Origin of the sequence: Companilactobacillus bobalius, assembly GCF_002179915.1 — a bacterium.
In the GTDB taxonomy this organism is placed as follows: Bacteria; Bacillota; Bacilli; order Lactobacillales; family Lactobacillaceae; genus Companilactobacillus; species Companilactobacillus bobalius.
Window position 1 is genome coordinate 576,715 of sequence record NZ_MYFM01000001.1, and the last position, 49,818, is coordinate 626,532.

Genomic DNA, 49,818 nt, shown 5'->3' on the forward strand with positions numbered 1-49,818 from the left:
AATCTACGTTCCAAGTTGGTTGTAGCATCCAAATGGGCGAAGGTTGTAGCAGGAGCAGGATCAGTATAATCATCGGCAGGAACATAAACGGCTTGAATTGAAGTAATTGAACCCTTCTTTGTAGAAGTGATTCTTTCTTGCAATTGACCCATTTCTGTAGCCAATGTTGGTTGATAACCAACGGCTGAAGGCATACGACCAAGCAAGGCAGAAACCTCTGAACCAGCTTGTGTAAATCTAAAGATGTTATCGATAAACAATAGAACATCTTGTCCTTCAACATCACGGAAGTACTCAGCAATTGTCAAACCTGTTAAGGCAACACGCATACGAGCACCAGGTGATTCGTTCATTTGACCATAAACCATGGCTGTTTTAGCAAGAACACCGGATTCCTTCATTTCATAATAAAGGTCATTACCTTCACGTGTTCTTTCACCAACACCAGTAAATACTGAAATACCACCATGTTCTTCGGCAATATTATGGATTAACTCTTGAATTAGAACGGTCTTACCAACACCGGCACCACCGAACAAACCAACTTTACCACCACGAACGTAAGGTTCGAGTAAATCGATAACTTTGATACCTGTTTCAAGAATTTCAGTTGATGTATTTAATTGATCATAAGCAGGTGCAGAACGGTGAATACTGTTTCTTGGGAAGTCAGCAGGAAAAGCTTTACCTCCATCGATTGATTCACCTAAGACGTTAAACACACGACCCAATGTTTCTTTACCAACTGGTACAGAAATAGGACCGGCAGTATTAACAACTTCAGCACCTCTTTGAAGTCCGTCAGTAGAACTCATGGAAATAGCACGCAAGGCGCCATCACCTAATTCTAGAGCAACTTCAAGGGTAATCTCTGATCCATCGCTTTTCTTAACTTTCAAAGCGTCGTTGATTTCTGGCAAGTTTCCGTCAATAGGAAACTCAACATCGACAACTGGACCGATTACCTGAATAACTTTACCTTTGCTACTCATTAATTTGGCTCCTTTCTAAACTATTCAAGTGCAGCAGCACCACCGATAATTTCAGTGATCTCTGTAGTAATTTGAGCCTGACGAGCACGATTATAATGTAGTGATAAACCTGCAATAAGGTCATCAGCATTATCACTAGCACTCTTCATAGCTGTTACAGAAGCAGCATGCTCTGCTGTTTTTGCATCCATCATTGCTCCTAAAACTAAACACTCAATATATTGAGGCACAATTGCAGATAGAACTGCTTTAGGGTTTGGTTCTGTGATGTATTCACTAGCAACTTGTTGTTCTTCAGCAGTAACATCATCAGGTTCTGTTAATGGCAAAAGTTTTTGAGTTGTAAACTTAGAAACTAATGAATTAACGTGATGATTATGACAAATGTCAATTTCATCAAACAATTCAGCTTGATACATTTGCAAAATTGTTTTCATGATTGGTGTAATGTCTTCAACAGTTGGAATATCAGGTAAACCTGTATATTCATAAGCAACGTCAAAGCCACGTGCTTTGAAAAATTCAGTACCAGTTGCACCTAAGGAAATGATAGTAAATTTACTTTTATCACCATGATATTTCTTTTGGAAAAGATCCATCATTGCTTTTAAAATATTACTATTGTATCCACCAACAAGACCACGGTCACTTGTAATGACAACATATGCAGTCTTCTTGACTTCACGAACTTTTAGAAGACTGTTTAGACTCAAAGGATCAGTGGAATCATCTGCAACAGATAATTCTTTAAACACATCAGCAGCTGTTAAATGTCTAACAATATCTTCAACCTTTTTTTCATACAATTGATAAGCAATAGATTTCTTTTCAATACGAGAGAGTTTAGCACCAGAGACCATTTGCATGGCCTTTGTTATTTGACCGGTTTTCTTAGTAGAAGAAATTCTTCTTTTAATATCCATAAGGGACTCAGCCATTATTTAAACCTCCTGTATTATTTTTCTTGCTTGCTATCTGAATCTGACTTAGAAGCCAAGAAGTTTTCTGTAAATTCACTTACAGCTGACTTGAAGGTATCTTCATCAGGTAATGTACCTTTTTCTTTGATTGTTTGTAAAAGATCTGAATGGTTTGCATCGAAATATTCAGAAAGTGAAGCTTCATATTCTTTGATATCATCAACATTGATTTTATCTAGGAATCCTCTTGTCAAAGCAAACAAAATCAAAACTTGTTTTTGAACAGCAACTGGGGAGTGTACGGGTTGTTTTAGAACTTCCTCTGTACGACGTCCACGGTCTAGTTTTGCCTTTGTAGCTTCATCAAGATCTGAACCAAATTGAGCGAATGATTCCAATTCATGATATGAAGAAAGATCCAGACGTAAAGTACCAGCAACCTTCTTCATAGCCTTAATTTGGGCATCTCCACCAACACGAGAAACAGATGTACCAGCATCAATAGCTGGACGTGTACCTGAGTGGAACATATCACTACTCAAGAAGATCTGTCCATCAGTGATAGAAATAACGTTAGTTGGAATATAGGCTGACACATCACCGGCTTGTGTTTCAACGATAGGTAAAGCAGTCATTGAACCGCCACCTAAATCGTCACTCAACTTAGCAGCACGTTCTAGCAAACGTGAATGCAAGTAGAAAACATCACCAGGATATGCTTCACGCCCAGGTGGTCTACGAAGCAATAGCGAAATTTCACGGTAGGCATTGGCTTGCTTGCTTAAATCATCATAGACGATCAAAACATGTTTACCATTGTACATGAAATACTCACCCATTGCGGCACCAGAGTATGGTGCGAAATAAAGCATAGGTGCTGGTTGACTAGGACCAGCTTCAACAACGATTGTGTAATCCATTGCTCCATGCTTTCTTAAGGTTTCAACTTGGGCTCTAATTGTTGATTCCTTTTGACCAATTGCGACATAGATACAAATCATATCTTCATCTTTTTGATTAAGAATAGTATCGATAGCAATTGATGTTTTACCAGTTTTACGGTCACCAATGATCAACTCACGTTGACCACGACCAATAGGAACAAGTGAGTCAACGGATTTCAAACCTGTTTGTAGAGGTTCGAAAACTGACTTACGTTGCATAACACCGGGTGCAGGTGACTCAATAGGTCTAGTTTTGTCAGTCTTGATCTCTCCAAGACCATCAACAGGTTGACCCAAAGAATTAACGACACGTCCAACCATCGCATCACCGACGGGAACTTCCATGATACGACCTGTTCTCTTAACAGTATCGCCTTCACGGATTTTATCGTAATTACCTAAAATAATGATACCAACATCATCACTTTCAAGGTTTTGAGCCACACCAAAAGTACCGTCTTGGAATTCAAGTAATTCACTAGCCATAGCATTTTCAAGGCCATTAGCACGAGCAATACCATCACCGACGTATGTAACTGTACCTACTTCATCAACTGAGAGTTCATTTTTATAGTTCTTTAACTGTTCTTTGATCAGCGAACTAATCTCTTCAGTTTTGATGCTCATTCTTTTCACCTCGAATTAATTATTAACTAATAGCATGTTCTTAATGTCATTAAATTTCTTAACAACACTACCATCGACAACTTGGTCTCCAACACGGATTATAACGCCACCAATGATATTTGAATCAACTATTTTCGTTAAATTTACTTCATTTACTGAAAATCTCTTTTTAATCACGGATTCAAGATTCTTAGCTTGTGTTTGATCCAATTCAATTGCTGTTGTAACTGTTGCTTCAACAATTCCATTAACTTCATCGTATTTTTCGATGAAAGCATCAGCAATATCAATAACACAATCCATACGATTGTTATCAAACACTAAACCTAAGAAATCTTGCATTAAAGAGCCAAATTGACCCTTCAATGTATCCAAGATTTTAAGCTTTTCAGTGCGAGAAATAGAACGGCCTGCTAGAGCAAAACCCAAACCAGGATTTTCCTCATAAACTTGCTTCAAAGCTTTTAAATCTTCGAGCATTTCTTCTACAGACTTTTGTTCTTCGGCAACTTCAAAAAGTGCCTTAGTATAGCGTTTTCCCACTTGCTTATTACTTAGTTTCATTAACCGTCAACTCCTTAATATAAGAGTCGATTAGTGACTTTTGATCGTCAGCATTAAGCTCTTTAGAAATAACTTTAGAAGCAATTTCCAAAGATAAGTTTGCTATGTCTTTTTGTGCTCCAGCCATAGCATCTTGTTTAGCTTTATCAGCATCAGATTTAGCTCTTTGTCTCACTTCTTCAGCTTCGCCGTGGGCTTCAGTTAAGATAGACTTCTTTTGAGTCTCTCCACTTTCCTTAGCTTTATTAACGATTCCAACTGCTTCAGCACGTGAATTTTTAAGTGCATCTTCACGTTCTTGAGCCAACTTTTTAGCACGAGCACGTTCTTGATCCGCATAATCAAGGTCACCAGTGATTTTTTCAGATCTGGCGTCCATCATTTTTGTGATTGGACCCCAAGCAAAATGCTTAACCGCAAGTGCCAAAATGATGAAAGAAACAAGAACGAAAAGCATGTCTCCCAAAGCTACTTGATTGGCTCCGAGAACTAATAAACCTGCCAATATTCTTCACTCCTTCCTATCAAATAAATACACACATAAAAAAGGCGATTTTTTATTGATCGCCGAGTCATCATATGTATTAGACAAAAAGAATAACGAACGCAATAGCAATAGCAATGATAGGAACAGCTTCGATAAGACCAACACCAATGAACATTGTTCCTCTTAGTTTATCAGCTACTTCTGGTTGACGGGCCATACCTTCAAGAGTTTTTGAAATAACAAGTCCGTTACCGATTGATGCTCCAAGAGCAGCGATACCAGCTGCAAGAGCTGCCGCAATATCTTTCATAATTAAAAATTCCTCCAATAAAAGTTATTCTTGTTCCAGTTTACGTGAAATATAGACCATAGACAATGTGGTAAATACATACGCTTGGATGGCTCCAATAAATACAGAAAAGCCTTGCCATACCATGGCTAATGGTATTGCTGCGACGAATGTAACAGCGCCAACGCTTTTTGCAACAGTTCCAATAAGTGCAAGAAGTACTTCACCGGCAAATATATTACCGTAAAGACGTAGTGACAATGTTAGGAAGTTTGTAAACTCTTCCAGAAGGTTAATTGGTAGTAAGAACTTTACCGGTCTCGCATAATTGGATAAGTAACCACCAAATCCAAATTTCTTCACAGCATAGTAATGTGAAAGTAACAATGAAATCGTAGCGAGTCCCATTGTAATTAGTGGATTGGTTGTTGGTGACTTAACGTATGTGAAACCTCCAACCTTTACTTGAAAAATTAATCCTAATTGGTTTGATACAAAGATAAATAGGAATAATACAAACGCATAAAGGTTAAAGCGTCTACCAGACCCATCAGGCATTGCCGATTTTACAATACTGTTAGTAAAATCAATCATCCATTCGAGTACATTCTGTGCCTTACCTGGCCTCATCGTGATCTTACGTGATAATGCAAAGACCAAAATGAAAACAAGGATCGCAGAGATAAGAACTGATAAGTCATTTGCAACATTGAATCTTAACCCTAAGAAATCAATAAACTTATACTTATCATCCAATAATAACCCTCCTTTCTTCGCTTATTGAAAACAATTGATACCACAAAATAATAACACTAAATTTTATATATTCAAACAATGAAATTGTTATTTTGTCCCAAATAATCTGTCACCGGCATCGCCTAATCCAGGGAAAATATAACCACTGTCTGTAATCTTTTCATCTAGTGAAGCAGCATAGATATCAACGTCTGGATGTGCTTCTTGAACGGCTTTAACACCTTCTGGAGCAGCAACTAGAACAACTAAACGCATATGTTTGGCACCACGTTTCTTCAATGCATCGATAGCCATGTTAGCAGAACCACCAGTAGCGAGCATTGGGTCAACGATGAATAATTCACGTTGATCAATATCGCTAGGAAGTTTTACAAAGTATTCATGTGGCTTCAGAGTTTGTTCATCACGGTACATACCGATATGACCAACTTTAGCAGCTGGGATCAATTCAAGAACACCATCAACCATACCTAAACCAGCACGCAAAATAGGAATAACGGCAAGCTTCTTACCTGCAAGAACCTTTTGTGTTGATTTGCCCATTGGTGTTTCAACAACAACATCTTTTAAAGGTAAATCTCTTGTAATTTCATAAACCATCAATTCACCAATTTCATTAGCAACTTCACGGAATACTTTTGTACCAGTATTCTTATTTCTGATAATTGTTAATTTGTGTTGAATTAAAGGGTGGTTCAATACTGTAAATTTAGACATTTTCTGTCTCCTTAGTTTTTATAATGTGTGTTACCCGCTGATTTATTCAAACGATTGCTGTAAGCCTCACCGTGATCCGCATCGGGGAATCCTTGAGCAAGAATGAATTTTACATGATCAGTATCTAATTGGCGTAAGCCAGCAAATAGATCCCTGGAAGCACTAATGACATCATTTCCTAGTGAAAAGGTCTTGATTCCAGCTGGTACTTCTTGCAAAACTTCATCCACTGCCATGACACCCATTGGAACATTTTTGGCCTGGTATTGTGTGATTGCTTGTTTAAAGTCACTCTTATCATCAACAATAATAACTTGAGCACTTGGTGCATAATGCTTATATTTCATCCCTGGTGCCTTTGGAACCTCGCCGGCTTTGACCTTATGGTGATCACTATTAACGTTGTCAATGACCTTCAAAAGGTCCTTATCCGTTATCATCCCTGGTCTCAAAATAGTTGGTACATCAACAGACAAATCAATTACTGTTGACTCAACACCGATCTTGGTTGGTCCATCATCCAAAATAGCTGCAATTTTACCATGTAAATCATGATAAACATGCTTAGCCAAAGTTGGGCTTGGTTTACCACTAGTATTAGCAGAAGGGCCAACAATTGGTTTGCCAAAAGTCTTGATAAGGTTCAATGTTGCTGCATTATTAGGCATACGAAAGGCAGCAGTCGTCAAACCACCTGTGACAGCTTTTGAAAGCTTACCGGGTTGAATTGGCATAATAATTGTCAAAGGACCTGGCCAGAATGCTTTCATTAGTTTTTCCGCCAATGGTTTGTAACTGTTGTCCGCATATTCCCAAACCATCTCTGGTCCAGAAACATGAACTATCAAAGGATTATCACTTGGACGTCCTTTAGCAGCATAAACCTCTTTGACTACATCAGGTCTTGTTGCGTCAGCTCCTAAGCCGTAAACAGTTTCAGTGGGAAAAGCCACTAACTGTCCATCGGCTAAGAAATCTGCAGCTTCTTGAATCTGTGTACTCTCGAGTATCTCAGTTTCCAATACTACATCTCCTTTTTAGCTTTTAGATATCGGTAATTACCACTTATATCTTTATGAAATTCTACAACATAATTGGGTAGATTATCACAAAAAATTTGATTTATTGCATTTTTTTGTCTAAATCCAAATTCCATATAGAGAGTTCCATCATCTGAAAGATAATTATCGACTACCTTTACAATGTTCTCATAGAATTCTAAACCATTATCTCTTCCATATAAAGCTAAATCCGGCTCATATTTAATAACACTCGGATCCATGTCCTTTTTTTCGTCCTCAGCAATATAAGGTGGATTAGAAACAATCACGTCAAATTGCTGTGGCTTGATCTCTTTGAATAGATCACTTTGTTGAAAATAGACATTATTAGCCTGATAGTTATCCGCATTCAGTTTAGCCACTTTAAGTGCTTCACTCGAAATATCAGTCGCTAAAATATTGTCATCGGGAAAAGCCATTCCCAAGCTGATAGCAATTATCCCTGATCCTGTTCCAATATCACAGATAGATTCGTTCTTAGCTCTATGATCATCGATAATCTTTTGCACCATCTCTTCAGTATCTTGTCTCGGTATCAAAACATTCTCGTTAACTGTGAAATTACGATTCAGGAAATAAGCGTACCCTAAAATATATTGAACCGGTACATCCATCCCTAATTTCACAACACCATCACGAAATTTACGCATAATATCATTAGGCACTGCTTCATTACGATGCAATTGTAATTGCGTATAGTTAAAGCCACTTAACTCTTCCATTAAGTACTGTGCATCTTCTGGAAACTTATTTTGCTCTTTTAACAATAAAAAAGCCCTTTTCAGGGCGTTAGAATAACTTAGCTTCTCCACTTTGAATTTGCTCCAACTTCTTGGTTTGGTCGTCAACAATCAAGGCATCGATAATTTCTTCAAGTTCGCCATTCATGATTCTATCCAATTTGTTCAAAGATAAACCAATACGATGATCAGTCACACGATTTTGAGGATAATTGTAAGTTCTGATACGTTCAGAACGATCACCAGTACCGACAGCTGACTTACGTTTTTCATCATATTCACTTTGATTTTGTGATTCATAATAATCATAAACACGAGACTTCAAAATTTGCATAGCCTTTTGACGGTTTTGTTGTTGTGAACGTTGATCTTGCATAGCAACAACAATACCTGTTGGTAAATGGGTCATACGAACAGCTGATGAGGTCTTATTGATATGCTGACCACCGGCACCAGATGAACGATAAACATCAGTACGAATGTCTTTAGGATCAATATCAATATCAACTTCGTCATATTCAGGCATAACTGCAACAGTTGCTGTTGAAGTGTGAACACGTCCCTGTGATTCAGTAGAAGGAATTCTTTGAACACGGTGGGCACCATTTTCATACTTCAATTTTGAATAAACACTGTTACCTGTAATCATTACAGCAACATCTTTGTAACCACCAACTTCAGTATCAGTTTCATCGATGATATCAAAATTCCAACCTTGTTTTTCAGCATATTTACTGTACATACTCAACAAATCAGCTGCAAATAAACTGGCTTCATCACCACCAGCGGCACCACGAATTTCCATGATAATATTCTTATCATCGTTAGGATCCTTAGGAAGCATCAATAAAGTGATGTTGTGTTCAACCTCATCTAGTTCCTTCTTAGAAGAATCCATTTCTTCTTTAGCCATTGCAGTCATTTCTGGATCATCAGTTTCGCGTAAAATTTCATCGCTATCACTGATGCTCTTCTTTAATTCTTTATAGTGCCTGAAAGCAGCGACAACATCACGCATATCAGCTTCTTCTTTTGAGTAAGCCATATAACGCTTAGTATCGTTGATAACTTCAGGATCACTCATCAATTCTTGGAGTTCCTGATATCTTTCAAGCAATGTTTCTAGTTGTTCAAATATTTTATCCAACTTAACAATCCTTTCTCTTATTTATTATCTAGCATTGGAGGATGGTTGTAATGACGGCGACAAACTGGATAGTACATTTCATTGCCACCAATTGAAACTTGTTCTCCCTCAAAAACTGGTTTGCCATCTGACATACGCATATTCATTGTAGCTTTTTTTGTACAGAACCAACAGATAGTCTTCATTTCTTCCAACTTATCTGCATAAAGTAGTAAATATTTTGTACCTTCGAATAACTCATTGCGAAAATCATTCTTCAAACCAAAAGCCATAACAGGAATTCCTAAATCATCAACCACTTTAGTTGCCTGTAAAACTTGATCCTTAGTCATGAATTCACATTCATCAATCAATATACATGATGCATCAGGATTTTTTTCCTTCACGATCTCAAAAACATTAGAATCTTCCTTGAGAGCAATCGCTGGACGAGTTAATCCCATACGACTCTGTATTTTTCCAGTACCTGAACGAGTATCCATAATACTTGTCATCAAAATAACTGACTTACCCTGTTCTTCATAATTATGCGCCACTTTTAAAATCTCAATCGATTTTCCACTATTCATAGCACCGTATTTAAAAAATAATTGAGCCAATTTTACGCCTCCAAAATTATATCCTTCAAAATTATAACGAAAAAACTGTCTCTTGAACACATTAAACATTTTTCAATTTCAAACAAAATCGCATAAAATACTTGTGAGGTATGATAATATTGTTTTAATTAATTCAATTTGGGGTTTTCATAATGACATTTAAATCAGGTATTGCAACATTAACAGGAAAAACATCTTATTTTATTTTAAGCAAATTTTTCAATGGCGGTTCTTCATATCCTGGAAAAATTGCTTACAAGATTGATCCTGATATTTTAAAGAGTCTTGGTAAGGATTACGAATTGATCGTCGTAACTGGTACCAACGGCAAAACTTTGACAACATCTTTAATCAATAAAATGTTGATTCAAAAGTACGATGATGTCTTAACAAATCCAACCGGTTCCAACATGATTCAAGGTATTGTAACTAGTTTTGTTACTCATCACAAAAAAAGCAAGAAACCTTTGGCTGTTCTAGAAGTTGATGAAGCCAACGTTCCTATCATTTGTAAATATATTAAACCTAAGTACTTTGTTTTAACTAATATTTTCCGTGATCAAATGGATCGTTACGGTGAAATTTACACTACTTATCAAAAAATTCTCGACGGTATCAAATTAGCACCAGATGCCACGATTATTGCCAACGGTGACGCTGCTATCTTTGCTTCTAAAGAATTGCCTAACAAAGTTATCAATTACGGTTTCTCTGACAAAGGACATGAGAACGAGGACTTCAAAGCACCTACTAATACTGATGGTGTCCTCTGCCCTAGATGTAATCATATCATGCACTATCATATGATTTCTTACGCTAATTTAGGTAGTTACTTCTGCCCTAACTGTAATTTCAAACGTGGACAACTGAAGTATCAAGTAACTGATATCTCAACACTACTTCCTAACAAAACTGAATTTGAAATTGACGGTAACAAATTTACCATGAATATCGGTGGTAAATACAATGTCTATAATGCTCTAGCTGCTTATGCTATTGCTTCAGAAATGGGAATTGGTGTCGAGCAAATTCGTAAGGCCTTTGCCTATGATGAAAAAGTTTTCGGTCGTCAAGAAACTATTACCGTTGATGACAAAGACGTTAATATCATTCTAGTTAAGAATCCCGTTGGTTTGAATCAAGTTATTGAAACCGTACTAAGTGATCAGGAACCTTACTCATTGGCCTTTCTATTAAACGCCAACTACGCTGACGGTATTGATACTAGTTGGATTTGGGACGCTAACTTTGAAGACTTTGATTATGATAAGTTGCCATTAGTTATTACTGGTGGTAAACGTGTCAAAGATGTAACTTATCGTTTCAAAATTGCTGGTCTCAACATGGACAAGAATATTGAAACAGTTGAAATCGAAGATTTTGTTAAACAAATTCCTAAGATACCAACTAAGAAAATCTATGTTCTCGCAACCTACACAGCTATGTTAGGACTACGTAAGGTTCTAGGTGATCAAGGATACATCAAACAAAAATAATTTTAGATAATCAAAAAAGCAATCCTCAAACAAATTAAATTTTGAGGATTGCTTTTTATTTACTCTCGTTCAAAAATGATTCCAAAATTGTTTCACGACGTCTCAAAAATATTTGGTTATATTGACTAGGATGAACTCGATTAGTCATTACGACCATTGCATTCTGATGTTGATAATCAACTGCCAAAAATTCACCCGTATAACCTGTATGGAAAAGAACGTGTCCTGAGCCATCTGGTTTCACATCCCAACCTAATGAACGTCCAGGATTTAATTCAGTGTAATTATGATATAAAAATTCTTTATCTGGTTTCAACATATCACCGGCAAATTGCATAACATCATTCAAAGTTGCAAACATACCAGCTGATCCACAATGCTTGCCTAATTGACGAGCCTTAGGATCATTAGGAATTCCATAAAGCATCTTGCCATCAACTGGATAAGTTGGTACACAACGAGCTGGATCAGGTTCAAAAGTAGCGTCCTTTAATCCTTCCGGCTCAATAATATATTTCATAATGGCATCTTGGACTGGCATTTTATAAAACTTCTCTGCAATCAATCCGAGAAAAATCAAGCCAGTATCCGTGTAAACAACTTTTTTATTAAAAGTATCAGTAACTGGCAAGGCTAATAATGCTTGAATTAGTTGATCACAGTTTAAAGCATCTCGATCAGGGATAAAGCCTTTAATACCAGAAGTGTGTGTAATCAGATGAAGCAGTTCTACCCGATTATCCTTAAACTCTGGTAAATATTTGCTGACAGGATCATGCAAATCAATCAATTTATCATCTAACATCTTCAAAACTAATGGTACAGTTCCCATTACCTTAGTTAATGACGCTAAATCGTGCAATTCGTCGCCTTTGAGAGGTGTTATCTCTGGCACCCATGACTTATTGCCATAAGTATATTTCTGCGTCTGTGACGAGTTTATGAAGCCAAAACTAACTCCTGGAACAACTTGCTTATTCACTAAATCAATAATTTGTGCTTTCGTCTCTTCAAAACTTGCCATAAAATCCTGCCTCTCATAATAAAAAGTATAAAAAAGAACGTGCTATAAACACGTTCCAATTATATATCTATCTTTTTTACAAAGCGACATTTCCAGCGAATTGTGAATTATAAAGATCTGCATAGAAGCCGTTCTTAGCCATAAGCTCATCGTGGTTACCTGTTTCAACGATTGAACCATGATTCATCACGATAATTTTATCGGCATTTTGAATTGTTGAAAGTCTGTGAGCTACAACGAAACTTGTTCTGTTCTTCAACAAACGTTCCATCGCATGTTGAATATGTAACTCAGTTCTAGTATCAACTGAACTTGTTGCTTCATCCAAAATCAAAATCTCGGGGTTAGCTACAAAGGCACGAGCAATAGTAATCAATTGTCTTTGTCCTTGAGAAATATTTGAAGCTTCCTCATTCAAGACTGTATCGTAACCCTTTGGTAATTGACGGACAAAGTTGTCAACATGGGCTGCTTTAGCAGCTTCAATGATTTCATCTTTAGTGGCATCTTCACGACTGTATTTCAAATTATCATAGATGGAACCGGTAAAGAGCCAAGTATCCTGAAGAACCATTGCATAATGACTTCTAACTTGTTCACGAGTCATATTACGGATATCTTTACCATCTAACTTAATAGAACCGCCCTTAACATCGTAAAAACGTTCTAATAAATTAATGATAGTTGTTTTACCAGCACCAGTTGGTCCAACAATAGCTATCATCTGGCCTGGTTTGACATCTAAGTTGTAGTCTTCCAAAAGGATTGGTTTGTTCTCATAACCGAATTTCACATGATCAAGTGTTACTTTGTTGTCAGTTTCAACATCTGGTACATCAACCTTATCATTTTCCATTTCGGGTTCATCCAAAATTTCAAAAACACGTTCGGCTGAAGCAACAGTAGCTTGAATCGTGTTAGTTAAGTTAGCCAATTGTGAAATTGGTTGTGAGAATTGATTCATGTATTGCAAGAAGGCCTGAATATTACCTAATGAGACATTACCATTAGCAACTTGAATACCACCATAGATAGCTACTAGGACATAACCCAAGTTATTAATGAAAGTCATCAAAGGCATAACAATACCAGAAATCATTTGAGCCTTCCAAGAAGCCTTATAGAGTTTAGTATTCTCTTTTTCAAACTTATCGATTGATTCATCTTCATGATTAAAACTCTTAACGACAACATGACCAGCATAGTTTTCTTCAACTTGGTTGTTCAAGAGACCTAGAGAAGCTTGTTGGCGTTTGAAGAATTTTTGTGATTGTGGAGCAATAATACCTACAACAATTAAACTTAAAGGAACTGTTGCTAAAGCAATCAAGGTCATTTGCCAACTAATTGTGAGCATCATCCAAATAACACCAATGAAAGTTACGGTACTAGTTACCAACTGAGTCAAACTTTGTTGCAAGGTTCCGGCAATGTTATCCATATCATTGATAGCACGTGACATAATATCACCATTAGAATGAGAATCGTAATAAACGATTGGCAAACGTGCCATCTTTGACTTCAAATCACGTCTTAACTTATAAACAGTTCGTTGTGAAATACGAGTCATAACAAATTGTTGAATAAAGTTGAAAACAGCTGAAGCCAAATACATCAAGATAACAATTAAAATAATATGTTCGATCTTACTAAAATCGATTGGTAGACCATTGATTTTTATACCAGCTTTTTGTTGGGCAACACCCGTCATCAAACCTTTATAAATTTCAGTTGTGGCCTCACCTAAAATCTTAGGAGTCTTAACCTGGAAGACAGCTGAAGCAATCGCCAAAATCAAAACAAAGATTATTCCGATTATGTAACTGGACATATACTTAGCCAGACGGCCTGTTGTTTTCCAGAAATTCTTAGGTTTAACAACAATTGCCGGGCCACGTCCTGGACCATGTCCTACTGAAGGGGATTGATTATTTTTATCAGCCATTACTTACCCTCCTTTATTTGAGACTCGATAATTTCTTGATAAGTCTTATTATTTTCTTTTAATTCAGCGTGAGTTCCCAATCCGACCATCTTACCATCATCCAAGACAACAATTTGATCAGCATCAGCGACTGTTGAGATACGTTGACCGACGATAACAACAACACTCTGACTAATTTTTTCATCATTTCTCAAGGCAGTTCTTAAGTTCAAGTCAGTCTTGAAATCAAGTGCTGAGAATGAATCATCAAAGACATAGATCGAAGCCTCTTTGACCAAGGCTCTAGCGATAGCCAAACGTTGTTTTTGACCACCAGAGAAGTTTTCCCCACCTTGTTCAACTTCAGAATCCAATTTGTCATCCAATTCTCTAACGAAATCAGCAGCTTGAGCAACTTCTAGAGCATGCCAAATTTCGTCATCAGTAGCATCAGGTTTACCATATAGCATATTGTCACGAACAGTTCCCTTAAATAAGTAAGCCTTTTGAGGAACCATTGAAACTTTACTATTGATATCTTCAGTACTCAATGCTTTGACATCCGTTCCATTGATACTTACAACACCTGTTTCAGCATCGTAGAATCGAGGAATCAAGTTGATCAAAGTACTTTTACCTGAACCAGTACCACCGATAATAGCTAGAGTTTGTCCCTTAGTCATGTTAAAGTTCAAATTAGATAGAGCTAATCTTTCAGCCCCATTATATCTAAAGTTAACATCATTGAAGCTAAGAGCTGGCTCGTCTTTAAGCTTAGCCGGTTTAGCCACAACATCAATTTTACTTTCTGTTTCAAACACTTCTTGAATACGAGCAGCTGAAGCTGAAGCACGAGGAACAAATACGAAGACCATTGATAAGATCATAAAACTCATTAAAATTTGCATAGCATAAGTCATGAAGGCAATCATATTACCAATTTCCATTGATTGGTTAGCAATGTAATGAGCACCTAACCAAGTGATACCAACATTAGTACCACTCATGATCAAAGTAACGATTGGGAACATCAATGCTACGATACTGAATACTTTAACCGCATTGTTAGTGTAATCTTCGTTAGCGTCGTTAAATCTATCTTGTTCAAACTTATCTTGTCTGAAGGCACGAATAACACGAACACCTGTCAAACCTTCACGGAAAACCAAGTTCAAACGATCAGTTTTCTTCTGCATCGCCTTGAACAAAGGAACGGCAAAAAACATCACAGCTCCCACTAGAACAAGTAGAATAGGAATCGAGATCAAAAAGATCTTCGTCATTTCAGCGTTCTTTTGATAAGCCATGAAACTTGCACCAATCAACATAATTGGTGCCATGATCATCATTCTTAACATCATGATCATTACGTTCTGAATTTGGACAACATCATTAGTAGTTCTAGTCGTCAAAGATGAAGTCTCAAATTTGTCGAATTCATCGTGTGTAAAGTATAATATTTTTCTGAATAAATCGGATCTTAACTTTCGACCTAATCCTTGTGACGCTTGTGACGCCATCAAGACATTACCAAACGCTGCTATAACGGTTATAAATGATACGACGATCATTTTCATACCAGCGCTGACGATGAAGTCAGTATCACCAGTAATAACACCCTTATTAACAATGTCTGATGTTAGATTAGGGATATATAACGTTGCAATAACTTGGAAAATCATAAAAATGACCGCCGCAAGCACTTGCCAAACGTTGATCCTTCCTCGAGCAATCTTGAACATTTATTCACTCCCTTTAAAAAACTCACATAGCATTATAGTATTAAAGCACTAATTCTCAAATAATTCTAATAATTATCCTAAATAAGGTGGCTTTTTAATGAATAATTCTAAAAATAATTATCAACCTATAAAAACTATATTTCATATTATAGCCTTCTTGGCTCTATTTTTATTAGAGCAACTCCCATTAAGTATTCTGACATTGACCAAAAAGCAACTTGGATCAAGTTATCAATCTTATTTGAAAATTGCACCAATTATAACTATTATATTGCTAATTGTCGCTGCTATCATAATTATTTTTGTGTTTAAACGTGCACAAAAGTTTCCTACCCAAAAATTCACTAAAAAAACTTGGTTAATTATCCTAATTGCGACTGTTTTAATCGGCTTCATTAATTTTGCTACTGTTCCTTTTATGAAGAGTAGTAATGCTAATGTCGAAGCTTTACAATTGATTGGTAAAAATAATATAGCTATTCTGGTCATCTTTAGTGTAATTGTTGCACCAATTTTAGAAGAAATAATTTTCCGTGGTATTTTTATGAATTGGTTCTTCGTTAATAGTCCATTAATATCCGTTTTGTTGAGTGGTATCTTCTTCGGTTACGTCCACGCACCTTTTGGAACTGGAACTGATTGGATCTATGCCCTTTCAAAAGTATTGCTAGGTATCGTTCTAGCAGGTGTTTATTATCGAACTAAGAATATTAAAGCTGATATCACCGTTCACTTTCTCAACAATTTTCTTGCCATCTTCAGTGGTTTAGCTATTTCAGGGGTTATCTTACTATGAGAAACAATCAGAAAAAGTTCAATGAAATTTATCAAAGTCTTTTAAGAAAAATTGTTATGTTCGGCGTACTGTCGATGTTACTGATGGCCAGTGCCAGAATTACTGGTTGGATTATTATGGAATATGCCGGCTTTGCCAGTGCCATTTACACTATCGTCTTGATTGGAATGTTGATCTATATATTGATAATTAAGACGAAAGATAAAAATAATTAACAATTATTATTGACACCATCCCTACTTTATAGGTAAAATAATGATTGTTGTTTAATTGCCCGTTGGTCAAATGGTTTAAGACGCCACCCTCTCAAGGTGGAGTTATGGGTTCGATTCCCATACGGGTGATAATGAATTTTACAAGTTGTTATAGGTTGTCAAAACCTTGTTAAAACAACATTTTAATTTTTAGTTCTTCATTGATTATCACTTATTTACGACAAACTGGAGCCATGAGTGAGTCACGAAGAAATATATGAGCTTGCACGGCACTTGAACATCGACTTGATCGATGTTCTTTTTTTATTACTAAATATTACAGAAAGAATTTTTATATGAGTTATATTTCTAATTTCATCAATAATTATCACAATTTAATATCATTAATCGCTTCGCTTGCAACTATTATTATTGCTTTTTTGGCGTACCAAACTAGTAAAAAAACATATAATAACTCTTTGCCAAATCTTATATTCAATGATAAAACGCCTACAATTATCTCAAACAATGGACATAATTATTTTCAATTTAAAACCACCCTCCTAAATGATGGTAAAGGTACTGTTATGTGGGGGCTTGTTTTTTTAAAGATAAAAAACAAAAAAAACATATATATTTCCCAACCGATATTTAATTTAAAAGAAAAACAAACTGTTGAAATTACAATACATGATGCTCTGAATAATATTATAGACAGAAACTCCATAAGGCCTGATAAATCAATAAGGAAATCAGGTAATATCAAATGAATTTACTTACATTCAACGCCCTAATCAGATTTTTAATCGAAATAACAACTGCAATTCTTATCATTACTATTGACCTAACAAAATATTCATTACCATTAAATATCTTGATTGGAATAATTCTACCAATAATTTTCTTATTATGGAGGTTATTCGTGGCACCTCATTCCTCAAGACAGGGTTCTACAATCTTACAAATTTTTATTGAACTAATAGTTTTTGGTACCTGCACTTATTTGACAGTATCCAAATTATCTATAATAACTGGATTAACTTATTTATTAATCACATTTCTTAATACCATAATAATTCATATAGGAAACACATTATCATGAAAAAATTTGCATTGGTTATATGATATCTATTTTCTCATAACAAAAATAGACAATTAAACTAGTTAAGACAAATTGTTACTCCACTCAATCCTTACGGCTTTACAATATATTGTTCTAAAGAGTAAGAGACTGGAGGTAATTAATCATGGCACCCATTGAAGACAAGACTTTCCGTGGTTATGAATTAATAATTATGAGAAATACTATTATCAATATTTTAACAACAGATTCAGTTAATATGATTATCAATTACCAAGTTGATCCTGATAAAAATCAACGTCCCATTCAACCTAATTTAATTAATAAACATAATTTTTCCTGAAAATTTACATACACATTTACAAAACTTTACAATAATTGAACAGAAAATACACACTACTTTTATATCATCTACTTATAGATTATTAATTAAAATAAGTAGGTGTTAATATATGGACAACTTAGGGGACATATTAAAAGAAACTCGTCAGCGTCGACAACTTTCGCAACTGGAAACAGCTGAAAATATTTGTTCTCAATCTACCCTTTCTGAAATTGAACACAATAAATACATCCCTAATACACAATTGTTAATCAACTTATGTCAAAGACTATCGATTAACTTTGACGATTTACTTTTAGCACAGAATTTTAATAGTAGAAACTACCAACTACTAAAAACTTATCTGAATCGTCCCACTGTTATCGAATCAGTTCAAACAGGAAAACAGACGCAAGCCTATTATTTCTATTTAGCTGTATGTGATCTACATTTAGAACACAATTTTGACAGCTCTAAAGAACTTTTAAAATTATCCCTAGCCAGTGCTGGTCACAGTCGTAAGCAAACTACCTTAACTCGTATTTGTAATATCACTTTAGCCTACGTCTATGCTAAACAAGGGTTACGTACTTCTGCTATTAGACAGATTGAATTATCTCAAAGAGATCTCGATGAAATTACTTACGATGAAAATCTTAATATTGTTTATTTTGTTGCTGCCCTCTCCTATCTTGCACTTAACAAGTACGATCAGGCCATTGAAATGGTCGAAAAAGGTATCAACTTTACCCGTCAGAATAATTCCCACTTCATGTTATTAGATAGTATCTATTTGATGGCCCACATCACAGAGAAAATTCAAACTAGATATCATAAATTAGGAAATATTAAAAAGCACGATATTTTCAACGATTTCATTCGTGAACGATCCTACGCTAAGGCCAATTAAAAAAATACTTATAAATGTTATACTTTCTTTAAAAGGAAGGTATAAAAAAGATGGATGATGATATTGAATTATTACTTGAAAAGCTTCAAGCAATTGCTCAATCAGGTAAACATTACGGTAAAGATGTTTTTGACTTAGAACGTTATCAACAATTAGAGGATGTCGCTAAGAAATTGACAGCACAATTAACTCACAATGCGACACCTGAGAATCTGAATATCTTTTTCGATGCGGATACTGGTTACGTCACACCAAAAGTTGACGTTCGTGCCACTACTTTTAAAGACGATAAAATTCTTTTAGTCCGTGAAAAAAGTTCTGGTCAATGGTCCATTCCCGGAGGTTGGGCTGATATTGGTTACTCTGCCAGTGAAATCGCCACTAAGGAAACTTTTGAAGAAGCTGGCGTTCACACTAAACCGCTTCGTTTAATTGCTATCAAAGATATGCAAAAGAACCATTATCCTAAGAAAAATCTCAGTTACATTTACAAACTGTTCTTCGAATGTACTCCAACTGAAGACGATATTCACAGTGGCGTTGAAACTTCTGAAGTCAAATACTTCACACTCGACGAAGCTTTGAATTTAAATCTCTCATTGGAACGTAATCTCCCTGAAGATTTCAAAATGGCTTTTAAATGCCATCACTCTAAAGATTGGCAAACTTATTTCGACTAAAAAACGCCTCAATTCGTTTAGGAATTGAGGCGTTTTCTGTATATCACAAGAGATGTGCATCTTTTAATAATTCTTCAATATAAGTTCCATGAATCTTCTCCATAACTTTCTTCTCTACCAAACGTTCCTTAAATGGTAATTTAATATCTTCAAGTTTCTTCTTACCATCTAAGTAGTAGATAGCACGCATCAGTGTACGGACATCATAAGCTGAACCAAAGACTTCAGGAACACCACGATCAACATTCAACAAAGTGTAAACAGCTTCCATAGCTGTTCTAACTGAATATTCTGTTGTGAAGACTGTATCACGGTCTGTTTCTGCAAAGTTACCAATAAAGGCTAGGTTCTTTGATCCTTCTGGAACAACTAGTGGACGATCTCCAAGCTTTCTTGGCATGAAGTATGAAGTGATATATGGCATATGTGCAGGAATAGTGCTTGCATGATTTTCAGCAATATCCTTAATTTTGTCGGTTGGAACACCGATATGATAGAGCCACTCTTCACATAATTCATCACCAGTACATTCAGTGATCTTCTTATTTACGAAATTACCTGGTTTATCTGAGAATAGTCCATAAACCCAAACAACCAATTCGTTATCCTTTTGTCTCTTAAAGTGTTTTTGACGACTGATGGAATATCCATATAGCCAATTAGAATCTTTGATACTTACTGGACCACTGGTTACGATTGAACCACTATGTGGATCTTTCTTACTAATTTTTTCGATATATGGTGTTACTTCATCATCAGTTAAAGTAATTGTTCCAGAAATAGTCCAGTTTGCTTCAGGAATATTCTTACAGAACTTATCTGGATGACCAAAAGCTTCATCTTGTTTAGCTAAGTTTTCCCATAATTGCCAGCTGCTACCTAATTCATACTCAGTTGGTGCTGGATGAGTCTTGTCACCATAAGTTGTACTCTCGGTAATTGAACCATTTGTTACAAAGACTAAATCATTTTCTGTCAAACTGATTGTGCTATCTTTGTCATCAGTTGTAAGGTCGATTTCTTTAGCCACTTTAGAACCATTTGATGTATCAACTTTAATATTATTTACATGAGTATTGTATGTAAATTGAACACCTTTACTCTCCAAGAATTTAATCAAAGGTTGAATTAATGATTCGTATTGATTGTATTTAGTAAATCTCAATGATGAAAGATTTGAAAGTGAATCGATATGATGACAGAAACGCATCAAGTAACGTCTCATTTCCATAGCACTGGCCCAAGGCTCGAAAGCAAACATTGTTGACCAATAGAGCCAGAAGTTAGAATTCAAAAAGTCCTCTGAGAAGACTTCGTTGATCTTTTTGTCACCTAAATCTTTTTCAGGTGTCATAACTAAATCAAGTAATTCCTGAACTGCCTTTGGTGTTAAAGTTAAATCTCCTTCAGTTGGCAATTCTTTACCTTGCTCTTGAATAACTCTGCCATGTGAGAAACTAGGATCTTCTTTATTCAACCAATAAAATTCATCCAAAACAGATGCATCAGGATTTTCCAATGAGGGAATTGATCTAAACAAATCCCAAAGTGTTTCGAAATGAGGTTCCATCTCTCTACCACCACGGATGATATAACCCTTTTGTTCATTCCAAATACCATCCATACTACCACCAGGTAGAGCGAGTTCTTCTAAGACATGAATCTTGTCGCCTTTCATTTGACCATCACGTACGAGGAATGACGCAGCTGCCAAACCAGCTAATCCAGAACCAATAATGTATGCTGACTTATCATCAACACCAACTGGTTTCATTGGTCTAGCAAATGCTTCATAATTTCCGTTACTTCTATACATAAGAACCACCTCTTGAATTATTAGCTTTCTTAGTTGAAATCGTTTACAGCTAGAATATAGTTCTTATATTTCTAAAATTCAATAGATATTCCAAAATAATATTATTATTTGAATTCTTTATTTTCTAAAAAATGAGACAATATAAAAAAAAGAGTGGTATTTGAGATAATCTCAAATATCACTCTCATTTTAAAATTCCTCATAAACAGCGGGATCTTGATCTTTATTACGCCCATCTGGTTTAGTCAATGAATTAATTTTATTCATATCAGTATTTGATATTTCAAAATCAAAAATATTCATATTCTCTACTTGTCTAATTGGAGATGATGACTTAGGAATTGGCACAGTTCCCAATTGATGTTCCCATCTTAAAATAATTTGGCCAACTGACTTATTATATTTCTTACTTAGTTCAATCAAAACAGGATTCTTCAACACTGAACTGGCACGGCCAAGTGGACTCCAATCCATTGTGACAATCCCATTATCCTCATCAAATTTACGCATATCAGCTTGATTAAAATATGGATGCAATTCAATTTGGTTAATAGTTGGTAGAATACCCGTCTCTTCTTTTAATTTATTCAAATGTTCGGGCAAGAAATTACATACACCAATCGATTTAACCAAACCAAACTTTTGCGCATCAATTAAAGCTTGCCAAGCTTCAACATACATCCCACGTTTAGGATTAGGCCAATGTAACAAATAAAGATCAAAATAATCTAAATGTGCTCGGTAAAGTGATTCTTGCAAAGCAGCAATCGCATCATCATAAGCATAGTATCTACCAGGTAATTTAGAAGTCACAACTAATTTATCACGATCAATACCACTTTCAGAAATAGCACGACCTACAGCACCCTCATTTTCATAATTATAGGCTGTATCTAACATTCGATACCCATTGTTAATTGCAGCAACGATACTTTGAACACCTTTACGTCCATTCAACTTGTAAGTTCCAAAACCTATTTCAGGTATTACTTGTCCATCATTTAATTTGTACATCAACATTCACTCCTTTATAAGTCAATATTAACGTAACTCTTTTTAATCAATCAAACAATTAATTTATTTATTGCATAAAAAAAGGCCCTACATCAAGATGTAGGACCAGAAACCATTCCATAGAAATCTTTGGAATGTATGAAACAGTTTTGTGCGAATAGGCTATACCCGCACTTCCTATAGTAACACACTATTACTAAACTACCAAGCTAATCATTAGCAATTTGATAGATTTGTTTAACAAATGGTTTGACATCGGCTGCTTTTCTAGAGTAATTCTCCAAAGCTATAACTGCAGTCTTCCCATCATCAGAGATGTGAACTACTCCTTGGAAACCATATCCCCAGCCGTTAGCATAGTTATCATCTTTACCATGATACATACCACCACCATAAGTACTAATACTTCCGGGAACAAATAATTCATCACGTGATTTCTTTGTCAACATGGAACCATTCATGATGTACTCTTCAGCTTTATACAAATCACCGACACTCATGAAGACTTGTCCAGTACCTAATTCATCATATTCATAGTATCTCTTAGTATAGAAGATATTTTGATAATCCATCTTGATCGACAAAGGATTAGGATTGTTATAGCCAATTGCTTTAACAACATCTGGTGAATAATCATAAGCAAAAATTGTATGTTTAAGATTCAACTTATCTGTATAAGTTTCCGTGAATAATTGTTGATAAGTCTTACCAGTCATCTTTTCCAAAATACCACAAAGTAGATTGAAATTAATAGCTTGATAATTCCACTTATCGTGTAATAAACCGATATATTTTGTATTCTTAATATCGGCATTTATAATTTCTGAATCTGACATGACTCTGTATGGTCCGACGTCCCCCTTCAGCATTAAGCCTGACGTCATAGCCATCATCTGTCTGAGTGTTATGTTATTACTACCTGGAACTTCGGGATAAAATTGTGACAATTTGTCATTCAAGCTCAATTTGTTTTCTTGAACTAATTTCATGACCATTGCCGCCGTTAAATTCTTCTGAATCGAATCTATTTCATACGATGTTTCATCATTGTTGTAAAGATTAGTACCGTAATTAGAATATCCTCGACTAGTTTCAAATATCGGTTTGCCATTCTTTACAACCAATAAACTACCGGAAAAACCTTTTTGATCAAGAATCTTATTAGCTTTTTGAGCAAATTCATCGGTGTAATTCGTATCAACCGAACTATCTACACATGCAGTCGATGGTGCAATACCAAGCAAGGCAGATGAAAGCATTAAAATGGGTAAAAACATTTTTTTCATAATATTCACCTTAAAACCTGTTTGAATACCTTCCTTAATTGTTAAGTATAGATTATTTTTCAAAAAATTAATAATATTTTAGTCAAAATTTTCAATATGTCTACTTTCACTAGAATCATTGCAATATGGTAGAATATAGCCAATAAGAAATGAAGGAGATTTAAATGAAAACAATAATAATAATTGCCATTATTTTAGTAATAATTGTCGCCTATGCAGGTATGTACAATAGTTTGGTAAAATATCGCAATCGTGCTCGTGAGTTCAGTTCTCAAATCGATGTTCAACTAAAACGTCGTACTGACTTGATTCCTAACTTGGTCGAAACTGTCAAAGGTTACGCTACACATGAAAAGGAAACACTAGCAAATGTTGTTGCTATGAGAAACAACGTTACTAACGCTGACAGTCTCCAAGATAAAGTTGAGGCCGATAACGCTTTGACTGGTGCTTTAAGACAAGTTTTTGCTTTAGCTGAAAGTTATCCAGATTTGAAAGCTAATCAACAATTTTCACAACTAATGGAAGAACTTTCAAATACTGAAAATAAAGTATCTTATGCACGTCAAGCTTACAACAGTCAAGTTCAAGCCTATGATACCGCCATTGAAACATTCCCTCGTAATCTTATCGCCGGTATTCATGGATTCAAGGAAATGGACTTTCTCCAAATCCCTGATGCTGAAAAAGCTGCACCTAAGGTTAAATTTTAATCAGGTCTTCCTATGATTTATGAACAAATTGACCGTAATAAACGTAAAACTTACTTTATTTTCTTTTTCTTCTTTTTGTTACTAGCGGCTTTAGGTAGCTTTATCGGTGCTTATTTCTTTGACAATATCTATTCAGGTATCGTCATTGCATTGGTAATTGCTATCGTCTATACACTGATAACTTATTTTCAATCAACCAGCATTGTCATGCAGATGAATGGTGCTAAGAAATTGGAATCGGCCAAAGATGCTCCTGATTTATGGCATATCGTTGAAGACCTCTCAATGGTTGCCGATATTCCTTTACCAGATATTTATATTATTGATGATCCTAGTCCCAATGCTTTTGCTACCGGACGTGATCCCCAACATGCCGCTGTGGCTGTTACCAGTGGCCTTTATCAAATGATGAACCGTGAAGAACTCGAAGGCGTTTTAGCTCATGAGATCTCTCATGTTAAAAATTACGACATTCGAGTATCAACAATTTCCGTAGCTTTATCTTCAGCCACCATTTTGATTTGTTCAATTATCGGTAACGCTTATCGTTGGTGGATTCCTATGGACCGTGACGATCGTGATAACAATAATTCTGGCGCCATTCGAGTTGTTCTTTGGCTAGTCGGCTTAGTCTTCGCTATTTTGGGACCATTGATTGCTAGTTTAGTTCAAATGGCTATTTCCAGAAATCGTGAATACTTAGCCGATGTTTCCGGCGCTGAATTGACTCGTAATCCTCAAGGATTGATCAATGCCCTGGAAAAATTAAAAGAAAGCACAAAACCGATGCGTCGAGTTGATGATGCAAGTGCCTCTCTGTATATCGATGATCCAACTAAAAAGAAACATTTCTCAGGACTTTTCGATACTCACCCACCCTTGGATGATCGTATTGCCGCCTTGAAAAAAACTTTTGAATAGTACAAAAATAGCTCACTCAACTTTTATGGTTGAATGAGCTATTTATTTACAATCAAATAAAATCATGACCAACAAATCCTGTTTTATCGTCATCAGTAATAGGACGAATAACCTTACAAGGATTGCCAGCAGCGATAACTTTATCAGGAATATCATGTGTCACAACGCTACCTGCACCTATAATCACATCATTTCCAATTGTTACTCCTGGAAGAACCGTTACATTAGCAGCTAGCCACGTACGATTACCTATTGAAATTGGTTTAGCAATACATCCACCTATCTCACGCTCTTTAGCATCAAACAGATGATTGCTGGTATACAAACCAACTTTAGGTCCGAATAATACTTTATCTCCAATCGTTACTTTGGCTCCGTCCAAAATCACACAATCATAGTTTGCATAAAAATCATCACCGACAAAAATGTTACGTCCAAATTCACAACGAAAATTAGGATTAACAAATGGTGCTTTACCTGCTTTACCAAACAATTGACGGACTAATTCTTCTTTCTTCGCTTCATTACTTTCATTATTAATTTTAGTAGTTAACTCCGTTGATTTGGCTCTGGCATCAACTAACAATTGATCTAAATCATCATATGGTTGTCCAGTAGCCATGTATTGAAACTTTTCATCTAAATTCATTATTCTCCCCCTACTTTGCACATTAATACTTATTAAGCAAATTTTATCATGAATTAATATAATTTCTCTAATTAATCAAGGTAATTCCGAATTAATTTTTGCAATTTTGGAAATAATGTTCTAGATTTCTGAAAATATATGATAAAATCATACATGGAGATTTCTAAAATCTTCATAGTAAGGGGAACGATTTTATGTATATGTTATTGCTTGTTTTATTAGGTGCCATCGTGTTGTTTACAACATTCATGGTCAAGCCTAAAAAACGTCTGCACCGCAAACTGGTATCTTTAGGATTACTACTGATTGTGGTTGGTGGTTCAGGTGTTTACGAATCCTACCAGAACAATGGGATTGGAACTGGCGATAACCCGAAGCAAGTGGAGAAAAGCAAAACTTACTCGAGTTCTAGTCTGGCCAATCTGAATTACAATGGTAGCCAAGAAATAGAAGTTAATAACAATACGCCTACTTTTACAAAATCCGAACTAAATGTCTCAAATGGTCCCTGGCAAGAATTTGCTGATTTAGATAATCTAAACCGTGCAATTCAAGCTGATGCACTATTAAGCAAAAGCTTAATGCCTACCCAAAAGCGCGAAGCACTTTATGTTAATCCAACTGGTTGGCACAACAAGCGCATCAAGGGTGGCTGGCTATATAATCGTTCACACCTCATTGGTTATCAGTTAACTGGACAGAATAATAATCCTAAGAACTTGATGACCGGTACTCGCTCTCTGAATTCACCAGAAATGCTCAAACACGAAAACGATATTGCCTACTACCTAAAGCAAAATCCTAGCAACTTTATCAGATACCGGGTCAAACCGATATATCGTAATGATGAATTAGTTGCACGTGGCGTTCAAATGATGGCTGAATCAATGACTTCATCAGGTCAACCAGATAAAGCAGTATCTTTCAATGTGTATATTTTTAACGTTGAGAATGGTGTTAAGATTAACTATAGCGATGGTACAAGTGTAGTTAATAATAATTATTAAGGAGATGGTCGTAGTGCAATATAGTACAGGAGATAAAGAAGTTTTCGATCTAATCAAAAAGGAAGAAGAACGACAAAATAGAAATATTGAGTTGATTGCTTCCGAAAACCTTGTTTCTGACAATGTTAGAAAAGCGCAAGGATCAGTTTTAACAAACAAATATGCTGAAGGTTATCCAGGGCATCGTTACTACGGTGGTTGTGAATATATCGATCAAATTGAACAAATTGCTATTGATCGTGCTAAAAAATTATTCAACGCCGAATATGCTAACGTTCAACCACATTCAGGTTCACAAGCTAACGCTGCAGCTTACCAAGCAGTTCTAAAACCTGGTGACTCTGTTTTAGGTATGGATCTTAATGCTGGTGGTCACTTGACACATGGCTCAAAGGTTAACTTCTCTGGTAAAATGTATAACTTCCATTCATATGGTGTTAACGCTGAAGGTTTCATCGATTATGATGACGTTCAAAGAATCGCTGAAGAAGTAAAACCAAAACTTATCGTTGCTGGTGCTTCTGCATACAGTCGTATCATCGACTTCAACAAATTCCGTGAAATTGCTGACTCCGTTGGTGCTTATCTAATGGTCGATATGGCTCACATTGCTGGATTAGTTGCTGTTGGTTTACATCCAAATCCAGCTGGTGTTGCTGATATCGTTACAACAACTACTCACAAGACTCTTAGAGGTCCTCGTGGTGGTATGATCCTTGCCAAAGCTGAATTAGGCAAAAAGATCAACTCTGCTATTTTCCCAGGAACTCAAGGTGGCCCACTAGAACATGTTATTGCTGGTAAGGCCGTTGCTTTCGGTGAAGATCTTCAACCTCAATTCAAGGATTACATGGAACAAGTTGTGAAAAATGCTGCAGCTATGGCCAAAGTTATCAATGATGCTGACAACCTATCAGTTCTAACTGGTGGTACAGACAATCACTTGCTAAACGTGGTTCTAACTGAAACAGATATGAATGGTATGGAAGTTCAAAATCTTCTTGATACAATTCACATCACAACTAACAAGGAAGCCATTCCTAATGATCCATTACCTCCTAAGTACACATCTGGACTACGTTTAGGTACTCCTGCCATCACATCAAGAGGCTTTAACGAAGAAGATTGTGAAGAAGTAGCACGTATTATTGTTGACGCTATTAAGTATCACAATGATCCTGAAGAATTAAAGAAATTAGATGCTCGTACAAAAGCACTAACAGACAAGCATCCTATCAAATAGTAATTACTAAAACAGAGCTGAGGCTCTGTTTTTTTGTTGACATTTTATTTTGCAAAAGTTATTATAGGTTTAAACGTTTAAACCTATAAAATTAAGGAGATCAATATGGCTGAAGAAACAATGAACCTTTTTCGAAAAGGTATGCCCATCTTTGGTATCTTTCAAGATGAGAATCGTCAAAAAATAATTTTGCTACTATGTAAAAATAAGGAATTAACCGTCAATCAAATCACTGAGCAAATTAACCTATCACGTCCGGCCGTCTCCCATCATCTTAAATTAATGCTAGATGCCGGTGTCATCGCTGTAAATAAAGTCGGGAAAGAACGTTTATACCGTGTTTCATTAGATGACACAGTTCAACTGCTCAAAGATTTAACTGTTTCACTCGAGAATAGTATTTCATCCAAGTAGGATGAAATTTATTTTTTGTTCAATAGGTTCAAATGTTTAAACTCATTATTAGGAGAATATTATGACAACTATCTTTACACCTTTAACTTTGAAAAATGGTACTACTATTAAAAACAGATTTGCTAAGGCTGCTTTAAGCGAAACCTTAGGTGACAAAAACTGTCAACCAACGAAAGAACTTATCTCCCTTTATCAAAAGTGGGCTCAAGGCGGCACTGGTCTTCTTATTACCGGAAATGTTATGATCGACCGCAATGCTCGTGGTGAATATGGCAATATTGTTGTTGATCGTCAGCAAGATTTGAATTTATTAAAGAAATGGGCTCTAGCCGGAACCACGAATGATACCAAAATTTTCATGCAATTAAATCATCCCGGTAAACAATCCCCCAAGACTATCAGTAAACAACCAGTTGCTCCTAGTGCCGTTCCCATGACCGGTTCTAACGGCTTTGCTTTCAATACACCTAGAGCTTTAAGCATTGAAGAAATTAAACAAATTATCAATAAGTTCATCGAAGCTGCGGCAATTGCACAACAAGCTGGCTTCTCAGGAGTCGAAATTCATGCGGCTCACGGATATCTTTTGAACCAATTTCTTTCACCACACGATAACCAACGAAATGATGAATATGGTGGCACGTTAGAAAATAGAATGCGTATCTTAACTGAAATTTATACTGGCATTCGTGAAAAAGTCGGCCGTGACTTCCCTATTGCTTTAAAAATCAATTCATCCGATTTCCGTTCAGATGGTTTCTCTAAAGAAGATTCACTTCAAGTAATTCAAAAGATGGATCAACTAGGTATTGATTTGATTGAAATTTCTGGTGGTAATTACGAAAATCCTAAGATGCAAGGAATCGGTAAAGGTGCTTTCTTCATCGATTATGCTCAAAAAGTAAAACAGACTATCTCAACTCCAATTGTTGTTACAGGTGGTTTCAATACATCCACTGGTATGGAGAATGCCGTTCAAAATAACGAAACTGACTTTATCGGATTAGCCCGTCCTCTAGTTATGGTACCTGACTTGCCTAACCAATTAAAATGGGGTAATTTTACTTCTGTAAAACTACATCATTTAACTACTGGTTCAAAAAAATTGGATAAAAAAGTAGGATCATTGATTGGTTTAAGTTTCTACCAACAACAAATGTTGCGTATTGCTGAAGGTAAAGAAATTCAACATACAACTAATGCCTGGGGAGCTTTGCTGTTCTCTCTCAAACATCAAGGATTATCCGCTTTAATGCCACAACGTGATAAGGAGTAAATCATGAAAAAAGTTCTAGTTGTTTTAACAAATACAATTGAATATAAAGGCACTGACCAGGCTACCGGACTCTGGTTAGGTGAAGCCACCGAATTCGTTGATGAAGTGACTAAAGCTGGATTTGAAGTCGATTACGTTAGCCCCAAAGGCGGTTTCGTTCCTCTTGATCCTCGCAGTTTCAAATATACCGACAAATCCACTATGGCGATTTACAGTAGTTCTGATTTTCAACAACGAGCTTTAACCAACTCGCTAAAACCATCAGAAGTTCATCCCGAAGATTATCAATCTATTTATTATACTGGCGGACACGGGGTTATGTGGGACTTCCCTACCAATCCCGAATTGCAAAGTATTACTAGGAAAATTTATCAACAAGGCGGCTTCGTAACTTCTGTCTGTCACGGCATTGCTGGCTTACTCAACGTTAAAGATGATGACGGCAATTACTTGATCTCCGATAAAAAAATTACTGGCTTCACGACCGCTGAGGAGATTTTAGCTGGTAAAAGAAAAGTTGTGCCATTCCTCAATGAAGAAGTTGCTAAAATGCACGGTGCTAACTTTCAAAAGAAACGTGCCTACAAAGAATTTGCTATCCAAGATGGTCAACTTATCACCGGACAAAATCCTTTTTCCGCTAGAGCCGTTGCTAGAATATTAATTGAGAATAATTAAAAACAGCAAAAAAAGCCCAGAAGCAAACGCTTCTGGACTTTTTGTTTAGCTACGGATAAAGGGGTTTATCACGTACTCCTAAGTAAATACGGAGGAAATATTTGGAATCATCTGATTCCACTTAACAGTATATGACTTGCCAGTGTCACTATATGTCAAAATCCCACCTTATACGAAAATAATTGTATAAAGTGGGATTTTTTTTTAACATTTAATTTCTATTTAGAATAGTTATTTAACATCTCTTGATGCAAGCCATTCATTAGTGGCGACACGATACATTGTTTGACCGTTAATAGTTGCAGTTTGATCAGTTAACCAAGCTGTGTTTGCGCCTAAGACACGGTTAGCAATTTTTGTACCATCTTTTGTAAACAAAGCTGATTGATTTTTAGTAGTTACAACGCCTAAATGAGACTCCTCGTTCCCGTCTCTACTATCAACCCAAGTGTTAGTACCTACACGATAATATGTTTCTTCATAATTATACATTTTACGGTCTACCTTCCATGAAGAACCGGCAGGTAATGTTACAAACTTAGTTGTTCCAGGAATTGAATTTGGCAATCCTGTATCATCACATGTAATCGCTGGTTTTGTGAGAGTAATTGTCGTTGAATAAGGCTGTCCTGATTTTTTATTTTCATTGATGGTTGTTGCATTAGTTGGTTGGTACATTAGGCCAGCAAAGTATACATCCCCATTGTCTTCAAGATCCACTTCATAATCATTATAAAGTGGCTTGTAGCCATCAAACTCAGGTGCAGCAAGATTGACTGTACCCGTAGAACTTACCTTTATACCATCAAGCGATACGGTTAAACCATTACCAGTTGGATGAGCATTTTCCCCACTCGTTAGGATACTTCCATGAATAACTCCATGTAAAGTATAAGTTCCATCACCATTATCCGTATAACTAGCATCAGGTTTTACATAATCGCTTTCTGGGCTAGTGGCTGCATGTACATTAGTTGTTTCGATAGGTGCAATAACTGGACCAGCTGTTAACAACAATGCTGCAATTGTAATCCCCATATATTTAATTTTTTTATTCAAAATCTTATCCTCCCTAACAATTTTATTTACTACGTAAGATTAGCACATGGTCATGACACGATATGACAATCCAAGGTTTCCTACGATTATATTTCTAAAAATCATTAAAAATGTGATTATTTTTTATTCTGATTATTTGCTCCCCAGAGTTTTATCAAAAATATTCTGAATAAAATTATTGAACATTACTTGCAGAAACCCATTCATTTGTAGCAACACGGTACATTGTTTGACCATTGATTTGAGCTGTTCTGTCAGTTCTCCATGCAGTATCAGCACCTAATACACGATTAGTAATCTTCTCACCCTTGCTGTTGTACAAAGTTGTTTGCTTATTAGTTGTTATAACAGAATCGATTAATTTTATTTCCAAACCATTGTCAACTTTAACCCATTCGTTTGTGGCAACACGTAGATAAGTTACACCTTTAACAACCTTCTTCTGGTCAACCTTCCATGCCGTGTTCTTTCCAAGACTAACGTTTGTAATCAATGTGCCATTATCGTTGTATAATTGAGTACCTGTTGTTGGTGTATATACTGAGCTATATGATGTAGCTGGTGTTGTTGTCTTATCGTTATTCTTGTTTTCATCAGTAGTTGTTGAAGTACTTGTATTAGTGTTTGAACCGGTATTTGCTGTATTTCCTGTATTCGTGTTTGAACCAGTATTTGTTGTGTTGCTTGAATCAGCATCTGGTGGCAATACAACCACATCTTTAGAAGCTACCTGTTTTGAGTTGTCTTTCAAGAATCGGTCCGAATCGAAGCCACCGCTTGCATTATGTTCATTATCATCCGTAGAAGCATTATCATTTTCTAGATTAGCAGCATAATGAACACCAAAATGGAAAGTTACGCCTTTACCACCCTTTTCTTCCAAAAATTGATTAACTTCAGATGGAAATAGATTTCTTTTTACAGAACCATCATTTGCCGTTGCTGTAGCAAATACAATGTAGTGTTCATTATCAAAGAAAAGATCACTTCTATCCTTGTTATCATTAAAATTCATGAAAAACTCATCTTTATTATGATCATCGGAACTAAAATATTCAAAAACATCAGATTGTGGTGTAAGATTCTTAGCTCCAAAATAAAGCCATCCATCTGAACCGTGTATATAAAACATAGTACCATCATCATTAGTAATTAGAGACATATCTTTAGTAAGTCTAAAGCTACTCTTCATTTGACTTTCCCACTTTTGACCATCGGCCTTCTGTTTAGGGGTTATGTCAGTAGAATTAGAAAGTTTCTCTTGTCCTTCACTATTTGGAAACATTGGTGAAACATCAACAATTTCATTTGACTCTGGCGTAGTTGATGTCTCTTTACCGTTCTTAGTGTAAACTGGAATTCCATTTGGAAGGGTTATTCCAGTAACTTCATTTGTGTTTGGATCTCTTTGAATTCCAAAAGTCACGAATTCCTGGTTTACGGAATAGCCTTCGAAATACGGCATTATTGCTTTTTCATTATTACCATATACATCTCCATTAGAATTGCCATCAAATTCGACTCTATAAGTGATTTCAATTTCTTTACCATCTTTCATAGCTGGTAAAGAACCAGATATAACACCTGAATTATATCCGCCTTCATCGTAATCTACATTATCAACTTTATATACGGTTTGATTTGAAGTTGTAGTTTTGCTGTCAGTGGCTTTCTCATCAGAAGTTGTTGCAGTAGCTGTTGCATTTACAACAGTATTGGTTGAATCATCTGTGTTTGCCTTTGTATCAACACTTGTTGAATTATCAGTATCTGCCTTTGTATCAGTACTTGTTGAGCTTTCTGTATCTGTACTTGTATTAGTGTCTGTAACATCATCAGTCTTAGTATCAGTAGCACTTGTACCTGCCTTAACACTGTCATTTACTGTATCTGCTTTAGCAGTAATCTCTGTTGCAGAATTGAAAACTGGTGTGGCAATTGGTGCGACAGTCAACAATGTTGCAGCCGCAATCCCCATATATTTAATCTTTTTGTTCAAAATCTCATCCTCCATAACATTTTGTTTACGATGAAAGATTAGCATATGCGGATGACACTATATGACAATTCACGTGTTCTACTAATTATTTTTTGAAATTTTATTTAATTTCTTTTAAAGTCTTGGCTAGATGATCTAAATTATCTAACAAGGCTCTTTTTTCGTCTTCAGACCAATCCTTTAAAGCTGAATCAATCATTTCAACTCTGGTTTGATCTAAAATCTTTTTCAATTTTTCTCCAGATTCTGACAAAACAATCGAACGTACTCGAGCATCTTGTTCTCCATCTTTAGTGGTAACCAGTTGTTTTCGTTCCAATTTATCGATTTGTCGACTAACACTAGAGTGACTTTTGCCTAAAAGATTAGCTAAATCAGAGACATTCGTTGGTTGCATACGACCGATAGTCACAAATAATTGAAATGATACTGCTTCTAAATCGACTCCAGCTTGTTTGATAAAAGCCTGATCACGGTCAGTCCGATTAAAAAATGAAACGATACTTACCAATGACTCAATTAATTGATTATCCATTATTTCATCACCACCACTGCACGAGGGTTCAAAGGTGCTTGCCAAGCTTGTTCTATATCTTCTAGTTTGAATTCATTCACCGGCATCTCAATTTTTTCTTCTGCGGCCCAATTAAATACACCATTGATAGCCGAAAGTAGCTCCGACATTGTGGCACTCTTAACACCACTGCCTAAAATTTCAATAGCGGATGAACGCAAAATTGCTGATGGCAAAGCTATATCACTTTGACCGGCTGAGGCACCAATGCTAACAAATTTAGTTACACGATGACCACCAAATTTAGCAACTGCTGTCATAATAGCCAACGCACTATCTCCCCAAAGATAATCCAATACAACGTCAACACCATCTTTAAATACTTCTGCCAAATCATTTGTTAATTGATTAGCACCATCAGGTTTGTCCATATCAAATGCAACTGCTTTATCAGCTTCTAGTTTGGCCAACTTCGTTGCATTTCTTCCGGTGACAATCACTTTCTTAGCTCCTAAATGATAAGCAATTTTAACAGCTAAACTTCCGGCAGTTCCTGTAGCACCATTAATCATAACTGTTTGACCAGCTTGAAAATGTGCTCGACTAACCAAAGCAGCCCAAGATGACATCCCTGGATTAGCAATAGCGGCAGCTGTTACATCATCAATACCATCCGGTAGTGCCACCATGAGTTGCTCATTGATCAATGTTTGTTCCGCTAAGGACCCGAAAGGTGCATTAGTAGCTAAGAAATAAACTCTTTTTCCATCAACCTCACCTACTCCATCTGTCCCAGCTACATTTGGATAAACATGATCGGCTGAATAATGATTTCCTAGAGCTCTCATTTTAGTTAAATTACTTAAAGCTGATGCCTTAACATTTACAAGTACATTTTTCTCTTTAGACTTTGGTTCTTCGAATGTTGAATAAACTGGTGTAGTTCCTTTTTCTGTAACGATTGCTGCTTTCATAAATTAATTACCTCTTTATTTTTAAATTTATATTCAATATATTATGTGTGTTTTGCACTTAATTAAAATAACACCAATAGGTGCAAAATGCAAATAATTTAAAAAGACAAACCTTTAAAATGAGCTACGAGGGATGCCTTTTTATGTGTGAAGAAAAAACTGGATATTGAGATTAATTTTTTTGAGGAACTAGGAAAAACGACATTTTTTTGTCGCCCACTAATTGTAATATATCCTTGAATTGTATTAAAAGAATATAAATTTTGTAGGGGGAATATGATGGATAAAGTTGTCAAAGGTAACACAATGGAAGAATCACTGTTGAAGCTCGATCAAGATTGGGAAAAGAAATATGATGATTTTTTAAAAGAAAATGATAATTCTCGAAATTTCTTTCGTTTAGTAGAAATGCAAAGGTTTGAGATAAAACATAGTAATTTGTTGGCTTGGCTGTTGAGAGCCAATGAATCACATGAATTGCATGGAATCTTTATGAAATACTTTATGGAGCGACTCGTTTCCAAATATCCTTCTTTAAAGAAAACAATCGGTGATATTGAGAAATATGATTTTGATGATGTAACAGTAAAAAGAGAATATAAGGATATTGATATCCTGGCAAGAAGTGAAAACAGTAATTTTAATCTTATTATAGAAAACAAGATTGATAGTGGTGAACATGATGAACAATTATCAAGGTACGAAGAAATAGTAACTAAGGAATATGCGGAGTCCAAAAACGTTTATGTCTATTTAACGCTAAATGGTGCCCTTCCATCCATAGAATCATGGAAAGCTTTTTCTTATCGGGATGTTGAAAGTATCATAAAAAAAATATTAAAAACTCAAAAATTAGATACTAAAATCAAATTTTTCTTAGAGGATTATTTACAATTAACAAGGGAGAATACAGGAATGGTTGAAGATGAAAAAGAAAAATTAGCAAGAGAATTTCTAAAGAATCATAAGGAAGCATTAGACTTTATAAAGAATTATAGTAAAAGTGCTACAGAAAGATTTGTTGAAATACTTAAAGGGACATGTAATGAAAGCTCAGAAATTGAATTTACTGAAGATGCTTCAAATAAAACATATATTAGATTTAAGACAGACAATATGAATAAAATGACACAAGACGACCTTGAAGGAAAAAATAAAACTTGGAGTGGCGCAAAGTATTTTTACGAAATGCTCATTGAAAGCACACCTAGTTTGCAACTTTCAATAAAAAAAGCGAATGAGAATAAGGCAACTGAAAATCTTGTTAAAGTATTGAGGGCTAATAATGATATTAGTTCAGAGAGTAAACATATTGTTAAGAAATTTACGACTGACTATAGTACTAAAGTCTTTATCGATGATTTGTCGACTTTGAGTCCAGATGAAATGAAAAAAGCAAGTGAAGAATTTTTATCCAGTTTTGTAGCGAAAATTACCGAATTTGAAAAACCATTAAAAGAACAGTTAGTAAAGAATGACTAAAATAAAAAGCATCCCTTTTCACATTAAATGTGGAAAGAGATGTTTTTTACTGTCTAGTTTAAATCGTTAAGCACTTCATTCGTCTCGTTGTTTTCACCGTTAGAGACTAACAGTCATTAAATTCTTTTGTGTCAAACCATGTATTGCTATTAGTAACTTTTTCATTTTCTGACTTTACATTGTAAACACAGAAATTTTTTATCGTCCATTGTGTTTCTCTTTTTCTTTTTAATGGATTAGTTGCATATAGCGGATACACCTTAATGGAGATCTTTGTCTTCATCGTATAGATTCAATGATTTTTTCAGCAGATTTTTCATATCATTTTTGACGGACTCTGGCCCAATTATTTTTAAAATAGGTGCTTCACTTAGCAACCACATCTTTACTCCGTCAGAATAATTAACCGAAATTTGAATCTCTGATACTGGAAAATCAAATTCATTGTCCTTCTTCAAATCTTTGTGAAGAACTATTGCACTAGGAAACTTGTCTAAAACATAATTTATATATCCATGGTATTCAAAAGTAATAGTTTTTTGTTCCCCCTCATAGGCTAGGATATTCTTTTGATTTATTTGTTCATGATCCTCCATAATACTTCTGTATAACTTTGTATTTTTACCTAATTCGGAGACTTTTTTATCTTTAATCCAATCTATTCGATAGGTTTTGTATTCTTCCTTATCAAGGTTAAAGCCACGTAGAAAGAAATAATAATTGTTGAATAATAGATGTACTGGCATGATCTTTTCACGTGTAATTATCGGATCATTATTAAATTCTTTGTTGATATAATCAAATTCAATTTCGGTGTAATTTGAAATATTGTTTTCTAACTCCCAAATAAAATCTATCCTCCCATCTTTCTCACTGATGAAACTTTTTTTCAGTTTAGCTTCCAAGACGGTATTTTTAACATTCTTTTTAGCTCTATTAGCTAAAAGATTAAGTAAATGATTAGATAAATCAACAGTTTCAGTATTATTTAAAGCTCTGTTGGCGACTAATAATTTTGTAAGAACTAGTATTTCTTTTTGATTGGGAAGATTCTCTGGTGAAATATTAAAAAGATTACCGTTTAAATCACTCTCAATATCGCCTCTATAATTGATTTTATATGTTAATTGTTCTTTGCCTCCTACTTTTCTAATATCTTTTAAGAAAACAAATCTTTCGTCCAAGAAATCATACTCTTCAATGACTTTTTGCAATTGAATTTCTTGTCTACGTATCTTTTGCATCAACGAATCAGGTTTGATTTTCTTTTTATTATCAGTAGTTTTTTTGCTTTTCTGTAACTCAATCATTATTTCTGAATTTGTTAGTGGCTTTGTCGAATCCAAAAGTAGAACGAATAAATCTAATTCTTTTGCCATTCTCCTAGCAACTCCTTATATATATATATCAATCTTCTAATACTAATTATACAAAGTAACTACGACAAATTTTGTCACTTTACTTTGTATTTGATATTTTTATTCTTCAGGTTGGTCTGATTACTTTTTTATAGGTATATATTAAAATTGAAGAGATTTAAAATGACAAAAAGATTAATATATGATTCAAGATTTATAGACTATTTGGAATAGTACAATGAAACAAAGTCCATTTTGTACTAACAAATGCCTATGACATAACATAACAATTACAGTGCTTCATTTATTTTTTTATAAAATTTACGCAAAAAAAATAGACCTTATCAAAATTGATAAGATCTATTACTTTTTAATCGGTTGCGTCAGCTGTATCAGTGACTTTACCTTTAGACTTATGTTCATATCTATAGTAAAGCGTAAATCCAACTAGACCGAAGACAACTGGTCCAATAATTGTCCAAAGAGCATCTGTATATGCGCCTTCCATAATTGGTTGGAGCAATGTAAAGATAATGGCAAAAGCCAAAACTAAGAAGACAACTGTTGTCACAGTCCACATAGCTTTTTTATTCTTATAGAAGAAATATGGTTTTTCAATATTCTTATTCATATTAAAGAATGGATATGCACCAACTAAGAATAAGTATGGAACGGTTGTAGAAACATTAGCCATCAATGTCAAAACATTATAAAGTGCTTTAGCATTCTTACCACCCATATCAACGATTAAGATAAGGACGATAACAACAGCGGCTTGAATCCACATTGCATAAGCAGGCATACCATGTTTATTTAGCTTTGTAACTTTTGAAGGCCACAAATCCTTTGGTGTACCCAAGATGAATGACTTCAATGGTGAATAAATCAAAACAAAGAAAGCACCCATGTAAAGAACAAACATATCGAAACCGGTAAACCTAGCTAACCATTCACCTAAGGCGATGGCAGCGGCACTACCTAAACCAATATGACTACCAAATTGGTAACCAAGATTACTCATCATAACGTAAGTAATATTACCTAAGTTAACATTACCTTTAGCAATAACGGCGTTCCAGTTAGTACTCATTGACCAACAGAAAATAGTTAATGAGTAAACTAAAGCCATAATAACGGCCGCAATTAAAACACCACGTGGGAAATCCTTCTTAGGATTCTTCATACTATCAGTAACACCACCAACGGATTCCAAACCACCGTATGCAAAGATTGCATAAACGATAAAGGAAACCATCCCTAGTGGTGAAGCAAATGCAGGATTAGCAGAATGGATAAATGTGTCTAAACCATTGATAGGTTCAGCTGTGTGGAATCCTGACATAAACAAAACTGCCAAACTTAGAACAAAGAAAATAACTTGTAAGGCAATTGTCATAATTCCACCAAAATTAGAAATCTTGGAAATTTTATCAATACCTTGTGAAGCTGTGTATGTAACAAATACGATCCAAAGAACAGCTAGAATACCAATAACTTGTGTAGCACTTAATCCAAATAATCCCCATGTTTGTGTGGCATCATGTCCTGCAAACATTGTTGAAAGTGGAATCCAAACTTTTGAAGAAGTTGACACTAGCCAAACTTCCCATGAAGCTAACCACATAAAGGTACCGATGAATGCCCATTTTGCACCAACGGCTCCTTCGATCCAGGAATAAATTCCACCCTTTGCTTCATTAAAGGCGGCACCATATTCAGCTACCATGAATCCTACAGGTAGGAAGAATAGAAGTGCAGCGAAAATGTACCAAATAATACTTGCCAATCCCATTTGCTCGTAAGCAACAGTAGTATTAGCGAATCCAAAGATTGCCGTGAAAATCATCATTATTAATCCAAATAATGTGATTGTTTTTTTCGGCGAATTGCCATCATTCATTTTATAAAACCCCTCATTTAATTTTCAATGTACAAATTTTTACAAATTCATATCTGTCTTGAAGTTAAGAGGTGAAAAATCAGTCGAGTCCGTAATTAATTGAGCGATTAGCTCTTTATAACCATCAATTGAAAGTTTTGCCATTTCAAATGAAGCTTTTGTTAAATAATTAGGTAATTCCTCATCATCTTTGCTTGAAGCTTGCTCATCAAAATCATGCAACTTTTTACGTAACGTGATATTGATAGCCTCTTGCTTGTCTTGGAACATTTTTCCAAGTTCTTTGTAATGACTGTCTAGTAAAACTCCAGCCAATTTGTAGGTCCAATAAGCTGACTTACTGTCGTATGGTAGTTCTCCAAGTTTGTATTCTTCAGGAGTATCTGTCATTCCCATATAGAAAGGAACATAGATACTTTGTGAAGCTACACCCATGGCTAACCAGTGCACACAAGCAATTTCAGGAGCCATATTAGGTCTTACTTGTAAGACATGTGACTCTTGTGTTTTAGCCAAACTAATTGGACGGAAACGTTTGTTATCCTTTGACTCATTCAATGGATCATAAGGCGTCTTTTGGAAATGTGAAGCCAAGTAATCTTGAGCATCATCGACACTCAATAAACGATTAGCCTTTTTGATAAAAGACAAGTTTTCACTTTCAGGACTTTCATCCGTCTTACCAGAAAACTCTTGTTGGCCCCACCAAACCCGTGGCGTACTATAAATCTCATCGGATAAAGTATGCGTTCCAAAAATTTCTCTAAAATTGAACGTATCTGGTTTAGCATTCAAGTGATTGTCAGAAACAAATTTTTGAATATCCTTGTGATATAAGAAATTCTTTTCATCGTCAAAGTCAATCTCTTGAATTGCTAATTGGTTGGCTACCACAGCGTAGCTATCGTCGGGAATGCGCTGTGCTACCCAATAGTGACCTGATCCACTTTCGAAATACCAAACCTCATCTTTGTCAGAGAAAAGGACTCCGTTAGTTTCACAAGTTCCGTATTTTTCAATAATTTCACCTAAACGCAAGACACCTTCTTTAGCCGTCTTGATGTAAGGTAAAACTACTGTAATCATAGCTTCCTCACCAATACCATTTATTTCAAGAGGATCTGCACCTAAAACACGTTGGTTAGAATAAGCACTTTCGGTAGCACTCATTCCAACTCCGTATTCATTAAAGCCATCCTCTTCGAATAGTCCCTCTTTTGAGGTCCATTCAGGAGTAGCGGAATATTTACTGCGAATCTTAGGTAAGTCCATTTGAAAATCATTGGCTTGAGAAACAAATTTTTGTTGCTCAGTAAATTCTTTATGTTCATGAATCACAAAATGTTTAGGCCAAGATGCTTTTGCATCCTCGTTTCTACCAATAATAGTAGAACCATCGACAGTTGCACCCTTACCAATCAAAATACTGGTACATGCAGATAAAGAACTCTTGTTATACTCTAATGCCATCAAATCACCTTACTTAAATTTTACTGCGGTACCATATGCTGCAACTGTTTCCATATCAGCCCTGATAGAATCGGAATCAAAACGCATCATGACTACAGCATCAGCACCCATATCAACTGCATTTTGTCGCAAACGACTAATTGCAATATCACGAGCTTCTGTTAGTAGTTCAGTGTAAGCTTTAATTTCGCCACCAACGACGTTTTTGAATCCAGCACCGATATTCTTAACGACGTTCTTTGATTGAGTAGTCAATCCGAAAACTTCACCAATAATTTCGTATTCATGTCCTGGAATATGCTCAGTTGTAGTTACCAATATCTCGTTCTTATCCATTGATTCACCTCACAAAAATATTTATTTCACTCCATTAAATAATGTAACACATTCAAAAGGAATTATGAGTGGTTATTTAGAAATTAATTACACCTATTTTAAGGAGATTAAAAGTTAATAATAGCTCTCTCATTAAATGTTAGCGTTAACATTTAAAGCCTTATATTATGATATACTTTAATTGAAAATATTACTTAGGGGGGATTATTTTGCGTACAAGAAGACAGATGCATAGAAAACCATTCTATAAAAAGGGTTGGTTTTGGATCATAGTAGTAATTTTTATAGCAATTATCATACCCAAAGGTGGATCTTCTAAGGAAAAAGCCAGCTCAAATTCTGACAAGGGACAAAAGGAAGAAAAAGTTTTAAAACCAACAAAGACTTCAAATAAAAGCAAATCCACTTCCTTAGCTAGCGAAAAAACTTCTACCAGTAAGGAAGAAAAGAGCAACGATGAACCATCTGTTCCTACAGAATACAAAAATGCTCTAATAAAAGCACAAAGTTATTCATCAACGATGAATATGTCTAAAGCAGGAATTTACGATCAATTAACCTCTTCTTCTGGAGAAGGATTTAGTGAAGAAGCTGCTCAATATGCAATGAATAATTTGAAAGCCGATTTTAATCAGAACGCTCTTAAAAAGGCCAAAGATTATTCTGATACACAATATTTATCCAAACAAGCAATTTATGATCAATTGTCAGCCGATGCTGGTGAAAAATTTACAGCTGAAGAAGCACAATATGCTGTCGATAATTTAAAAACAGATTACAATAGAAACGCCTTGAAGAAAGCTAAATCATATCAAGATGACATGAGTATGTCACCTGATGCAATTAAAGATCAACTAACCTCTTCTGCCGGAGAAAGTTTCACACCTGAAGAAGCAGATTATGCCATTCAACATTTAGGTAATTAAAAAAACTACCCGTTTTCTATGTATAGAATTCTATGCATAGAACGAGTAGTTCTTTTATTTATCAGTCTTCTTATTTACTTTATGAGCAACTTTATCAACCGCTTCATCTACTTTATCCTTGGCTTTACCAACTGCTTCTTGAACTTTACCCTTTAATTCCTGTTTGTCGTTACCAGAAGCTTTGCCTACGGCTTGATTTGTTTTACCTTTAATTGCATCTTTTTTACTATCAACACTCATAATAAAACTCCTCTCATATCTTTAATATGATTAAAGTTTAGCAAGTTACTGGTTGATTCAGCAAATTAGAAGCTCTCACGCCAAAAAATTGATCAATTAATGAATTGTTGCAACTGCTTGACAGATAAAATAAGTCACAGCTATAACAATACACAACTTTAAAATAACCACATTACGATCAATTCTTTCTGATCTTCTTCTTTTGCGTAATTTATCAATTCTTGTCATTTGTTACACCCGCTTTCGTTCTTACGGTTCTATTTTATAATACTTAAATTGTAATGGTCATTTCTTAAAGAATCCTTAAGTAATTATTGAGAGTAAATTTAATTACTTATGATTAGAACATCACATTTCCATATTGTTCTAAAACTTGCTCATTTAAGCTTTGTAAGTTCTCTTATTCATGTCTTCAAATCCTTTAGCAATCAAATTTAGATAATACTCTAGTGAACTTTTATTAGATTCACCCATATCAGTATTGTTCATTTCTTGCTTCATTTCCTTAATTAAAAAATCTAAAAGAAATACTATTCCTCCATCCAAAACAATATTATATTCATTTAATTCAAACAAAAATTTACTCATGTCAAGGACTAAAATTCTAAACGAGTGACTTGTTATATTCCCATTATCTGACAACTCTTCAAAAATTATTTTTATCGATGAAACATTATTTCCAATAAGTACAGGATCTGTATCCTTATTGATATTAACTAACAATTTACCTGCCATCCCTAAATTAGTATTCATAGAAATTGAAATTTGATTTTTCAACGAGAGTTCAATCTTTTTGTTTTCTTTTAAAGACTCCTTTAATTGAGATATATTTTCTTTAACCTCACTATTAGCCTTATTAATATCATCTATTTTAAAATCATCTTTAAATTCAGATTTCATTTTTTCTATTTGTTTATTCGAGAATCTAATCTGTAAATACCCAAGTATAACCAATCCTAGTGAAATAATTGCAATAAAAGTCCCAACAACAACCATCAAATCATTATGTTGCTGACTAATTGTATCTAAAAGATGCTGAATTAAATCCTTATCATTCATATATTTTTTCTCTTTTCTAAATAAGACTTCAAGGCTAACTATAAATAATTGTTTTTTCATTAGCCTCATCTAATCTGAACAGAACATAAAAAAACTATGAATTCACAATATATATAAGAAGGCTATTTCAAATCAAAAAAAAGAGACTGCAACTAAGTATTCATCTTACGTGAATTTTTAGTATCGGGCACCAAACCGGGTACCTTTACAGTCTCAATAGTTAAAAAGCTCAATATAATGGTCTTTTTTATTCAATTTTATTGGGCATATTGGGAACCTACTTAGTGTTTTGATAATCTTTGATACGTCCCTAAAAGCCTGTAAAATAGGCCTTCCTAGCAAATACGATTACGATAGATAACTATGCGTAATTAAAAGTTGTGCCACAATTTGTGCCACAAAAATATATAGTGAGAGCAGAGTTTAATCGCCAGTCTTAATTGACTAGCGATTTTTTTGTATAAAAATAATTGAATTAAATTTTGTATATCATTGACTTTACACTGTTAACAGTGTATTATAGTACTTGTAAGGGAGGTGATAAAGATGACAAGAATGGAATTATGGAAACAAAAAAGAACCCTAACAATCGAGCTGTCGGTCAACATCTTCGGATTGATAAAGTTCTCCATCAAGTTTACAAAGGAAAGCCCCTAAGGGGGTTACCCTTTGTGTACTTAAATTATAACATTTAAGGAGATTAACATCATGAAAAAAACATATCAAGGTAAAAATACAATAATGACTTTTGAGATTAATAAACCTACTAAGTGGTATCAATGGTTAGTAATAGCATTATTTATTGTAGGAATAATTTATTTGGTGGTGAAATAATATGACTGAAAAATTAACAGAGGCTCGTAGTAAAGCAAATCGTAAATGGGACGAAAAAAATAAAATTAGAACTGGCTATCTCAGGCATAAAGCTAGAGCAAAAAGTTTTATAACCAAAAGTCCCAAAGACGGTGCCACTAAACCTAATGAATATTTAAACGATCTATTAGACATGAAAAAATTATTGGATAAAAAAATAAATGAACTCAAATAAAAAAAGCCTCCCACCCTAACTGACTAAATAGAGTGAGAGTCTTTTTAGTAAATGACCTTCTAATACCTACAAAATAAAAAAAAGCCCTCACCCAATAATTGAGTGAGAGCTAAGTCGAAGAAAACCAATCTTCTATCTATATTACTAAGTTTTATTGAAATAAATTTTCTGTGTGCCTTTCCTCAGCACGCTTATAATATATCAACAATCCGTGGATATGTCTTTATACAGTTTTTAAAAACTGTTCGAAAATCGAACACTTTTCTATTTCTGTGCAACAAAATTATCCTTTAAATCCAGAACCTTGAGCATACTTCAAAGGTAGATACATATCCGTGGCAATCTTGTAGCAATATCCCACTTTAGGTACATTTACGACTGCTGCATACTTCCAAGCTGAACCACCATCTAAGCTAGTACCTACAACCTCACCCTTAAGGTTTACAGCATGCACAGGGATGTCGGAATTAATCAATACTTTACCTTTAAACGTTGTGATTGATTGTGGAATGTAAATATTTCCACCAATGCAATATTGTGGTTCTCCATTAATCATCTCAATACCTGCTGATACCCAACCTGTACCCGGTGCGATGTCAGTGGTTTCGTTAGCTGAACCATCGAGCTTGTAAGTAGCATAAGCCTTCACATTGCCCTTGAGAGTGGTTACAACATTATTGATGTTAGTAAACGTCTTCTTAGGTTCTACCACATCCGCAATTCCATAGGCGATATCATGAGCAAGTTGTTCGTGTGTAATACCCCAGAATGGTTCTAGATAGCTTTCAACTGGATCAGTATGTGAACCCCAGATATTTTCTGAAATCCATTTGTGTGTTTTGATTCCATTGCCTGAAGCGTCTAGTACGCACGGAATATCGTATTGCTTAGCTTTAGCACGAGCGAAGTTAACGAAAGTTGCATAGTCTTTCTTGAACGTTGCCTTATCAGTAGTTCTAGCCAATTCAATTTGTACTGGTGAATTGGCATTAGCATAGCTACCAGCTCCCCAAGCTTGGTATCCATCAGCACCTACACGGTAAATCTTACCTCCATCTCCCATAACAATTTGAACATAAGTTTGAGTTCTTGCCCAGTTATTTTTGAAGTAAGAAGCATTGGCTTTAGCACCAATGTTAGTTGTTTCGTGTAGGACAATGTATTTACTGTTTGTTGCTTGAGATGAGCCTTCATTAGCTCCTAATTCGTATGTATTATCGATATTAAAATTCATTTATTTATCTCCTCTTTCGTTATCGTTTTCCTGTTTTGGTTCCTGGTTTTCCATATCCTGACCGAATTTATTTAGCCGGTCTTTAATAAACCGTGGTAGCGGCAACCCCATTTGACCTATATTTTCTACAATCGAAGTTGCGTACATAAATATCCACAGACTTAGAACTGAATCCCCTAACCATTGGTAGTTAATCGCGATTGACCATGGATAAAGCAACGCAACTAGTAAAATAATCGTGAAGTGTATTGCCAACCCTTTCTTGCCAATCGAACTATCCACACAATGAGTAATGATTGATTTTGCAATTCCTGTAATCACATCTGCAATAATCAAAATAAATAGTGTATTTAGTAAAGCGTTACTTCCCACGTGTTCGATAGCAAACTGCCAATCAGTGAATCCTGCGTGTGGTAGTGGTACTGGTGTTCCGTACATATATATTTCATCTCCTAATTTTTTGTACTAAAAAAGGAACTAGCTTTTTAGCTAATTCCTGTGATTTTTATTGAAATATCTTTACCAGCCGAATCTTTTCCTGTAATTGTTTTACCGTTCAAAGAATCTAGTGTTGTTAGTTTAATCCACGAACTCCAAGCTAAAGGATCCCCACGAGTTCCACGCATATATAATGCAACTGGCGTATCAACACAATCGTAATATATTTGAACTGCTCCTCCAGATGGTGAACCATTTAGAACCATCAAGTATCCCCATGTAGTTCCCGCCCCAATAGGTATATTATTACCACCGCTTGCACCCAGAACTAGATATACTCCAGAATTTGCATAATCATCCCAATTGGCATCTTGAGTTAATTGAGGCTTATCGACAGAGCTTAGCGGGCTTGCTTTCGATACTGCACTTTCCTGCAATTGCTTGATACTGATATTTGCGTTGCTAATATCCTGATTAACTTTAGCCATAGCTGTACTCTGATTGCTTTGCATATCCTTGATAGCCGCATTTGAGCTATTCTTTAGATCGGCAATTACTTGGTCACTTTGAGACTTCAAATCTTTACTATCGGACTCAAATTTGGTTTGCATAGAAGCAATTGAATCGGTCAATTTCTTTTGTACGTCTGAAATTAATTGAGATACTTTAGCTTGCTGATCAGCTGTAAAACTGGTGTTGGCTTCAATAATTTGTTTCTGAATGTTATCCAAAAATGAGTTTACGGAAGCCACTTGTGCCTTGATAGACGTAATTGTAACATTCAGTTCATCACTATTATTTTCCAAATCTACTTTTTTAGCAGCTAAATCAGCGGCAATACTTTCGACATTTTCTTCAGCAGCATCTATGGCTGGTTGATACTGAGCCTTAGCATCGCTCAAAGCCTTATCCATTAGCAGCTTGAATTCATCTGGAATATTCAATCCAGCAATTTGAGATTTCATTTTTTGGATTCTTCCGAGCCAATCAGCTTCGGTGGATTTCAAAAACTTATTGATGTTTTCAAGACCCGAAATGTAGTTAACTGAAGTATCATCAAGCTGTACGCTAGGGATTATTGAGATATCAAAGCCACATGTAGTGATTTGATTATTGATCATGAAGTAGGCGTCCTGAATCTTACCGACAGATTCCGTTAAATGCTTACTTACAGGATAACTGATCACGTTTCCATTAACATTGGCTGGATCATTAGAAACAATTGTCCCATCGGGCTTTTTGGCTACAAAGGTAGCAAAATTAATCTGTAAGTTTTCGTCTCCCCCATTTGAGATAGTTGCTTCAATAATCACATCACTTTCACCTTGACGCAGAATAATTGGTTCATTATCAACTGTGTTATTTTTACGAATATCAAGGCTAATATTTGCTATTTTTGTCATATTTCTCACTCACACCATCCTTTCCTGAAGTATCATAAATTAATCCAAGTGATCCAGCTATAACCAGCAAAGTATTTACAATAGCCATAATCTGATTAATTTCATCATTAGTAATTTCCCAGCCAAATAAATGGCCAACTTGTTGGATTAATACTAAAACTAAGGAAGCCATAGATAACCACCAAGTTTTATTTTGATTTTTAATAGTTAATTTATTTTTCATGTGAATTACCTCTCTTAAATAGAGTATGAATTTGCTCTTTTATTGAAACAATATCTTCATCATGTTTATGTACATTATCGTCTAGTTCTTCAAAATGTCTCCTAAATTCATCATGTTCAAATTTTGAATCATTTTTAAAATCCTTAATTTCACTAGACAATCGATCCATAGAATCAGATAAAGGTTTAATAACCAATCGATTAAACACCCATACTAGAGCAGTGCCGATTGCCACTACTATTGATATAGCACTTGCAGCATCTTCAATCGTATTGATTATCATAAAATGTGGTGGCATAGTTCGCCTTCTTTCTGATTTTTGTACTAAAAAAGACTAGCCGAATGGCTAGCCCTCTTTAGTTGCTTGATATTCTTTTCCAGTAATGTATTTATAATCATCTTTAGAGATAATCATAGGAACATAACCAAAGATGTCGCTTTCTTTCATTGTTCCCCATCCGAATTCAATTTTTAATGCTTCTGTCATTTTTAATTACTCCTTTTAAATTATTCCGACCGCCACCACTACCAGCAAGGGAGCATGCTTTTATCGACTACTTAGCTGTGATAGTTGCTCCATCAGTTGTAGCTGTGGATGTTACATCTGTTGGTGCTTCTGGTGCTGGATTAACTCCATTTGCTTTATCCAACTTTGCAGTTAAATCTGCTACTTGCTTGGTCAAATCCGTGATCGCCATTTGTGATGTAGTCTTGTCTTGGACAGCTTGCTTAGTCATGGCCGTAACGGCTTCCTGAACTTGCTTATCCGTCAGTTGGCCATTTAATTGACCTTCAGTCAGAATTTTAATTGTATTTTTCATTTCTTCATCAGGCGTTTTGCCTGTTGATTTGTGAACTAATTTATTATCAGATTCTCTGACCGTCCATTCATACATATTTTCAATAGAAAAGGCTAGATCACTATTTTGGATTAGTGTCCAGCCCTTTTCAGTTGCCTGCATTTCAGCAGCGATATTGCTTGTATTGTTTACGCCAATGATATTTCTATCATCATCTAAATAAACTGAAATTTTCATTATTGTACCTCCTAATTTTTATAAGTATTCACTTGAATTACTGGAATTTTGAAATCACCATCCGTGTAATCACCAAATATATGTGCAGT

The 49,818-nt window shown here is 35.3% G+C and carries 56 protein-coding genes and 1 tRNA gene (1 of these 57 only partly in view); 20 read left to right on the plus strand and 37 right to left on the minus strand.

Annotated elements, in window-relative coordinates; all coding sequences use genetic code 11:
* The 12 genes from atpD to LKACC16343_RS02835 form a co-directional block, all read right to left on the minus strand.
* Positions 1 to 992, minus strand: the 5' portion of a protein-coding gene (atpD, locus tag LKACC16343_RS02780) for a F0F1 ATP synthase subunit beta (protein ID WP_054643438.1). The gene continues 466 nt to the left of window position 1, outside the view; only the first 992 of its 1,458 coding nucleotides appear in the window; it begins with the start codon at positions 990 to 992; the stop codon falls past the left edge of the window.
* Positions 993 to 1,012: 20 nt separating this feature from the next.
* Positions 1,013 to 1,930 carry a F0F1 ATP synthase subunit gamma gene (locus LKACC16343_RS02785; protein WP_025084786.1) on the minus strand — a complete coding sequence of 306 codons (918 nt, stop codon included), beginning with the start codon at positions 1,928 to 1,930 and terminating at the stop codon, positions 1,013 to 1,015.
* A gap of 17 nt (positions 1,931 to 1,947) precedes the next feature.
* Positions 1,948 to 3,483 carry a F0F1 ATP synthase subunit alpha gene (gene atpA, locus LKACC16343_RS02790; protein WP_056952003.1) on the minus strand — a complete coding sequence of 512 codons (1,536 nt, stop codon included), beginning with the start codon at positions 3,481 to 3,483 and terminating at the stop codon, positions 1,948 to 1,950.
* A 15-nt stretch (positions 3,484 to 3,498) separates the two neighbouring features.
* The gene (atpH, locus tag LKACC16343_RS02795) at positions 3,499 to 4,047 is read right to left on the minus strand and encodes an ATP synthase F1 subunit delta (RefSeq protein ID WP_056952001.1); all 549 of its coding nucleotides are present in this window, start codon (positions 4,045 to 4,047) and stop codon (positions 3,499 to 3,501) included.
* On the minus strand, positions 4,034 to 4,555 hold the full coding sequence (gene atpF / locus LKACC16343_RS02800; RefSeq protein ID WP_025084788.1) for a F0F1 ATP synthase subunit B: 522 nt from the start codon (positions 4,553 to 4,555) through the stop codon (positions 4,034 to 4,036). The genes atpH and atpF overlap by 14 nt, the downstream gene beginning before the upstream one ends.
* A 76-nt stretch (positions 4,556 to 4,631) precedes the next feature.
* Positions 4,632 to 4,844: a F0F1 ATP synthase subunit C gene (gene atpE / locus LKACC16343_RS02805; protein WP_010020175.1), complete on the minus strand. Its 213-nt coding sequence runs from the start codon at positions 4,842 to 4,844 to the stop codon at positions 4,632 to 4,634.
* Positions 4,845 to 4,868: 24 nt separating this feature from the next.
* The gene (gene atpB, locus LKACC16343_RS02810) at positions 4,869 to 5,579 is read right to left on the minus strand and encodes a F0F1 ATP synthase subunit A (protein WP_056951999.1); all 711 of its coding nucleotides are present in this window, start codon (positions 5,577 to 5,579) and stop codon (positions 4,869 to 4,871) included.
* An 87-nt stretch (positions 5,580 to 5,666) separates the two neighbouring features.
* Entirely contained in the window at positions 5,667 to 6,296 is a 630-nt protein-coding gene (gene upp / locus LKACC16343_RS02815; protein WP_056951997.1) for a uracil phosphoribosyltransferase, read from the minus strand.
* An 11-nt stretch (positions 6,297 to 6,307) separates the two neighbouring features.
* Entirely contained in the window at positions 6,308 to 7,318 is a 1,011-nt protein-coding gene (locus LKACC16343_RS02820) for an L-threonylcarbamoyladenylate synthase (protein ID WP_056951995.1), read from the minus strand.
* 2 nt (positions 7,319 to 7,320) lie between these two features.
* Positions 7,321 to 8,169 carry a peptide chain release factor N(5)-glutamine methyltransferase gene (prmC, locus tag LKACC16343_RS02825; protein ID WP_158106649.1) on the minus strand — a complete coding sequence of 283 codons (849 nt, stop codon included), beginning with the start codon at positions 8,167 to 8,169 and terminating at the stop codon, positions 7,321 to 7,323.
* Entirely contained in the window at positions 8,147 to 9,244 is a 1,098-nt protein-coding gene (prfA, locus tag LKACC16343_RS02830) for a peptide chain release factor 1 (protein WP_056951990.1), read from the minus strand. Before prfA ends, prmC begins: the two co-directional genes overlap by 23 nt.
* Before the next feature lie 17 nt (positions 9,245 to 9,261).
* Positions 9,262 to 9,843: a thymidine kinase gene (locus tag LKACC16343_RS02835; RefSeq protein ID WP_056951987.1), complete on the minus strand. Its 582-nt coding sequence runs from the start codon at positions 9,841 to 9,843 to the stop codon at positions 9,262 to 9,264.
* 152 nt (positions 9,844 to 9,995) lie between these two features.
* On the opposite strand from LKACC16343_RS02835, the gene LKACC16343_RS02840 reads away from it, so the two are divergent.
* Positions 9,996 to 11,339, plus strand: coding sequence for a Mur ligase family protein (locus LKACC16343_RS02840; RefSeq protein ID WP_056951985.1), 1,344 nt, complete (start codon positions 9,996 to 9,998; stop codon positions 11,337 to 11,339).
* Between the two features lie 55 nt (positions 11,340 to 11,394).
* Here the strand turns inward: LKACC16343_RS02840 and LKACC16343_RS02845 are convergent, their stop codons facing one another.
* From LKACC16343_RS02845 to LKACC16343_RS02855, 3 genes are all read right to left on the minus strand, one after another.
* Positions 11,395 to 12,363 (minus strand): serine hydrolase domain-containing protein, encoded by a 969-nt coding sequence (locus LKACC16343_RS02845; RefSeq protein ID WP_056951983.1) that lies wholly within the window; start codon positions 12,361 to 12,363, stop codon positions 11,395 to 11,397.
* A 76-nt stretch (positions 12,364 to 12,439) separates the two neighbouring features.
* A complete protein-coding gene (locus LKACC16343_RS02850) occupies positions 12,440 to 14,308 on the minus strand; it encodes an ABC transporter ATP-binding protein (RefSeq protein WP_056951982.1) in 1,869 nt (622 codons plus the stop codon).
* A complete protein-coding gene (locus LKACC16343_RS02855) occupies positions 14,308 to 16,029 on the minus strand; it encodes an ABC transporter ATP-binding protein (RefSeq protein ID WP_056951980.1) in 1,722 nt (573 codons plus the stop codon). The genes LKACC16343_RS02850 and LKACC16343_RS02855 overlap by 1 nt, the downstream gene beginning before the upstream one ends.
* A 97-nt stretch (positions 16,030 to 16,126) precedes the next feature.
* Here LKACC16343_RS02855 and LKACC16343_RS02860 point away from each other — a divergent pair, with 97 nt between their 5' ends.
* The 8 genes from LKACC16343_RS02860 to LKACC16343_RS02890 all read left to right on the plus strand — a co-directional run bounded on the left by LKACC16343_RS02860 (position 16,127) and on the right by LKACC16343_RS02890 (position 20,012).
* Positions 16,127 to 16,825, plus strand: coding sequence for a CPBP family intramembrane glutamic endopeptidase (locus LKACC16343_RS02860; protein ID WP_056951978.1), 699 nt, complete (start codon positions 16,127 to 16,129; stop codon positions 16,823 to 16,825).
* Positions 16,822 to 17,040, plus strand: a complete 219-nt coding sequence (locus LKACC16343_RS02865) for a hypothetical protein (RefSeq protein WP_025084799.1) — start codon at positions 16,822 to 16,824, stop codon at positions 17,038 to 17,040. Before LKACC16343_RS02860 ends, LKACC16343_RS02865 begins: the two co-directional genes overlap by 4 nt.
* Positions 17,041 to 17,096: 56 nt before the next feature.
* Positions 17,097 to 17,169 (plus strand) — tRNA-Glu (locus LKACC16343_RS02870).
* A 206-nt stretch (positions 17,170 to 17,375) separates the two neighbouring features.
* A complete protein-coding gene (locus tag LKACC16343_RS02875; protein WP_056951976.1) occupies positions 17,376 to 17,789 on the plus strand; it encodes a hypothetical protein in 414 nt (137 codons plus the stop codon).
* Positions 17,786 to 18,121, plus strand: a complete 336-nt coding sequence (locus LKACC16343_RS14695) for a DUF2568 domain-containing protein (RefSeq protein ID WP_082604515.1) — start codon at positions 17,786 to 17,788, stop codon at positions 18,119 to 18,121. The genes LKACC16343_RS02875 and LKACC16343_RS14695 overlap by 4 nt, the downstream gene beginning before the upstream one ends.
* A gap of 145 nt (positions 18,122 to 18,266) precedes the next feature.
* On the plus strand, positions 18,267 to 18,443 hold the full coding sequence (locus tag LKACC16343_RS14275) for a hypothetical protein (protein ID WP_156638747.1): 177 nt from the start codon (positions 18,267 to 18,269) through the stop codon (positions 18,441 to 18,443).
* Positions 18,444 to 18,552: 109 nt separating this feature from the next.
* Positions 18,553 to 19,332 (plus strand): helix-turn-helix domain-containing protein, encoded by a 780-nt coding sequence (locus tag LKACC16343_RS02885; RefSeq protein ID WP_056951974.1) that lies wholly within the window; start codon positions 18,553 to 18,555, stop codon positions 19,330 to 19,332.
* Between the two features lie 41 nt (positions 19,333 to 19,373).
* Positions 19,374 to 20,012, plus strand: coding sequence for an NUDIX hydrolase N-terminal domain-containing protein (locus LKACC16343_RS02890; protein WP_411762965.1), 639 nt, complete (start codon positions 19,374 to 19,376; stop codon positions 20,010 to 20,012).
* Between the two features lie 43 nt (positions 20,013 to 20,055).
* Here LKACC16343_RS02890 and LKACC16343_RS02895 read toward each other — a convergent pair whose 3' ends face one another.
* The 3 genes from LKACC16343_RS02895 to LKACC16343_RS02905 form a co-directional block, all read right to left on the minus strand.
* Positions 20,056 to 21,828, minus strand: coding sequence for an oleate hydratase (locus LKACC16343_RS02895; RefSeq protein WP_056951970.1), 1,773 nt, complete (start codon positions 21,826 to 21,828; stop codon positions 20,056 to 20,058).
* A gap of 189 nt (positions 21,829 to 22,017) precedes the next feature.
* Entirely contained in the window at positions 22,018 to 22,848 is an 831-nt protein-coding gene (locus tag LKACC16343_RS02900; RefSeq protein ID WP_056951968.1) for an aldo/keto reductase, read from the minus strand.
* Between the two features lie 203 nt (positions 22,849 to 23,051).
* Entirely contained in the window at positions 23,052 to 24,128 is a 1,077-nt protein-coding gene (locus LKACC16343_RS02905; protein ID WP_056951966.1) for a serine hydrolase domain-containing protein, read from the minus strand.
* Positions 24,129 to 24,292: 164 nt separating this feature from the next.
* Between LKACC16343_RS02905 and LKACC16343_RS02910 the strand changes: the two genes are divergently transcribed.
* Complete coding sequence (locus tag LKACC16343_RS02910) at positions 24,293 to 24,841, plus strand: LemA family protein (protein ID WP_025084810.1); 549 nt, start codon at positions 24,293 to 24,295, stop codon at positions 24,839 to 24,841.
* A 12-nt stretch (positions 24,842 to 24,853) separates the two neighbouring features.
* Complete coding sequence (gene htpX / locus LKACC16343_RS02915) at positions 24,854 to 25,762, plus strand: zinc metalloprotease HtpX (protein WP_056951964.1); 909 nt, start codon at positions 24,854 to 24,856, stop codon at positions 25,760 to 25,762.
* A gap of 52 nt (positions 25,763 to 25,814) precedes the next feature.
* Here the strand turns inward: htpX and LKACC16343_RS02920 are convergent, their stop codons facing one another.
* Positions 25,815 to 26,411, minus strand: a complete 597-nt coding sequence (locus LKACC16343_RS02920; protein WP_056951962.1) for a sugar O-acetyltransferase — start codon at positions 26,409 to 26,411, stop codon at positions 25,815 to 25,817.
* 194 nt (positions 26,412 to 26,605) lie between these two features.
* Here LKACC16343_RS02920 and LKACC16343_RS02925 point away from each other — a divergent pair, with 194 nt between their 5' ends.
* The 5 genes from LKACC16343_RS02925 to LKACC16343_RS02945 all read left to right on the plus strand — a co-directional run bounded on the left by LKACC16343_RS02925 (position 26,606) and on the right by LKACC16343_RS02945 (position 31,029).
* On the plus strand, positions 26,606 to 27,418 hold the full coding sequence (locus LKACC16343_RS02925) for a DNA/RNA non-specific endonuclease (RefSeq protein ID WP_056951960.1): 813 nt from the start codon (positions 26,606 to 26,608) through the stop codon (positions 27,416 to 27,418).
* A gap of 4 nt (positions 27,419 to 27,422) precedes the next feature.
* A complete protein-coding gene (gene glyA, locus LKACC16343_RS02930) occupies positions 27,423 to 28,661 on the plus strand; it encodes a serine hydroxymethyltransferase (RefSeq protein WP_056951958.1) in 1,239 nt (412 codons plus the stop codon).
* 105 nt (positions 28,662 to 28,766) lie between these two features.
* On the plus strand, positions 28,767 to 29,075 hold the full coding sequence (locus LKACC16343_RS02935) for an ArsR/SmtB family transcription factor (protein WP_025084815.1): 309 nt from the start codon (positions 28,767 to 28,769) through the stop codon (positions 29,073 to 29,075).
* Between the two features lie 61 nt (positions 29,076 to 29,136).
* The gene (locus LKACC16343_RS02940; protein WP_056951956.1) at positions 29,137 to 30,351 is read left to right on the plus strand and encodes an NADH:flavin oxidoreductase/NADH oxidase family protein; all 1,215 of its coding nucleotides are present in this window, start codon (positions 29,137 to 29,139) and stop codon (positions 30,349 to 30,351) included.
* Between the two features lie 3 nt (positions 30,352 to 30,354).
* On the plus strand, positions 30,355 to 31,029 hold the full coding sequence (locus tag LKACC16343_RS02945; RefSeq protein ID WP_056951954.1) for a type 1 glutamine amidotransferase domain-containing protein: 675 nt from the start codon (positions 30,355 to 30,357) through the stop codon (positions 31,027 to 31,029).
* Positions 31,030 to 31,260: 231 nt separating this feature from the next.
* Here LKACC16343_RS02945 and LKACC16343_RS02950 read toward each other — a convergent pair whose 3' ends face one another.
* The 4 genes from LKACC16343_RS02950 to LKACC16343_RS02965 all read right to left on the minus strand — a co-directional run bounded on the left by LKACC16343_RS02950 (position 31,261) and on the right by LKACC16343_RS02965 (position 35,575).
* Positions 31,261 to 32,088 (minus strand): SLAP domain-containing protein, encoded by an 828-nt coding sequence (locus tag LKACC16343_RS02950; protein ID WP_056951953.1) that lies wholly within the window; start codon positions 32,086 to 32,088, stop codon positions 31,261 to 31,263.
* 175 nt (positions 32,089 to 32,263) lie between these two features.
* Positions 32,264 to 34,087: an SLAP domain-containing protein gene (locus LKACC16343_RS02955; protein WP_056951951.1), complete on the minus strand. Its 1,824-nt coding sequence runs from the start codon at positions 34,085 to 34,087 to the stop codon at positions 32,264 to 32,266.
* 100 nt (positions 34,088 to 34,187) lie between these two features.
* On the minus strand, positions 34,188 to 34,622 hold the full coding sequence (locus LKACC16343_RS02960) for a MarR family winged helix-turn-helix transcriptional regulator (RefSeq protein ID WP_056951949.1): 435 nt from the start codon (positions 34,620 to 34,622) through the stop codon (positions 34,188 to 34,190).
* Positions 34,622 to 35,575 carry a quinone oxidoreductase family protein gene (locus tag LKACC16343_RS02965; RefSeq protein WP_056951947.1) on the minus strand — a complete coding sequence of 318 codons (954 nt, stop codon included), beginning with the start codon at positions 35,573 to 35,575 and terminating at the stop codon, positions 34,622 to 34,624. Before LKACC16343_RS02965 ends, LKACC16343_RS02960 begins: the two co-directional genes overlap by 1 nt.
* Positions 35,576 to 35,854: 279 nt before the next feature.
* On the opposite strand from LKACC16343_RS02965, the gene LKACC16343_RS02970 reads away from it, so the two are divergent.
* Positions 35,855 to 37,057 carry a PDDEXK-like family protein gene (locus tag LKACC16343_RS02970; protein WP_056951945.1) on the plus strand — a complete coding sequence of 401 codons (1,203 nt, stop codon included), beginning with the start codon at positions 35,855 to 35,857 and terminating at the stop codon, positions 37,055 to 37,057.
* 260 nt (positions 37,058 to 37,317) lie between these two features.
* Here the strand turns inward: LKACC16343_RS02970 and LKACC16343_RS02975 are convergent, their stop codons facing one another.
* From LKACC16343_RS02975 to LKACC16343_RS02990, 4 genes are all read right to left on the minus strand, one after another.
* Entirely contained in the window at positions 37,318 to 38,436 is a 1,119-nt protein-coding gene (locus LKACC16343_RS02975) for a helix-turn-helix transcriptional regulator (RefSeq protein WP_056951943.1), read from the minus strand.
* Positions 38,437 to 38,785: 349 nt separating this feature from the next.
* A complete protein-coding gene (yjeM, locus tag LKACC16343_RS02980) occupies positions 38,786 to 40,315 on the minus strand; it encodes a glutamate/gamma-aminobutyrate family transporter YjeM (RefSeq protein ID WP_056951941.1) in 1,530 nt (509 codons plus the stop codon).
* 39 nt (positions 40,316 to 40,354) lie between these two features.
* Positions 40,355 to 41,785, minus strand: a complete 1,431-nt coding sequence (locus tag LKACC16343_RS02985; RefSeq protein ID WP_056951939.1) for a C69 family dipeptidase — start codon at positions 41,783 to 41,785, stop codon at positions 40,355 to 40,357.
* A gap of 9 nt (positions 41,786 to 41,794) precedes the next feature.
* The gene (locus tag LKACC16343_RS02990; RefSeq protein ID WP_056951937.1) at positions 41,795 to 42,121 is read right to left on the minus strand and encodes a heavy metal-binding domain-containing protein; all 327 of its coding nucleotides are present in this window, start codon (positions 42,119 to 42,121) and stop codon (positions 41,795 to 41,797) included.
* A gap of 227 nt (positions 42,122 to 42,348) precedes the next feature.
* On the opposite strand from LKACC16343_RS02990, the gene LKACC16343_RS02995 reads away from it, so the two are divergent.
* Complete coding sequence (locus LKACC16343_RS02995) at positions 42,349 to 43,047, plus strand: Ltp family lipoprotein (protein WP_056952962.1); 699 nt, start codon at positions 42,349 to 42,351, stop codon at positions 43,045 to 43,047.
* Between the two features lie 54 nt (positions 43,048 to 43,101).
* Here LKACC16343_RS02995 and LKACC16343_RS03000 read toward each other — a convergent pair whose 3' ends face one another.
* The 3 genes from LKACC16343_RS03000 to LKACC16343_RS03005 form a co-directional block, all read right to left on the minus strand.
* Positions 43,102 to 43,287, minus strand: a complete 186-nt coding sequence (locus tag LKACC16343_RS03000) for a CsbD family protein (RefSeq protein ID WP_056951935.1) — start codon at positions 43,285 to 43,287, stop codon at positions 43,102 to 43,104.
* A 96-nt stretch (positions 43,288 to 43,383) separates the two neighbouring features.
* On the minus strand, positions 43,384 to 43,515 hold the full coding sequence (locus LKACC16343_RS14490; RefSeq protein ID WP_256970547.1) for a hypothetical protein: 132 nt from the start codon (positions 43,513 to 43,515) through the stop codon (positions 43,384 to 43,386).
* 153 nt (positions 43,516 to 43,668) lie between these two features.
* Complete coding sequence (locus tag LKACC16343_RS03005; protein ID WP_056951933.1) at positions 43,669 to 44,406, minus strand: hypothetical protein; 738 nt, start codon at positions 44,404 to 44,406, stop codon at positions 43,669 to 43,671.
* A 648-nt stretch (positions 44,407 to 45,054) separates the two neighbouring features.
* On the opposite strand from LKACC16343_RS03005, the gene LKACC16343_RS14495 reads away from it, so the two are divergent.
* Together LKACC16343_RS14495 and LKACC16343_RS03010 are read left to right on the plus strand one after the other, a co-directional pair.
* Positions 45,055 to 45,180 carry a hypothetical protein gene (locus tag LKACC16343_RS14495; RefSeq protein WP_256970548.1) on the plus strand — a complete coding sequence of 42 codons (126 nt, stop codon included), beginning with the start codon at positions 45,055 to 45,057 and terminating at the stop codon, positions 45,178 to 45,180.
* 1 nt (position 45,181) lies between these two features.
* Complete coding sequence (locus tag LKACC16343_RS03010; RefSeq protein WP_056951931.1) at positions 45,182 to 45,394, plus strand: hypothetical protein; 213 nt, start codon at positions 45,182 to 45,184, stop codon at positions 45,392 to 45,394.
* 283 nt (positions 45,395 to 45,677) lie between these two features.
* Here LKACC16343_RS03010 and LKACC16343_RS03015 read toward each other — a convergent pair whose 3' ends face one another.
* From LKACC16343_RS03015 to LKACC16343_RS03045, 7 genes are all read right to left on the minus strand, one after another.
* Positions 45,678 to 46,628, minus strand: coding sequence for a peptidoglycan recognition protein family protein (locus LKACC16343_RS03015; protein WP_056951929.1), 951 nt, complete (start codon positions 46,626 to 46,628; stop codon positions 45,678 to 45,680).
* Complete coding sequence (locus LKACC16343_RS03020; protein ID WP_056951926.1) at positions 46,629 to 47,066, minus strand: phage holin family protein; 438 nt, start codon at positions 47,064 to 47,066, stop codon at positions 46,629 to 46,631.
* Positions 47,067 to 47,113: 47 nt separating this feature from the next.
* Positions 47,114 to 48,469, minus strand: coding sequence for a hypothetical protein (locus LKACC16343_RS03025; protein WP_087721251.1), 1,356 nt, complete (start codon positions 48,467 to 48,469; stop codon positions 47,114 to 47,116).
* Positions 48,447 to 48,692: a phage holin gene (locus LKACC16343_RS03030; RefSeq protein WP_056951923.1), complete on the minus strand. Its 246-nt coding sequence runs from the start codon at positions 48,690 to 48,692 to the stop codon at positions 48,447 to 48,449. Before LKACC16343_RS03030 ends, LKACC16343_RS03025 begins: the two co-directional genes overlap by 23 nt.
* Complete coding sequence (locus tag LKACC16343_RS03035) at positions 48,682 to 48,990, minus strand: ATP synthase subunit B family protein (protein WP_056951919.1); 309 nt, start codon at positions 48,988 to 48,990, stop codon at positions 48,682 to 48,684. The genes LKACC16343_RS03030 and LKACC16343_RS03035 overlap by 11 nt, the downstream gene beginning before the upstream one ends.
* Before the next feature lie 48 nt (positions 48,991 to 49,038).
* Complete coding sequence (locus tag LKACC16343_RS03040; protein WP_082604512.1) at positions 49,039 to 49,179, minus strand: XkdX family protein; 141 nt, start codon at positions 49,177 to 49,179, stop codon at positions 49,039 to 49,041.
* 67 nt (positions 49,180 to 49,246) lie between these two features.
* Positions 49,247 to 49,729 (minus strand): hypothetical protein, encoded by a 483-nt coding sequence (locus tag LKACC16343_RS03045; RefSeq protein WP_087721252.1) that lies wholly within the window; start codon positions 49,727 to 49,729, stop codon positions 49,247 to 49,249.
* Positions 49,730 to 49,818: the final 89 nt, after the last annotated feature.

What these genes read in the sequence shown, in the direction of transcription:
- LKACC16343_RS02785 (WP_025084786.1), bottom strand. Translation starts at nt 1,930, where the DNA reads ATGGCTGAGTCCCTTATGGATATTAAAAGAAGAATTTCTTCTACTAAG.
- atpA (WP_056952003.1), bottom strand. Translation starts at nt 3,483, where the DNA reads ATGAGCATCAAAACTGAAGAGATTAGTTCGCTGATCAAAGAACAGTTA.
- atpH (WP_056952001.1), bottom strand. Translation starts at nt 4,047, where the DNA reads ATGAAACTAAGTAATAAGCAAGTGGGAAAACGCTATACTAAGGCACTT.
- atpE (WP_010020175.1), bottom strand. Translation starts at nt 4,844, where the DNA reads ATGAAAGATATTGCGGCAGCTCTTGCAGCTGGTATCGCTGCTCTTGGA.
- upp (WP_056951997.1), bottom strand. Translation starts at nt 6,296, where the DNA reads ATGTCTAAATTTACAGTATTGAACCACCCTTTAATTCAACACAAATTA.
- LKACC16343_RS02840 (WP_056951985.1), top strand. Translation starts at nt 9,996, where the DNA reads ATGACATTTAAATCAGGTATTGCAACATTAACAGGAAAAACATCTTAT.
- LKACC16343_RS02845 (WP_056951983.1), bottom strand. Translation starts at nt 12,363, where the DNA reads ATGGCAAGTTTTGAAGAGACGAAAGCACAAATTATTGATTTAGTGAAT.
- LKACC16343_RS02850 (WP_056951982.1), bottom strand. Translation starts at nt 14,308, where the DNA reads ATGGCTGATAAAAATAATCAATCCCCTTCAGTAGGACATGGTCCAGGA.
- LKACC16343_RS02855 (WP_056951980.1), bottom strand. Translation starts at nt 16,029, where the DNA reads ATGTTCAAGATTGCTCGAGGAAGGATCAACGTTTGGCAAGTGCTTGCG.
- LKACC16343_RS02860 (WP_056951978.1), top strand. Translation starts at nt 16,127, where the DNA reads ATGAATAATTCTAAAAATAATTATCAACCTATAAAAACTATATTTCAT.
- LKACC16343_RS02865 (WP_025084799.1), top strand. Translation starts at nt 16,822, where the DNA reads ATGAGAAACAATCAGAAAAAGTTCAATGAAATTTATCAAAGTCTTTTA.
- LKACC16343_RS02875 (WP_056951976.1), top strand. Translation starts at nt 17,376, where the DNA reads ATGAGTTATATTTCTAATTTCATCAATAATTATCACAATTTAATATCA.
- LKACC16343_RS14695 (WP_082604515.1), top strand. Translation starts at nt 17,786, where the DNA reads ATGAATTTACTTACATTCAACGCCCTAATCAGATTTTTAATCGAAATA.
- LKACC16343_RS14275 (WP_156638747.1), top strand. Translation starts at nt 18,267, where the DNA reads ATGGCACCCATTGAAGACAAGACTTTCCGTGGTTATGAATTAATAATT.
- LKACC16343_RS02885 (WP_056951974.1), top strand. Translation starts at nt 18,553, where the DNA reads ATGGACAACTTAGGGGACATATTAAAAGAAACTCGTCAGCGTCGACAA.
- LKACC16343_RS02895 (WP_056951970.1), bottom strand. Translation starts at nt 21,828, where the DNA reads ATGTATAGAAGTAACGGAAATTATGAAGCATTTGCTAGACCAATGAAA.
- LKACC16343_RS02900 (WP_056951968.1), bottom strand. Translation starts at nt 22,848, where the DNA reads ATGTTGATGTACAAATTAAATGATGGACAAGTAATACCTGAAATAGGT.
- LKACC16343_RS02905 (WP_056951966.1), bottom strand. Translation starts at nt 24,128, where the DNA reads ATGAAAAAAATGTTTTTACCCATTTTAATGCTTTCATCTGCCTTGCTT.
- LKACC16343_RS02910 (WP_025084810.1), top strand. Translation starts at nt 24,293, where the DNA reads ATGAAAACAATAATAATAATTGCCATTATTTTAGTAATAATTGTCGCC.
- htpX (WP_056951964.1), top strand. Translation starts at nt 24,854, where the DNA reads ATGATTTATGAACAAATTGACCGTAATAAACGTAAAACTTACTTTATT.
- LKACC16343_RS02920 (WP_056951962.1), bottom strand. Translation starts at nt 26,411, where the DNA reads ATGAATTTAGATGAAAAGTTTCAATACATGGCTACTGGACAACCATAT.
- LKACC16343_RS02925 (WP_056951960.1), top strand. Translation starts at nt 26,606, where the DNA reads ATGTATATGTTATTGCTTGTTTTATTAGGTGCCATCGTGTTGTTTACA.
- glyA (WP_056951958.1), top strand. Translation starts at nt 27,423, where the DNA reads ATGGTCGTAGTGCAATATAGTACAGGAGATAAAGAAGTTTTCGATCTA.
- LKACC16343_RS02935 (WP_025084815.1), top strand. Translation starts at nt 28,767, where the DNA reads ATGGCTGAAGAAACAATGAACCTTTTTCGAAAAGGTATGCCCATCTTT.
- LKACC16343_RS02940 (WP_056951956.1), top strand. Translation starts at nt 29,137, where the DNA reads ATGACAACTATCTTTACACCTTTAACTTTGAAAAATGGTACTACTATT.
- LKACC16343_RS02945 (WP_056951954.1), top strand. Translation starts at nt 30,355, where the DNA reads ATGAAAAAAGTTCTAGTTGTTTTAACAAATACAATTGAATATAAAGGC.
- LKACC16343_RS02960 (WP_056951949.1), bottom strand. Translation starts at nt 34,622, where the DNA reads ATGGATAATCAATTAATTGAGTCATTGGTAAGTATCGTTTCATTTTTT.
- LKACC16343_RS02965 (WP_056951947.1), bottom strand. Translation starts at nt 35,575, where the DNA reads ATGAAAGCAGCAATCGTTACAGAAAAAGGAACTACACCAGTTTATTCA.
- LKACC16343_RS02970 (WP_056951945.1), top strand. Translation starts at nt 35,855, where the DNA reads ATGGATAAAGTTGTCAAAGGTAACACAATGGAAGAATCACTGTTGAAG.
- LKACC16343_RS02975 (WP_056951943.1), bottom strand. Translation starts at nt 38,436, where the DNA reads ATGGCAAAAGAATTAGATTTATTCGTTCTACTTTTGGATTCGACAAAG.
- yjeM (WP_056951941.1), bottom strand. Translation starts at nt 40,315, where the DNA reads ATGAATGATGGCAATTCGCCGAAAAAAACAATCACATTATTTGGATTA.
- LKACC16343_RS02985 (WP_056951939.1), bottom strand. Translation starts at nt 41,785, where the DNA reads ATGGCATTAGAGTATAACAAGAGTTCTTTATCTGCATGTACCAGTATT.
- LKACC16343_RS02990 (WP_056951937.1), bottom strand. Translation starts at nt 42,121, where the DNA reads ATGGATAAGAACGAGATATTGGTAACTACAACTGAGCATATTCCAGGA.
- LKACC16343_RS02995 (WP_056952962.1), top strand. Translation starts at nt 42,349, where the DNA reads ATGCATAGAAAACCATTCTATAAAAAGGGTTGGTTTTGGATCATAGTA.
- LKACC16343_RS03000 (WP_056951935.1), bottom strand. Translation starts at nt 43,287, where the DNA reads ATGAGTGTTGATAGTAAAAAAGATGCAATTAAAGGTAAAACAAATCAA.
- LKACC16343_RS14490 (WP_256970547.1), bottom strand. Translation starts at nt 43,515, where the DNA reads ATGACAAGAATTGATAAATTACGCAAAAGAAGAAGATCAGAAAGAATT.
- LKACC16343_RS03005 (WP_056951933.1), bottom strand. Translation starts at nt 44,406, where the DNA reads ATGAAAAAACAATTATTTATAGTTAGCCTTGAAGTCTTATTTAGAAAA.
- LKACC16343_RS14495 (WP_256970548.1), top strand. Translation starts at nt 45,055, where the DNA reads ATGAAAAAAACATATCAAGGTAAAAATACAATAATGACTTTTGAGATT.
- LKACC16343_RS03010 (WP_056951931.1), top strand. Translation starts at nt 45,182, where the DNA reads ATGACTGAAAAATTAACAGAGGCTCGTAGTAAAGCAAATCGTAAATGG.
- LKACC16343_RS03015 (WP_056951929.1), bottom strand. Translation starts at nt 46,628, where the DNA reads ATGAATTTTAATATCGATAATACATACGAATTAGGAGCTAATGAAGGC.
- LKACC16343_RS03020 (WP_056951926.1), bottom strand. Translation starts at nt 47,066, where the DNA reads ATGTACGGAACACCAGTACCACTACCACACGCAGGATTCACTGATTGG.
- LKACC16343_RS03025 (WP_087721251.1), bottom strand. Translation starts at nt 48,469, where the DNA reads ATGACAAAAATAGCAAATATTAGCCTTGATATTCGTAAAAATAACACA.
- LKACC16343_RS03030 (WP_056951923.1), bottom strand. Translation starts at nt 48,692, where the DNA reads ATGAAAAATAAATTAACTATTAAAAATCAAAATAAAACTTGGTGGTTA.
- LKACC16343_RS03035 (WP_056951919.1), bottom strand. Translation starts at nt 48,990, where the DNA reads ATGCCACCACATTTTATGATAATCAATACGATTGAAGATGCTGCAAGT.
- LKACC16343_RS03040 (WP_082604512.1), bottom strand. Translation starts at nt 49,179, where the DNA reads ATGACAGAAGCATTAAAAATTGAATTCGGATGGGGAACAATGAAAGAA.
- LKACC16343_RS03045 (WP_087721252.1), bottom strand. Translation starts at nt 49,729, where the DNA reads ATGAAAATTTCAGTTTATTTAGATGATGATAGAAATATCATTGGCGTA.